Annotated in this window: 58 protein-coding genes and 4 tRNA genes (2 of these 62 only partly in view); 29 read left to right on the top strand and 33 right to left on the bottom strand. The window is 44.6% G+C overall.

Annotated elements, in window-relative coordinates; all coding sequences use genetic code 11:
• Positions 1-563 carry the 5' portion of a sigma-70 family RNA polymerase sigma factor gene (locus tag FEN17_RS17900; protein ID WP_138366679.1) on the bottom strand. 46 nt of this gene lie to the left of the window's left edge, so the window shows 563 of its 609 coding nt (coding positions 1-563); it begins with the start codon at positions 561-563; the stop codon falls past the left edge of the window.
• A gap of 83 nt (positions 564-646) precedes the next feature.
• Between FEN17_RS17900 and FEN17_RS17895 the strand changes: the two genes are divergently transcribed.
• Positions 647-1,747 (top strand): PAS domain-containing sensor histidine kinase, encoded by a 1,101-nt coding sequence (locus FEN17_RS17895; protein WP_138366678.1) that lies wholly within the window; start codon positions 647-649, stop codon positions 1,745-1,747.
• Positions 1,748-1,767: 20 nt separating this feature from the next.
• Here the strand turns inward: FEN17_RS17895 and tilS are convergent, their stop codons facing one another.
• Positions 1,768-3,123: a tRNA lysidine(34) synthetase TilS gene (gene tilS / locus FEN17_RS17890; protein WP_138366677.1), complete on the bottom strand. Its 1,356-nt coding sequence runs from the start codon at positions 3,121-3,123 to the stop codon at positions 1,768-1,770.
• Positions 3,124-3,328: 205 nt separating this feature from the next.
• On the opposite strand from tilS, the gene FEN17_RS17885 reads away from it, so the two are divergent.
• From FEN17_RS17885 to porD, 6 genes are all read left to right on the top strand, one after another.
• A complete protein-coding gene (locus tag FEN17_RS17885) occupies positions 3,329-4,840 on the top strand; it encodes an OstA-like protein (protein WP_229208869.1) in 1,512 nt (503 codons plus the stop codon).
• Between the two features lie 176 nt (positions 4,841-5,016).
• Positions 5,017-5,637 (top strand): T9SS type A sorting domain-containing protein, encoded by a 621-nt coding sequence (locus FEN17_RS17880; protein WP_138366675.1) that lies wholly within the window; start codon positions 5,017-5,019, stop codon positions 5,635-5,637.
• 75 nt (positions 5,638-5,712) lie between these two features.
• Positions 5,713-6,636 (top strand): outer membrane protein assembly factor BamD, encoded by a 924-nt coding sequence (locus FEN17_RS17875; RefSeq protein ID WP_138366674.1) that lies wholly within the window; start codon positions 5,713-5,715, stop codon positions 6,634-6,636.
• A gap of 48 nt (positions 6,637-6,684) precedes the next feature.
• Entirely contained in the window at positions 6,685-6,996 is a 312-nt protein-coding gene (locus FEN17_RS17870; RefSeq protein WP_138366673.1) for a DNA-directed RNA polymerase subunit omega, read from the top strand.
• Positions 6,997-7,134: 138 nt separating this feature from the next.
• A complete protein-coding gene (gene coaBC, locus FEN17_RS17865; RefSeq protein WP_138366672.1) occupies positions 7,135-8,343 on the top strand; it encodes a bifunctional phosphopantothenoylcysteine decarboxylase/phosphopantothenate--cysteine ligase CoaBC in 1,209 nt (402 codons plus the stop codon).
• Complete coding sequence (gene porD / locus FEN17_RS17860) at positions 8,328-9,257, top strand: type IX secretion system protein PorD (RefSeq protein ID WP_138366671.1); 930 nt, start codon at positions 8,328-8,330, stop codon at positions 9,255-9,257. The genes coaBC and porD overlap by 16 nt, the downstream gene beginning before the upstream one ends.
• A gap of 71 nt (positions 9,258-9,328) precedes the next feature.
• Here the strand turns inward: porD and FEN17_RS27315 are convergent, their stop codons facing one another.
• Positions 9,329-9,646 carry a hypothetical protein gene (locus FEN17_RS27315; protein WP_171037941.1) on the bottom strand — a complete coding sequence of 106 codons (318 nt, stop codon included), beginning with the start codon at positions 9,644-9,646 and terminating at the stop codon, positions 9,329-9,331.
• On the opposite strand from FEN17_RS27315, the gene recN reads away from it, so the two are divergent.
• Genes recN through FEN17_RS17835 form a run of 4 tightly spaced genes read left to right on the top strand, consistent with a single transcriptional unit; the run spans position 9,645 to position 12,867 of the window.
• Entirely contained in the window at positions 9,645-11,300 is a 1,656-nt protein-coding gene (gene recN / locus FEN17_RS17850) for a DNA repair protein RecN (RefSeq protein WP_138366669.1), read from the top strand. The two genes, FEN17_RS27315 and recN, sit on opposite strands and share 2 nt — an antisense overlap.
• Before the next feature lie 43 nt (positions 11,301-11,343).
• Positions 11,344-11,781, top strand: coding sequence for a viral A-type inclusion protein (locus tag FEN17_RS17845; RefSeq protein ID WP_138366668.1), 438 nt, complete (start codon positions 11,344-11,346; stop codon positions 11,779-11,781).
• Between the two features lie 2 nt (positions 11,782-11,783).
• Entirely contained in the window at positions 11,784-12,440 is a 657-nt protein-coding gene (locus tag FEN17_RS17840) for an SCO family protein (protein ID WP_138366987.1), read from the top strand.
• Entirely contained in the window at positions 12,424-12,867 is a 444-nt protein-coding gene (locus FEN17_RS17835; protein ID WP_229208868.1) for a c-type cytochrome, read from the top strand. Before FEN17_RS17840 ends, FEN17_RS17835 begins: the two co-directional genes overlap by 17 nt.
• Here the strand turns inward: FEN17_RS17835 and lptC are convergent.
• Genes lptC through FEN17_RS17820 form a run of 3 tightly spaced genes read right to left on the bottom strand, consistent with a single transcriptional unit; the run spans position 12,864 to position 15,520 of the window.
• On the bottom strand, positions 12,864-13,439 hold the full coding sequence (lptC, locus tag FEN17_RS17830; protein WP_229208867.1) for an LPS export ABC transporter periplasmic protein LptC: 576 nt from the start codon (positions 13,437-13,439) through the stop codon (positions 12,864-12,866). The two genes, FEN17_RS17835 and lptC, sit on opposite strands and share 4 nt — an antisense overlap.
• A gap of 7 nt (positions 13,440-13,446) precedes the next feature.
• On the bottom strand, positions 13,447-14,814 hold the full coding sequence (bamG, locus tag FEN17_RS17825; RefSeq protein ID WP_229208866.1) for a BamG family beta-barrel-assembly machinery protein: 1,368 nt from the start codon (positions 14,812-14,814) through the stop codon (positions 13,447-13,449).
• Positions 14,798-15,520, bottom strand: coding sequence for a type III pantothenate kinase (locus FEN17_RS17820; RefSeq protein WP_138366667.1), 723 nt, complete (start codon positions 15,518-15,520; stop codon positions 14,798-14,800). Before FEN17_RS17820 ends, bamG begins: the two co-directional genes overlap by 17 nt.
• 322 nt (positions 15,521-15,842) lie before the next feature.
• On the opposite strand from FEN17_RS17820, the gene rho reads away from it, so the two are divergent.
• From rho to FEN17_RS17805, 3 genes are all read left to right on the top strand, one after another.
• Positions 15,843-17,621, top strand: a complete 1,779-nt coding sequence (gene rho / locus FEN17_RS17815) for a transcription termination factor Rho (RefSeq protein WP_138366666.1) — start codon at positions 15,843-15,845, stop codon at positions 17,619-17,621.
• 133 nt (positions 17,622-17,754) lie between these two features.
• Positions 17,755-18,099 (top strand): hypothetical protein, encoded by a 345-nt coding sequence (locus FEN17_RS17810; protein WP_138366665.1) that lies wholly within the window; start codon positions 17,755-17,757, stop codon positions 18,097-18,099.
• Positions 18,096-18,623, top strand: a complete 528-nt coding sequence (locus FEN17_RS17805) for a helix-hairpin-helix domain-containing protein (RefSeq protein WP_138366664.1) — start codon at positions 18,096-18,098, stop codon at positions 18,621-18,623. Before FEN17_RS17810 ends, FEN17_RS17805 begins: the two co-directional genes overlap by 4 nt.
• A 62-nt stretch (positions 18,624-18,685) precedes the next feature.
• On the opposite strand, the gene htpG is transcribed toward FEN17_RS17805, so the two are convergent.
• Positions 18,686-20,524 carry a molecular chaperone HtpG gene (htpG, locus tag FEN17_RS17800; RefSeq protein WP_138366663.1) on the bottom strand — a complete coding sequence of 613 codons (1,839 nt, stop codon included), beginning with the start codon at positions 20,522-20,524 and terminating at the stop codon, positions 18,686-18,688.
• A 239-nt stretch (positions 20,525-20,763) separates the two neighbouring features.
• Between htpG and FEN17_RS17795 the strand changes: the two genes are divergently transcribed.
• A complete protein-coding gene (locus FEN17_RS17795) occupies positions 20,764-21,315 on the top strand; it encodes a hypothetical protein (protein ID WP_138366662.1) in 552 nt (183 codons plus the stop codon).
• Positions 21,316-21,399: 84 nt separating this feature from the next.
• Here FEN17_RS17795 and FEN17_RS17790 read toward each other — a convergent pair whose 3' ends face one another.
• Positions 21,400-23,853, bottom strand: coding sequence for a TonB-dependent receptor (locus FEN17_RS17790; protein WP_229208865.1), 2,454 nt, complete (start codon positions 23,851-23,853; stop codon positions 21,400-21,402).
• A gap of 391 nt (positions 23,854-24,244) precedes the next feature.
• Here FEN17_RS17790 and FEN17_RS17785 point away from each other — a divergent pair, with 391 nt between their 5' ends.
• Positions 24,245-24,973: a DUF6962 family protein gene (locus FEN17_RS17785; RefSeq protein WP_138366661.1), complete on the top strand. Its 729-nt coding sequence runs from the start codon at positions 24,245-24,247 to the stop codon at positions 24,971-24,973.
• Between the two features lie 68 nt (positions 24,974-25,041).
• Here FEN17_RS17785 and FEN17_RS17780 read toward each other — a convergent pair whose 3' ends face one another.
• On the bottom strand, positions 25,042-25,677 hold the full coding sequence (locus tag FEN17_RS17780) for a peroxiredoxin (RefSeq protein WP_138366660.1): 636 nt from the start codon (positions 25,675-25,677) through the stop codon (positions 25,042-25,044).
• Positions 25,678-25,975: 298 nt separating this feature from the next.
• Here FEN17_RS17780 and FEN17_RS17775 point away from each other — a divergent pair, with 298 nt between their 5' ends.
• From FEN17_RS17775 to FEN17_RS17735, 9 genes are all read left to right on the top strand, one after another.
• On the top strand, positions 25,976-28,468 hold the full coding sequence (locus FEN17_RS17775) for a YbcC family protein (protein ID WP_138366659.1): 2,493 nt from the start codon (positions 25,976-25,978) through the stop codon (positions 28,466-28,468).
• A gap of 10 nt (positions 28,469-28,478) precedes the next feature.
• On the top strand, positions 28,479-29,195 hold the full coding sequence (locus FEN17_RS17770) for a proton-conducting transporter transmembrane domain-containing protein (RefSeq protein ID WP_205748165.1): 717 nt from the start codon (positions 28,479-28,481) through the stop codon (positions 29,193-29,195).
• Positions 29,196-29,327: 132 nt separating this feature from the next.
• Positions 29,328-30,533: a cysteine desulfurase family protein gene (locus tag FEN17_RS17765; RefSeq protein ID WP_229208864.1), complete on the top strand. Its 1,206-nt coding sequence runs from the start codon at positions 29,328-29,330 to the stop codon at positions 30,531-30,533.
• A complete protein-coding gene (locus FEN17_RS17760; protein ID WP_138366657.1) occupies positions 30,499-31,707 on the top strand; it encodes an XdhC family protein in 1,209 nt (402 codons plus the stop codon). The genes FEN17_RS17765 and FEN17_RS17760 overlap by 35 nt, the downstream gene beginning before the upstream one ends.
• Entirely contained in the window at positions 31,694-32,296 is a 603-nt protein-coding gene (locus FEN17_RS17755) for a nucleotidyltransferase family protein (RefSeq protein WP_138366656.1), read from the top strand. Before FEN17_RS17760 ends, FEN17_RS17755 begins: the two co-directional genes overlap by 14 nt.
• Positions 32,297-32,377: 81 nt before the next feature.
• Positions 32,378-33,214, top strand: coding sequence for an ABC transporter ATP-binding protein (locus tag FEN17_RS17750; RefSeq protein WP_138366655.1), 837 nt, complete (start codon positions 32,378-32,380; stop codon positions 33,212-33,214).
• A gap of 19 nt (positions 33,215-33,233) precedes the next feature.
• Positions 33,234-34,043, top strand: coding sequence for a hypothetical protein (locus FEN17_RS17745; RefSeq protein ID WP_138366654.1), 810 nt, complete (start codon positions 33,234-33,236; stop codon positions 34,041-34,043).
• Between the two features lie 10 nt (positions 34,044-34,053).
• Positions 34,054-34,434, top strand: a complete 381-nt coding sequence (locus tag FEN17_RS17740; RefSeq protein ID WP_138366653.1) for a GntR family transcriptional regulator — start codon at positions 34,054-34,056, stop codon at positions 34,432-34,434.
• Positions 34,435-34,445: 11 nt separating this feature from the next.
• On the top strand, positions 34,446-35,123 hold the full coding sequence (locus FEN17_RS17735) for a hypothetical protein (protein WP_138366652.1): 678 nt from the start codon (positions 34,446-34,448) through the stop codon (positions 35,121-35,123).
• Positions 35,124-35,159: 36 nt separating this feature from the next.
• On the opposite strand, the gene FEN17_RS17730 is transcribed toward FEN17_RS17735, so the two are convergent.
• The 22 genes from FEN17_RS17730 to FEN17_RS17630 all read right to left on the bottom strand — a co-directional run bounded on the left by FEN17_RS17730 (position 35,160) and on the right by FEN17_RS17630 (position 51,900).
• Positions 35,160-35,993 (bottom strand): SPFH domain-containing protein, encoded by an 834-nt coding sequence (locus tag FEN17_RS17730; RefSeq protein WP_138366651.1) that lies wholly within the window; start codon positions 35,991-35,993, stop codon positions 35,160-35,162.
• Positions 35,990-36,166: a hypothetical protein gene (locus FEN17_RS27310; RefSeq protein ID WP_171037940.1), complete on the bottom strand. Its 177-nt coding sequence runs from the start codon at positions 36,164-36,166 to the stop codon at positions 35,990-35,992. The genes FEN17_RS17730 and FEN17_RS27310 overlap by 4 nt, the downstream gene beginning before the upstream one ends.
• A gap of 155 nt (positions 36,167-36,321) precedes the next feature.
• Positions 36,322-37,050 (bottom strand): 6-phosphogluconolactonase, encoded by a 729-nt coding sequence (pgl, locus tag FEN17_RS17725; protein WP_310589766.1) that lies wholly within the window; start codon positions 37,048-37,050, stop codon positions 36,322-36,324.
• Positions 37,051-38,559, bottom strand: coding sequence for a glucose-6-phosphate dehydrogenase (gene zwf, locus FEN17_RS17720; RefSeq protein ID WP_138366650.1), 1,509 nt, complete (start codon positions 38,557-38,559; stop codon positions 37,051-37,053).
• Between the two features lie 11 nt (positions 38,560-38,570).
• A complete protein-coding gene (gene gnd / locus FEN17_RS17715) occupies positions 38,571-39,986 on the bottom strand; it encodes an NADP-dependent phosphogluconate dehydrogenase (protein ID WP_138366649.1) in 1,416 nt (471 codons plus the stop codon).
• Between the two features lie 134 nt (positions 39,987-40,120).
• Positions 40,121-40,585 (bottom strand): hypothetical protein, encoded by a 465-nt coding sequence (locus FEN17_RS17710; protein ID WP_138366648.1) that lies wholly within the window; start codon positions 40,583-40,585, stop codon positions 40,121-40,123.
• Positions 40,586-40,729: 144 nt separating this feature from the next.
• The gene (locus tag FEN17_RS17705; RefSeq protein WP_138366647.1) at positions 40,730-41,632 is read right to left on the bottom strand and encodes a lysophospholipid acyltransferase family protein; all 903 of its coding nucleotides are present in this window, start codon (positions 41,630-41,632) and stop codon (positions 40,730-40,732) included.
• A 75-nt stretch (positions 41,633-41,707) separates the two neighbouring features.
• Positions 41,708-41,899, bottom strand: a complete 192-nt coding sequence (locus FEN17_RS17700) for a cold-shock protein (RefSeq protein ID WP_138366646.1) — start codon at positions 41,897-41,899, stop codon at positions 41,708-41,710.
• A gap of 195 nt (positions 41,900-42,094) precedes the next feature.
• Entirely contained in the window at positions 42,095-43,318 is a 1,224-nt protein-coding gene (locus tag FEN17_RS17695; RefSeq protein ID WP_138366645.1) for a glycosyltransferase family 4 protein, read from the bottom strand.
• Positions 43,318-44,376, bottom strand: a complete 1,059-nt coding sequence (locus FEN17_RS17690) for a polysaccharide pyruvyl transferase family protein (RefSeq protein ID WP_138366644.1) — start codon at positions 44,374-44,376, stop codon at positions 43,318-43,320. Before FEN17_RS17690 ends, FEN17_RS17695 begins: the two co-directional genes overlap by 1 nt.
• A gap of 20 nt (positions 44,377-44,396) precedes the next feature.
• Positions 44,397-45,164 (bottom strand): glycosyltransferase family 2 protein, encoded by a 768-nt coding sequence (locus FEN17_RS17685; RefSeq protein ID WP_138366643.1) that lies wholly within the window; start codon positions 45,162-45,164, stop codon positions 44,397-44,399.
• Positions 45,161-46,447, bottom strand: a complete 1,287-nt coding sequence (locus FEN17_RS17680; protein ID WP_138366642.1) for an oligosaccharide flippase family protein — start codon at positions 46,445-46,447, stop codon at positions 45,161-45,163. Before FEN17_RS17680 ends, FEN17_RS17685 begins: the two co-directional genes overlap by 4 nt.
• 93 nt (positions 46,448-46,540) lie before the next feature.
• Positions 46,541-47,341 (bottom strand): FkbM family methyltransferase, encoded by an 801-nt coding sequence (locus FEN17_RS17675; RefSeq protein ID WP_138366641.1) that lies wholly within the window; start codon positions 47,339-47,341, stop codon positions 46,541-46,543.
• A gap of 148 nt (positions 47,342-47,489) precedes the next feature.
• Positions 47,490-47,563, bottom strand: a tRNA-Ala gene (locus FEN17_RS17670).
• A gap of 365 nt (positions 47,564-47,928) precedes the next feature.
• Positions 47,929-48,453 carry a 3'-5' exonuclease gene (locus FEN17_RS17665; protein WP_138366640.1) on the bottom strand — a complete coding sequence of 175 codons (525 nt, stop codon included), beginning with the start codon at positions 48,451-48,453 and terminating at the stop codon, positions 47,929-47,931.
• A 101-nt stretch (positions 48,454-48,554) separates the two neighbouring features.
• On the bottom strand, positions 48,555-49,577 hold the full coding sequence (locus FEN17_RS17660; RefSeq protein ID WP_138366639.1) for an energy transducer TonB: 1,023 nt from the start codon (positions 49,575-49,577) through the stop codon (positions 48,555-48,557).
• A 37-nt stretch (positions 49,578-49,614) separates the two neighbouring features.
• Positions 49,615-49,968, bottom strand: a complete 354-nt coding sequence (locus FEN17_RS17655) for a PadR family transcriptional regulator (protein ID WP_138366638.1) — start codon at positions 49,966-49,968, stop codon at positions 49,615-49,617.
• 96 nt (positions 49,969-50,064) lie between these two features.
• Positions 50,065-50,535, bottom strand: a complete 471-nt coding sequence (locus FEN17_RS17650) for an Lrp/AsnC ligand binding domain-containing protein (protein ID WP_138366637.1) — start codon at positions 50,533-50,535, stop codon at positions 50,065-50,067.
• Positions 50,536-50,989: 454 nt separating this feature from the next.
• Positions 50,990-51,334 carry a four-helix bundle copper-binding protein gene (locus FEN17_RS17645; protein WP_138366636.1) on the bottom strand — a complete coding sequence of 115 codons (345 nt, stop codon included), beginning with the start codon at positions 51,332-51,334 and terminating at the stop codon, positions 50,990-50,992.
• Positions 51,335-51,452: 118 nt separating this feature from the next.
• Positions 51,453-51,548, bottom strand: a tRNA-OTHER gene (locus FEN17_RS27305).
• Between the two features lie 165 nt (positions 51,549-51,713).
• Positions 51,714-51,787 (bottom strand) — tRNA-Asp (locus FEN17_RS17635).
• A 36-nt stretch (positions 51,788-51,823) separates the two neighbouring features.
• Positions 51,824-51,900: transfer RNA gene (locus FEN17_RS17630), tRNA-Asp, on the bottom strand.
• Between the two features lie 158 nt (positions 51,901-52,058).
• Here FEN17_RS17630 and FEN17_RS17625 point away from each other — a divergent pair.
• From FEN17_RS17625 to radC, 4 genes are all read left to right on the top strand, one after another.
• Complete coding sequence (locus tag FEN17_RS17625; RefSeq protein ID WP_138366635.1) at positions 52,059-53,159, top strand: Nif3-like dinuclear metal center hexameric protein; 1,101 nt, start codon at positions 52,059-52,061, stop codon at positions 53,157-53,159.
• A gap of 97 nt (positions 53,160-53,256) precedes the next feature.
• A complete protein-coding gene (locus tag FEN17_RS17620; RefSeq protein ID WP_138366634.1) occupies positions 53,257-54,003 on the top strand; it encodes a zinc ribbon domain-containing protein in 747 nt (248 codons plus the stop codon).
• Positions 54,004-54,066: 63 nt separating this feature from the next.
• Entirely contained in the window at positions 54,067-55,605 is a 1,539-nt protein-coding gene (locus FEN17_RS17615) for a tetratricopeptide repeat protein (protein ID WP_229208863.1), read from the top strand.
• A gap of 58 nt (positions 55,606-55,663) precedes the next feature.
• Complete coding sequence (gene radC, locus FEN17_RS17610) at positions 55,664-56,368, top strand: RadC family protein (RefSeq protein ID WP_138366633.1); 705 nt, start codon at positions 55,664-55,666, stop codon at positions 56,366-56,368.
• Here radC and FEN17_RS17605 read toward each other — a convergent pair whose 3' ends face one another.
• Together FEN17_RS17605 and FEN17_RS17600 are read right to left on the bottom strand one after the other, a co-directional pair.
• Complete coding sequence (locus FEN17_RS17605) at positions 56,369-57,184, bottom strand: PdaC/RsiV family protein (RefSeq protein ID WP_138366632.1); 816 nt, start codon at positions 57,182-57,184, stop codon at positions 56,369-56,371.
• A 23-nt stretch (positions 57,185-57,207) separates the two neighbouring features.
• Positions 57,208-57,671, bottom strand: the 3' portion of a protein-coding gene (locus tag FEN17_RS17600; RefSeq protein WP_138366631.1) for a LytR/AlgR family response regulator transcription factor. The gene runs 271 nt beyond the window's last position; 464 of the gene's 735 nt are visible here — the last part of the coding sequence; the start codon falls outside the window, past its right edge — the gene reads right to left on this strand; its stop codon occupies positions 57,208-57,210.

Here is a 57,671-nt window from a genome sequence, read left to right as displayed (position 1 = left end):
TTCAGCCTGAGCCGCAGCAAACTTAGCGACTGCGTGATATGGTACTCGACCGCGCGGTCTGACAAGCCAAGCAGCGTTGCTATTTCAGCCGTAGAGCGCTGCTCGAAACGGCTCATCTGAAACACGAGACGGGTTTTGGCAGGAAGCAAATTCAGCGCGTCTTCCAAGGCATCAGACAACTCCGCCAAACCGACGCTGGTATCCGCCAGCTGATCGGTTGCCTGGTTTGAGGCTTCTCCTAACTCGGCTTGTGCGTGGATGAGTTTCGCCTTGATGAAACTTATAATGCTGTATCTAAGCGCCGTTTTCAGGTAGGCTTCCGGATTTTCGATGAAGGTCTTTTCACGGTTCTCCCACAACCTCATAAACAGTTCCTGTACAAGTTCTTCTGCGACAATCTGACTATTCGTTTTCCAGGTCGCGATCGAAAAAAGAGACTTCCAGTGCCGCCGGTAAATAGCCTCATACGCCCTGGAATCGCCGGTAAACAATAGTCTCCCCAACATTTCATCGGGCAGTGTCGCATACAAATCACTACCCGTCTGATCAGCTCCTGGTGTCATAAAAAAATTATTCAAATAATTCTACATTGGATACTGTTTTTTGTTTGGTCTGCTATAAATTTATGGCAACTCCCCAAATCCTCATGAAAGCACCCTCTACTTACCTGTCATCTGCAAAGAAGATTGATAAAGAAGTATTTTTTGAAAAATCGGCAGACCTGCTTTGTATCGCAGGGTTCGACGGTTTTTTCAAAGAAATCAACCCGGCCGTATCGAATTTGCTGGAATACAGCAAGGAAGAAATGTTGAGCCGACCAATTGACTCTTTCATTCATCCGGAAGACCGCAATATTACCCGCCAATATCGGGAAAATCTTAAAAACAACATTCCGCTCCTGAATTACGAAAATCGTTACCTGACCAAAACCGGTGAAGTTGTCTGGCTTTCCTGGAACTCCATTCCACGATACGAAGAACAGCTCGTTTACGCAACAGCCAAAAACATTACGCACCTGAAAGTTCTTGAAAGAGACCGTAATGTGCTCATCACCAGCCTTACAAAGATTAATCGCGATCTTAAACAGCTGACTTACACCACCTCGCACGACCTTCGGTCGCCGGTGAGTAATTTACTTTCGGTTTTTGACCTAATGGATACCTCCACAATTACAGACCAGGAGACGATCCAGTTTTTGGCGATTCTCAAATCCGCCGCAGAAAGCCTGAAAGACACATTAAACAATTATGTCGACGTCCTATTAAAAAAAGACCTTTTGACGGTCAAAATAGAAGAACTGGACATTGAAGAATCTCTCAATAAGGTCAGAAATTCGCTAAAATCGTTGATACACAATTCCAAGGCAAATTTCCATATAGACGTTTCTGAGGCAAGATCGGTGACTTACAACCGCGCCTACCTGGAAAGTACCTTTCTCAACTTGATTACAAATTCCATCAAATATGCGATTCCAGGCAAAAATCCCGAAATTTTCCTGGTTTCGAAGAAGTCTGCCGGAGCCACCCGGTTGATTTATTCTGACCGGGGGCTTGGCTTTGATATGGATGCTGTCAAGGATAAAGTTTTCGGTTTAAGCCAAACGTTTCATGATCACGCTGACGGAAAAGGCGTCGGGCTTTTCCTGATCTATAATCAGATCACCAATCTGGGCGGGAGTATTTCGCTGGAAAGCCAACCTAATCAGGGAGCGCAGTTCACCTTAATGTTTAAAGACAGGCCGGTATAAAAGACGTATATCTTTTGCCGTTAAAATAGCTTGTCCTCTGGGCCTGGCATTGCCTTGATTTGAAGCACAGTTAGTGGATTTTTGCCGACTCGGTAGCGTTCGTCTGACTGGTATCCGATTACCCAAATGATATCGTCATTGCCATTTATTAAAACCTGCACTTCTTCTTTCTCAAAGAGGCTTAATTTTCTGTCAATTAATAAGTCGCTTATCTTTTTTTGCTTACCCTGCATTCCAAATGGCTGAAATTTATCGCCTTGCTGCCAGCTCCTGATGGTGAGCGGAAATATCAACATCCTTTCTTCCACGAGCAGTGTGTTATGGTCGGTGCTGAGATTTTTCAAAGCGCTTCCATCCATTTTTGTGAAAGTCAGCATTACCCCGCCTGTCAGAATTTGGTCTTGTATTTCAGTGACGGTGTAACTTTCCTCTGCTATTCCATTTTTCTTTTCTTTGATGATCAAATGTTGTCGGTCAACTAAGAGCCGATGGGTGGCAGACATAAAAATACTCCCGGAGACTGCTCCAATCAATTGCAAAATTTGCGCTATCTGGCCATACTGAAAGCCGTATTTTTGAACGATATGCCATAAACGATATTCCGGCTCACTGGCAGATTTGATCTGATCAATTTTGATCTTCACCTGTTTTCTGTCAAACTCGATAACATTAGCTGCCCAACCCGCTAAAAATTCGTTCAGGAGATTATCAGCGGATTTAAGCTTTTCGGAAGTCTTCTTGAAAGTCTGTTCCAGCGAGGGGTTTAGCCTTTTGAAAACCGGCATGGCATGATGTCGCAGAAGATTTCTCTTGTAATCGTCGCTGTCGTTGGAGCGATCTTCCCGCCATTTCATGTCATACTTTTCAGCGTATGCTTCAATGTCGGATCGTGTTGCGTAAAGCAAGGGCCTGACCAACATTCCATTAATTCCGGAAATTCCATGAAGTCCTGCCAGTCCGGTCCCGCGGGCGAGATTCAAGAGCACGGTTTCAAAGGAATCATTGGCGTGATGCGCGGTGGCAATCCACCGATAATGATGGCGCTCCCTGATTTCCTCAAACCATTTGTAGCGTAACTCCCTCGCCGCCATCTGCGTGGACATTGCATGGTCTTTGACAAAACCTTTTACGTCGAAGTTTTTAACATAAAAATCAAAACCATAATGCGCTGCAAGTGCACGCACAAACCGCTCATCTTCATCCGACTCCTCCCCTCTCAAACCAAAATTGCAATGTGCTATTCCAGCCTTGAATCCCATTTTGTGGAACAAATTAGCCAGCACCACAGAGTCGATCCCGCCGCTCACCGTCAGAAGTGTCCGGCCCTCTTTGAAATCCAGGCCAAACTGGTTAATAAAAGTTAAAAACGAATCCAAAGTGAACCTGAGCGACGTATTTGATGTAATTTCGGCGTAACCGGGTTGAGCATGTTTCTCACTAAATGACCAGGTACGCTTTCAAAGTTAGGGAAAGACAAACGACATGAAGAAAAAAAAATATACACAAAACTGCAACTGTTTAAAACATTCGCGCGTCATCCTTATTAAAAATAAGCTTTTTTATTATTCGTTCTTTTCCTTATTGATATTTTCACAGTACACGCTGGCACAGAAGACTTTAACTCCATCTCAGCCTCTTCAAAGTGAGGATTTGATCGAGATTTTGAAATCGGATGAGCTGGAAATCCTGAATGTAAATGGTATCGATTCGCGGAGGGTTACCAATGGTATTTTCAAGCACAAAGGTGCGCTTTTGTACAGCAAGCTGGCGATTCAGAATATGAGTACGAATGTTATTGAGGCATTCGGGAATGTTAAAATCGTTCAGGGAGATACGCTTACGGTGACCGGCGATACGCTTTACTATTATGGTAACACCAGGCTTGCTATTGTGAGTGGCCGGAAAACTGTTTTGAAAGACAGTAAACGGACTTTGACAACACGCAAGATCGAATATGATATGGCAAATGGCATCGCCAATTACAAGGTGCCTGGAAAAACAGTTGATGAAGAGAATGTCCTGACCAGTAAAGAGGGCTTTTACAACACGCAAACGAAGGAATTTACCTATTATAAAAGTGTGAAGCTGGTTAACAAAAAGTACACATTGACCACGGATACGCTGCTTTATAATTCAATTACCAAGTGGTCGTACTTCACCGGGAAGACCAAAATCGTGAATAAAGATGGGACGGTGGTAGGCACTAAAGGCCAGTATAACACAGAGTCGACGCAGTCGTCTTTTCATAAAAGAACTACCGTAGATAACGAAACGTATACACTCACCGCTGATTCGCTGGTGGTGGACGGAAAAAGTAATAATGGTCAGGGTAAAGGCAATGTGGTGATTGTTGCTAAAAAAGATAAAACGGTATTGAATGGGGATGAAGGTTTTTACTGGAAATCAGAGGGTTATTCCAAGATTTACGGCCACGCTTATGTCAGAAATGTGGTTTCGGAAGATACACTTTACATTCGCGCTGATACCTTGTACTCTTATGAAAATGCGCGTGACAGTACCCGGAAGCTGATTGGTAATAAAAATGTTTTTATCTACAAGTCTGATTTTCAGGGCAAATGCGATTCCATCACGTACAATACGGCGGATTCTGTCATACGCTTTTTCAGAAAGCCGATTTTGTGGAGCGACCAGCATTACCAGATGGAGGCAGATTCGATCACGGCTTTTATGGTCAATAATGAAATAAACCGGATGCTGCTGAAAGGTAAGTCCTTCGTAATCACCGAGGATACGCTTGTAAAACAGTTTAATCAGGTAAAAGGCCGGACAATCAATGCATATTTCGAAACCGGGAACAAATTGAAACAGGTCCTGGTGGATGGAAATGGCGAAAGCGCCTACTACGCGATTGACGACAAGAATAAAAACATTGGACTGAACCGGGTCGAATGCGGGAAAATGAATTTATCCTTTTTGGATAACCATGTACAGAAAATATCATTTGTAGGTAAACCGGATGGGAAACTGATCCCTCCATCCAAAATAAAAACGGCTGAACGACAGCTGGAAGGGTTTAACTGGCGAATAAAAGAAAAACCGACCAAGGAGAAGACCATGTGGGTTGAACTATAAAAAATTGTTGGGTACGTTAAAAAAGAATCTTCTCGGCATGATTTTTTTCTCCAAAAAATAAACATTGCCGTTCGCACAATATATATTGAATATGCAATTATTTCTCTATATTTTTGTAGCGTACTTTATTAACTAAAAACAGCAAACATTAGTCAATAAGTATCTGATTAGCAGCTATGAAAAAAACTATACATTACTTAATTTTCTTACTCGCATTTGTCCTTGGAACCAAGGAAATAAGTGCCCAATCAGCCCCGGGCGGCAGCCGGCTGAACATGGTGGGAAAGAAGAAACCTGCCACCGCACAGCAGCTTAAATTTTCGGCCCTCGCCTCTGAGTTGAATTACAAGCCACTTTCTTTGCAAAATCCAAAAGCGTTAAACAGTTTCTATACATCTTTCCTTTTTTCAGGTGCAGGTTCAGTAGACAGTAACAATGCACTTGCCGCCGAGATTGTTGAGAAAAGCATTGAAAGACGCTCTCCCTCGGTGGAAGCGCAGATGAAAGCAGAGGAATTGTTATTTGTGAGTGATAAAATATCTGTTTCGAACATTTATCCAAACCCTGCCAGCGAATATGCAGAACTGGATTTCAATATCGGATCAGGCGTACGGGATGCCAAACTGACTTTTTATAACGTCCTCGGATCTCAAATGCAGGAATTCGCTTTGAATAAAAATGACAGAAAACTTCGCATCAATACCAAGGACATGCCTACGGGCCTGTATTTCTACCAGCTATCGCTTGATGGCAAAAAGGTAGCTACCAAAAAAATGCTTGTACGCCATCAGCAATAGCCGAGTTTTTGACACTAGATCAGCTACGTATTCGTTATGAATGCTGTAGCTTTTTTTATTACCTTTGCAGCCAATATGCGTAAACACAGTCGAGCGAGCTATTTCTTACTATTTATTGCAATTTTTGTTATCACCTCTTGCAGTAAATTTTCCAAATTGCAGAAAACGGGGACGGATCAGCAGAAGTATGATGCCGCAATGGCTTATTACAAAAAAGGCGATTTTTACCGTGCTGGTTTGCTGTTTGAAGAGTTGATTCCGTTATTAAAAGGAAGTACTGAGTCGGAGTTAGCCCAATTTTATTACGCTTACACGCAGTATCACCAGAGCCAGTACACGACCAGCCAGTTTCTTTTCAAGAAGTTTTTTGATACTTACGCACGCAGCGATTATGCCCAGGAGGCATTTTACATGCATGCTTTTTCGCTTTATAAAGACTCTGCTCCGTTTAACCTGGATCAAACGAGCACATTTACCGCGATCTCCGCGATGCAGGATTTCATTAATACCTATCCTGACAGCCCTTTCCGTGAAGAATGTACCCGATACATTTTGGAATTAAGGTCGAAACTGGAAAGAAAAGCTTACGAGCGTGCGAAGCTTTATCATAAGATCAGCGACTTTAACCCGATGTCACTTAAATCGGCCGTTATTTCGATTGAAAATTTCAGGAAAGATTTTCCTGACTCAAAATATAATGAGGAGCTGGCATTTTTGAAGGTTGAATCGCAGTTTAACCTGGCATCCAACAGTTTCAGCGACAAGCAAAAAGATCGTTTCCAGTCTGTTGTGAAATTTTATCAGGAATTAATTGACAAATATCCGACTGGGAAATATAACCGCGATGCCGAGAAAATGTTTGATGACAGTCAGAAACAGATTCAGGTAATCGCGAAAGCGGAGCAGGAAAGACAGAAATTGAAAGAATCACAGCAGGAACCAGCTGATAAGCCTACGAAGGTGACTACACCGACCGCGGCGGGTACAAAGGCACAATAAGCAGGAATTTTTAACAGATTTAAAATTACAAATCATATATAATCAGGTATGGCAACGAATCCATCGATCATTACCCGGGACACCGATAAAATCGCAGACGTAACCGGCAACTTGTACGAATCCGTATCAGTGATTTCCAAAAGGGCGCGTCAGATTTCAAGCAAAATGAAGGAGGAGCTTAATAACAAGCTGGCCGAATTTGCATCAGGCGTTGACAATTTGGAGGAAGTTTTCGAAAACAGAGAGCAAATTGAAATTTCCAAGTTTTACGAGCGCATGCCGAAAGCCGGAAGCATTTCAATCGACGAGTTTATCGAAGGAAAAACTTACCACAGCTATCGCGAGACTGACGAAGAATAGTCACTTATAGCAAGAAAAAACCAGCCACAATTCATTCTGTAGCTGGTTTTTTCATTTACAGTATTTCAAAACTCGCTTTGCTATCCGTAATCTCCTTAACTTTATTTGTGGTTTAAACGCAATTCAGACAACATTCCATTGAATCTCAAAGGCAAAAAAATACTGGTTGGTGTTACAGGCAGCATTGCAGCTTATAAATCGGCATTGTTGGTCAGGTTGCTCATTAAGGTGCAGGCGGTGGTGAAGGTGGTGATGACAGATTCAGCCAAGGAATTTATCACGCCGCTGACATTATCTGTACTTTCTCAAAATCCGGTTTTAAGTTCTTTCACGGATAAAGATTCTGAAACCTGGAACAACCATGTGGATCTGGGTTTGTGGGCCGATGCGATCGTGATTGCGCCTGCGACGGCAAGAACATTGTCTAAATGTGCAACCGGGAATTGCGACGACTTACTTACTGCGGTATATCTGTCGGCCCGGTGTCCGGTTTTCTTCGCACCCGCTATGGACGTGGACATGTTTCACCACCCGTCGACTACCCGGAATATCTCAGCATTAGCAGCATTTGGTAACCATTTTATCGCTCCGGAATTTGGAGAATTGGCCAGTGGTTTGGTGGGTGACGGTAGGTTAGCTGAGCCGGAAACGATTGTCTCAGAACTTTCTGCCTACTTTTCACAAAAAAGCGTTGCGCAGTACAAGCGGGTACTTATCACCGCGGGCCCAACATTGGAACCGATTGATCCTGTGCGGTTTATCAGCAACCGTTCTTCGGGAAAAATGGGTTATGCCATCGCCGAAGCGTTTGCGGCAGCCGGGGCGAGCGTAACTTTGGTTACCGGGCCAACGCATTTGAAAACCACAAACAGGAACATTACGAGGTTGAATGTTGAAAGTGCGCATGAAATGTTTGAGGTAACTAAAGAGCATTTTCAGCAGCATGACCTGGTCATTTTTGCGGCAGCGGTGGCTGATTATCGGCCTGCTCATGTTGCTACGCAGAAAATCAAGAAACAGGGTGACGAATTATTGTTGGAACTTACTAAGACAGAGGATATAGCAGGAACATTGGCTGGCAAAAAACGAGCAGACCAGCTTACGATCGGATTTGCACTGGAAACGGAGAAAGAAGTGGAGCATGCGATCGGGAAATTGCGCCGGAAAAATCTTGACTTTATCGTCCTGAATTCGCTGAATGATCCTGGTGCCGGATTTGCACACGATACCAATAAAATAACCGTTATTGACAGGGACGAAAAAATTCACGAATTCGATTTGAAACCGAAAGAAGAAGTGGCGCAGGATATTCTCAATATAGTTTTGGCTAAATGGAGCGAGGCATGAAAAAGAGTTTGTTTTCGATTTTATTTCTTTTGCTGGCTTTCATTTCACGCAATGTTGCTGCGCAGGAATTTCAGTTTACTGTCAATCTGAACTATGAGCAGCTGGTTGCCCAGCAAAAGACTGATCCGCAGTCGATGAGCCAGTTGCAGACTTACATGAATGATTTTCTCAACAATACCCGCTGGACGAACGACCAGTTTAATAAAGAGGAAAAAATTAAATGTAAGCTCAATGTCAATCTTACACGGTCGCTGGCGCAGGGAAATTATGAAGGAAATGCCCAGCTGATCGTTTCAAGGCCGGTTTATAATTCGAATTATGAAACGGTTCTTTTCACCTACGTCGACAAGAATTTTACATTCACCTACCTCCCTAGCACGCAGCTTTATTTTAACGAAAACAGCTATACCGAGGAGTTACCATACATTCTGGCTTATTATGCCAACATTGCGCTGGTTTTTGACTATGATTCGTTCAGCAAAATGGGCGGATCTCCTTACGTTCAAAAGGCATTTAACCTGGTGAACCAGGCGCGGAATTCTTCTCCAAACAAAAGGGGCTGGGATTCAAACGGAGATTCCAAGAACCGATATTGGCTGATTGAAAACCTGATGAGCCAGCAATTCATACCTTTTCGGGAAGGTTTGTACAAATATTACCGGCTTGGGCTGGATGTCGCTTCGCAGAATCCACTGGAAACGCGGGCTAAGGTTTTGGAGTTTTTGACAACATTAAAGGAAGTCAACCAGCTGCGGCCGGCAAGTGTGGTAATCAATTCATTTTTTGACGCGAAGTCAGACGAACTGTACAAGATCCTGATCGAGGCGCAGCCGAATGAACGTGCGCAGGCTTATACATTGCTGGTCAACCTCGACCCTACTAAAACGCAGCTTTATCAAAAACTTTCCATGTAAACCGGCGGGAGGGACATTCAATTATGAGTAAAAGATTAATCAGAGTAGGTTCCACGAAAATTTACCCGGCGCTAAATGGCCTTCTGACGCACGAAATCAATGCGGTGCTGGAAAATGGCAAGACCTATTTTGGCCGGCTTCTTTCTTTTACGCCCGATAGCTTTAAACTGACAGATTTTCGCGATCACACGCATGACATTCAGTTGCGGGATGTTTACGAAATTGTGTTTGATGAAGCCCAAAAACGAACTGTTAAATAATTCGCGGAGCAGTGAGCCGATTTCCTTATTGCCAATATCATAGCTATATTCGTACCGGAGACGAAATAGTATTTTCTTCACAACAGCCACTCCAAGTATCTCCCGTGGCAGGCTGATTAAATTAGACATGCTTTCTAATTTACTGATCAAAAATTACGCTTTAATCAAGCAATTGGAAATGTCCCCCGATCCGGGGCTCAACATCATTACCGGCGAAACAGGTGCAGGAAAATCGATTATGCTTGGTGCGATCGGTTTGCTTTTGGGGAACCGCGCGGATGTGAAAGCATTATATGACTCCACTGAAAAATGTGTGATCGAAGGCACATTTGATCTGACCGGATATGATCTTGTTAGGAATTTCGAGGAAGAAAATCTGGATTTTTCGGAGGAATGTATTGTGCGCCGCGAGATTTCGGTTGCCGGCAAATCACGCGCTTTTATTAATGATACGCCGGTTAACCTGGATACGCTAAGAAAAATTGGTAACCAGCTTTTAGACATACATTCGCAGCATGATTCTATCTTACTGGGAAACAATGAGTTCCAGTTGCAGGTTCTGGATTCTTTTGCAGATAATAACAGTATTCTCCGATCGTACGAATCGGATTATCAGGCTTACCGAGCTACTTCAAAAGCGTTTGAAGATCTGAAAAATCAGGCGCTGCAATTGCGTAAAGCTTTCGATTACGACCAGTTTTTATTTCAAGAATTAAGCAATGCCAGTCTGAAAACCGGTGAGCAGGAAGAGCTTGAACAAGAGCTTACTATCCTCGAAAATGCCGTTGAAATCAAGGAAAAACTGCAACTGGCTTATGCTTATCTGGACAATCCTGAAAGTTCTATTCTTGACTCACTGAAAAATGCGATCAGTTCGCTTTCGCAGGCTTCGCGGCTGGTTCCTGCGTACGAATTTTTACGCCAGCGTGGACAAAGTGCGTTAATTGAGCTACGAGATCTGGCTGACGAAATTGATCAGGTGAATAGTAAAGTGGAAGTCGATACGGGCCGGAGCGAGATTATTCAGGAGCGTCTCGATTTGATTTATACATTATTAAAAAAACACCAGGCAACTTCGGTGGATCAGCTGCTGGATCTTGAACAGGAGTTACAGGCAAAACTGAATGTTGTCCTCAACCTGGACGATGAGCTGGCCAGCGCGGAGAAGAAGGCTTCCGCAGCGAAAGAAAGAATGCTTAAAGCTGCGGGAAATCTTTCGGAGAGACGCAAGAAAGTAACGAAGGCAATCGAAAAATTGATCCTGGACCGGCTTGTAGAATTAGGTATTCCGAATGCATCATTTTCGGTACAGATCAAGGAAATTGCCCCGTCGCCCAACGGGATCGATTCGGTTTTGTTCCTGTTTAGCGGAAATAAAGGTGTTGCGCCGCAGGAATTGAAACAAGTTGCGTCTGGTGGGGAATTTTCCCGGCTGATGATGGTTATTAAGTATATCCTGGCCGACAAGCGCAAATTACCAACCATTATTTTTGATGAAATCGACACCGGAGTTTCCGGAGAAATTGCAAAAAAAATGGGCAGAATGATGCAAAATATGGCTGCAAGTCACCAGATTATAGCAATCACACATTTACATCAAATCGCCAGCAGCGGCAATGCACATTATTTTGTTTACAAAGATCATTCGTCGGACAAAACGGTGAGCCGGATCAAGAAACTATCTGTGGAAGAGCGTGTTCAGGAAATTGCGCAGATGATTGGCGGACATAATCCTTCGGAGGCGGTGCTGACCAATGCGCGTGAAATGATTTTGAAAGAATAATGTTAGCACAAATAATTACCATACCCATTTTAACTCCCGGAACATGAAATCCTCTTTACTATTTTTTGGCCTGCTGATATTCATTTTTGCGTGTAGCAAGGATGCGAATAAGGATAAAGCCGTGGAGCTGGAAAACGAGGTGATGGCAATCCACGATGAGGTAATGCCGCAGATGGACGACATTATGTCACTAAAATCGAAGCTTTCCAAGAAAATCCAGAATATTGACAGCTTGCAAAATGTGGGGATTAGCGGTAATTCTCTTGCTGAACAACGAATTAAAGCGGTTGACCTGAACCAAAAATTAAACGAATCGGATAAGCAAATGATGACCTGGATGCACGAATATCGGGGCGATTCAGCTAAAAAATTGAAGTCGGAGGAAGCAGTCGCTTATTTCGAAAAGGAAAAAGAAAAAATACTTGCAGTAAAACAGACTACCGTGAAATCAATTCAGGAGGTCAAAACATTTTTGGAATAATGATGAAGTTAAATGCCTGTTTTTCAAACCTGCTGGCTTTCGGTTTGATCCTATTTACATTCAGCAACTGCGGAAATTCGGAGCGGAAACTGCCGATTCTGGGTGAGCGCGACTGGACGAAAAAGACGGTCGATGGTAAAGAAGTGGTCGATACGGTTTACAACACCATCCCGCCATTTTCATTTGTTGACCAAAAAGGAGATACCATTACCGAAAAGGTGGTTGAAAACAAAATTTACGTAACCGACTTTTTCTTCACAACCTGCCCGACAATCTGCCCAGTCATGAAGCGGGAAATGATCAAAGTTTATAATGCTTACAAAGGCAATCCGGAGGTAATGATCCTCTCCCACTCTATTGATCCTGAACATGATACGCCGCAAGTACTCAATACTTATGCGAAAGATCTGGGGGTGGAAGGCAATCAGTGGTTGTTTCTGACGGGACAAAAAGAGAAAATTTACGAGATCGGCCAGAACAGTTATATGTCCACTGCAAAAGAGGATAAGACGGCCGACGGCGGTTACATTCACAGCGGTGCATTTATATTGGTTGACAAGGACAAACACGTGAGAGGAATGTACGATGGCACAACCGACGAAGGCACACAGAAACTCATCGCTGACATCGAAACTTTGCTGAGTGAGTACAAAAAATAATCCGCGTCAAAGCATTTTTTACACGAAGATGCTGGCCTCCTTTTTCATTTTCATGACTTCCTGCCAAAGTGCGCAGGAGCTGAAAAGCGAGCAGTATTTTGTGGAGGGTTATCAACTGTACACCACCCACTGCTCCAATTGCCACCAGGCCGACGGCAAAGGGATGTCCAATCTTTATCCGCCGATCAACGGCTCGGCCGCATTAGCGGACAAAGCGTTTCTCGCCTGCATTATTCAAAATGGTATGACGGATAAAATCAAAGTCGGCGGGCGGGATTTCAACAGGCCGATGCCACCCAACAAGAAGCTGACGGATATCGAAATCGCGGAGATCGTCAGCTTTGTGACGATGAAATGGAAGAAAGACAGCACTTTTACAGACATTGAAACGGTGCAGGCTGCCTTGAAGAACTGCAAAGTATATTAGGGGCCGGTAAACTTATAAATACCGGTCGCTTTCCTAAATTTGATGCGGGTGAAATCCTGCTCCGCATCCATCCCGATCGCATTGGTTATCTCCGAGGTACGCGTGTTTCTTACAGCCAACGGTTTCTCAGTAAATACTTTACGTGTTCGGGGACTCCAATTTAATTCAGAGGTAGTTAGCGTTTCCTGTGTTTCAGATTTCACCACCCGTACATTACCTTTCACAATATAAACATCCGCATTCTGATCATACCGCCCGGAGTCTGAACGAAGGCGCGTTACCACCGTGCCCAGCGAATCGTAGAAGCTAATGTTGATGGTATCGGGAAAAACCTTGGTTTCGTTCTGGTAGCGAAACGAGCGCGGGGTTTTCATCCAAACTTTAATGTTTCCCTGCTCGCTATATTTAATCTCTACATTATTGACGATCTCAATCGGGCCTGTATAAACTGCTCCTTCTTTCGTCTTTTTCCCTTCGCAAGCCACAAAAAGTACGGCCAGCAGTACCATACAAAAAGGAGATAAAAATTTATCTCCTCTGGTAAAAACCGTCATGACCGTTTTGATCAGCATGAGAACATTAATCGATTTTTTGTTTTTGAAACCATCTTTCCAGAAGCGTGATACCCAGCACCACGCGGCCATACCTTTCGCGGATTACGCCGGATCCCACATTGCCACGTTGCCCGGCCACCATTGCAAGTGAAAGGAAGTTTTGGTAACCGCGACCCATAGGAAACGTAAAACCGAGACTAACATTGGTATCATTCACTTCATTTCTGTTGATCATATAAGGCGTTTTTCCGGTACTAAATCCTACACGGTAGCGAACCAGATTGAAGTAATTCAGAGAAGTAAATCTTGGCAAATATTCGGCGCCGAAATGAAACCGGCCCACATCCTGCAAATTATCAGTCGTATTGGTAAAGCTTCTGTATTTCGACCAGGACTGGTGGCTGTAATCGGCAGAAATGACCAGCTTGAAAGGCCACTCCAAACTTGCACCCACCTGGTATTGCTCCGGAACTGTAAGTGATCCCGACAAATTATTCTGGATCGTATCAGGTGCGATCACATTGAATGAATTTTGGCTTAGCTCAAAAGTCGTAGTCTGCGCACCATTAAGGGAATTTCTAAAACTATAAGCTCCACCCAGGTTCAGATTCAGTTTATTAGCTTTCCGCAACGGAATTCTACCTGCAATACCAGCCCGAAAACCGATATCATTATAAGTAGTCCTGTCATTTACGCTGACCAGATACTCAGCGGTGGTTGCATCTAATTTAATGGGTGCTTTAACGCCATAAATATCAAATGTGTAAGAACCAGAAGGAAAATCACTGGCAGAAAGCGGCAGCGTCACCTCGGAAGCTCGGCGCACGTTACCGAAGAAGTAGCTGGTTTCCAGACCAATACTCAAATATTTGGAAATCTGGAAAGAGTTGGTGATAGAGGCTTTGTTGATTCCACCTTTGCCGGTTGTAAAATAATAAGCGGGTGAAGGAGTACCCGGCACATTCCGCGTGGAAGTATTCTCGTAATCAACGAAGCTGTAAGGCTTTAAATTAACCCCGATTGCCCATCTTGGCGAAACCGGGAAAGATAATGACACGTAACCCAGATTACCGCCGGCATTACGCTGATTTTCATTACCACTTACAATTTGTTTGTATTGACCGATCAGACCGATATCCAATGTGGTAAACCGGTTGCGGACCCAAAGTGCGGGGTTTAGATTATTAACCTGAAAACCACTGCCGTAGCTTACCCCCGACTGCCCCATTCCAGTATTATCAGAATATGACTCGCCGTAGAACTCGCCCATACCCAGCGATGAATAAGGTGAATTGCCCAACCCCTGCGCATTTACATTCGTCGCAAACTTCGTCCAACTCCAGACCAGTGTAATTGCAAGTGTAAGAATTAAGTTTCTACTGTAAAGAGACATTATATGTTAAAATTCTGTTCAATCCTATTAAAACCAGCTCTGGCACCGCAAAGATGGGTGGTTTCAGGCTACTTTCAAAAAAAGCTGCATCGCCACCGCATAATACTACGCGCATTCCGGGTGATTTGTGACGGTATCTTTCAATAATTCCCTGCATTTCTGCAAGTACCCCATTCATGACGCCGCTTTGCATGGCCTGAAACGTACTTTTTCCGATAAAGGCGGGATCTTTTTCCGGCTCAACAAGCGGGAGCCTTTTAGTGAACGAATGCATCGCATTGAATCGCATCCTCACGCCGGGCGAAATTATGCCGCCCTGAAATGTGGCAGTCCGGTCGATAAGATCATAGGTGATGCACGTACCCATATCGATCACGATCAGATCCTCGTCCGGAAAAAGCAGATTGGCACCCGCACATGCGGCGACGCGATCGGCACCTAAAGTGGCTGGGGTATCGTATTTTTTGGAGATCGGGATGGGCGTTTCAGGGTTCAGTTCCAATATATTTAGGTCGAGCCCGAGTGCCTGCCGGAATTCCTCGCCGGTGCGGCTGACGGAAGAAAAAAGAACGTTTTGGGGAATGTCAGAAACGATGGCCGCGATCAGCTCATCGAATCTGAGACCTGTCGTATAGCGTATAAGAGTTCCTTTTTCGAACCAACCGATTTTAGAGAAAGTATTGCCTGAATCGACTACAACATTCATAGTAAATGCAAAAATCTTACATTATTTGGAAATAAAAATGAATTTTTTTACCTTCGCCTATCTAAGTCCAGTATCGACTTATAAATCCAAAATCCATTTCGCGATAACTTCCCATCCCAACGTTATCGGGTTTTAAAAAATCTTGCCGATTTATTGTCGTACTTCTTGTGTCAAATTTCAAACACAGACTTCTACAAACAATATATTACCATAATAAATGACCATCACCGACTTCGGGACACAACATCCTGATTTTGTATCCGACTACTTTCAAAACATCTTGTCAAAACGGTAGAGTTTCGCTTTACCTTCTCTTTTCTGTATGCCTACAATTGATGAATTAAACCTTAAGCTTCTATCGGAGCTTAAAGAGATAGCAGGGACGCTTGGAATTCCGGATTACGCCAAACTCCCTAAAAAAGAATTAGTTAACCGAATCCTGTCCCAGCAGGAAACTTCCGCAGCCGCGCCTGTGGCATCTTCCGCGGAAGTTTCGACCGACGAGCTGGATGAGCCCAAGAAGAGACGGGCAAGAAGGCCTTTAGAGGCTACACCGGTATCTGTGAAGCAGAACAATAACCGGCCGGCAAAAAATAAAAAAGATAACCAGGCACCTGCCACCCCTTTCAGTCCTTTATTTGACGCTCCTGCCAAAACTGAAAGCCCGAAACGTGACAGTGAATTCCTCAAAAATCTGGGAATCAACGAAGAACACGATTCGGACAATGATACATTGAATGACCTGGGCCGTGAAGAAGTAACCGCCGCTCCCGAAGCTGCACCCGCTGAACCGGTTTCTGAAACTACTGAGGAAAAGCCGGTTACGCAGGTTTCCGACCAGAATGTTGCGCCAAGAGAGGAAAGACCATTCAAGCAACAGCAACAAAATGGTGAAAATACCGAGCGTCAGCCGCAGCAACAGCAGCCACGCGAAGATCCTTCCACAAAAATCAAACGCAACTATAATAACTACGTTAGAGAATTTGACGGTCTGATCGTCAATGAAGGTGTACTGGAAATTATGCAGGACGGCGGATATGGATTCCTTCGTTCGGCAGATTATAACTACCTCGCCAGCCCTGATGATATATATGTGTCGCCGTCGCAGATCAAATTGTTCGGTCTGAAAACCGGGGATACCGTAAAAGGCCAGATACGTCCGCCGAAAGAAGGTGAAAAATATTTTGCACTGCTTCGCGTGGAAACGGTGAATGGTAAAACAACCGAAGAAATCAGGGACCGTATTCCTTTTGAATACCTTACTCCGCTTTTCCCGGACGAATGTCTCAGATTAAGCTCCCGCCCGGATCAATATTCAACACGTATTCTCGACCTTTTTGCCCCGATTGGTAAAGGTCAGCGCGGAATGATCGTGGCGCAGCCAAAAACAGGTAAAACTGTTTTGCTAAAAGAAATCGCCAATGCGATCACCCGCAACCACCCGGAAGTTTTCTTGCTGATCTTATTGATCGATGAACGTCCGGAAGAGGTGACGGATATGCAGCGCAGCGTGCGTGCAGAAGTGATTGCTTCGACATTCGATGAGCAGGCCGACCGTCACGTGAAAGTAGCCAGCATTGTTTTGGAAAAAGCCAAAAGAATGGTGGAATGTGGTCACGATGTAGTGATTTTGCTTGACTCGATCACCCGTCTGGCGCGTGCGTATAATACGGTGGTGCCATCTTCCGGTAAAATCCTTTCCGGTGGTGTGGATGCCAATGCTTTGCACAAACCAAAAAGATTCTTTGGTGCTGCACGTAATGTGGAGCACGGCGGATCATTGACGATCATCGCCACGGCCCTGATCGATACCGGCTCTAAAATGGATGAGGTTATTTTTGAAGAATTCAAAGGTACCGGTAACATGGAGCTTCAACTGGACCGCAAGCTTTCTAACAAGCGTGTATTCCCGGCCATCGACGTGATGGCTTCCGGTACCCGCCGCGAGGATTTGCTGCTTGATAAAGAAACACTTAAGAAAGTCTGGATCCTCCGCAAGCACATGTCCGACATGAATGCGATGGAATCGATGGACTTCCTGCTGGAACATATGAAAGGCACCCGGAACAACGAAGAGTTCCTGATTTCTATGAACCGATAAATAAAAAAGAGCCTGGGTCACACTCAGGCTCTTTTAACTTTCATCCAGGCTGCTATCTTGCAGCTTCCCTCCCCGATCAGCTTCTTTTTGACGAATACCTTAAGTTTTTGAAAACAGAAAACAAGGGATTAATATGTTCAATGTCAAGGCGCTCTGGTGGACTTTATTATCTGTCTGGATTCTGGGCTCAACTTACTGGCACGTCTGCAAAATCCAGAAGCTTTGCGACCAGCTGCATAATTCCACGCTTTTTTTGACCGAAGTAGTACCCGATTCCGGCCCAGCTCCGGATCTTTCACTCATTACGACGTATCAACCCACAGTTCGCGAGCTCTGGCAATATGCGATTATGTTTGCAGGCGTCATCATTTTGGGCTTTTTTACCGGCAGAAGCTACGAAGGCCGGAAAACCCGGGAGCTCAAATACCGGCTGAACAGGATCAATCATGAACTGAAATATTACCAGACAAAATCATGAGCCTGCCCGATCTGTTTTCCAACTCCGAAAGCCTGCCGGTCGCAATATCGCAAATAGCGCTGCTGCTTTGCCTGGCAGGTGCTGCCGGGTGGTTTTTTGCAAGAATAATTATAAAAAGAAAAATCAACCATCTTCGCGAGCTCATCGAGGAGAGAAAATCTGAGCTCGAAGAATTTAGAAATATAAACCACACGCCCATCGACCAATTTTTAGCAACCAACGCATCCAAAACCGTGTACCCGACAACAAGCCCCGACCACGCGCCGAACGATCTGAAACTGATTGAAGGTATCGGTCCGAAAATCGAAGAATTATTGAATAAAGAAGGTATTCACACCTTCGAGCAGCTCGCCGAAACTTCTGCTATCCGCATTGTCGGTATTTTGAAAAAGGCCGGCCCGAGATTTCAGATCCATGATCCTTCTTCCTGGCCGAGGCAGGCAGCTTTGGCAAAAGATCAAAAATGGGAGGAGCTGGACAAACTGAAATTTCAGCTGCTATCTGGCGTAGCGCAACATTGGTAGTTTCAAAAGCAGAAAACCCGCAGCATGTGCGGGTTTTCCATATTAATAAACTCTAAAAAATCTTAAAGCTTCGTAACGGTACGCTGGATAAACTGCGTCAGATCCGAGCCCGACAACATTCCCTGCGACAGTAAAGCCAGGTCGTAAACCTGTTTTGCCAAAGATTTCTGCTCTTCCTCGCTTTCGGCTTGCAGGATCCGGCCGGTAACCGGGTGGTTCGCATTCAGCGAAACGGTGTACATCAAAGGCATATCGCCAAACATCGAACGTTGTCCGGAAGAAGCCTGCATGTCCGTCATCCGGCGCATGAATTCAGGGAATGTGATCACCACCGGCAGCTCATCCACCGGCATCGCCTCTACCTGCACATTTGCGCCTTTTCCACCTACCACTTCTTCAAAAATCTTCTTCACCTTTTCCTGATCTTCCGAAGAAAGAATGCTGTCCAGCTTCACATCTTTTTCGACCAGTTTGTCCAGTGTATCAGCGTCTACCCGCTTAATGTTCACTTTTTCAAGCTTTTGCTCCAAAGTGTTAATAAAGTGCGAATCGATCACGCTGGTTAGCGCCAGTACATCATAGCTTCTCTTTTTGGCCGACTGAATAAACGCATCCTGCTTCTTCTCATCGGTGGTGTAAAGCCATATCTGCGTATCATTCTTATCTGTCTGGTTTTCTTTTACCAGTTCACGATATTCCTCGAATGTATAGAACTTACCGTCGGTGTTTTTCAGCAAGCAGAAATCTTTCGCTTTTTCATAAAACTTATCATCACTGATGATACCGTATTTTACAAACAAACCGATATCGTCAAACTTCTTCTCAAAACCTTCACGGTCGTTTTTGAAAATCTCTGAAAGTTTGTCGGCTACTTTACGTGTAATATAACCGTTGATTTTCTTCACATTTCCATCCGCCTGCAAGTAGCTTCTAGAAACATTAAGAGGAATATCCGGCGAATCGATCACACCGTGAAGCAGTTGCAGAAAATCAGGCACAATGTCCTTTACCTCGTCGGTAATAAACACTTGGCGGCTGTAAAGCTGGATCTTCTCGCGCTGACCCTGGAAATCATTGCGTAGTTTCGGGAAGTAAAGAACACCCGTCAGGTTGAAAGGATAGTCCACATTCAAATGGATCCAGAAAAGCGGGTCTTCGCTGAAAGGATACAGTTCTTTGTAAAATGCCAGGTAATCTTCGTCCTTTAAATCAGAAGGATTTTTTGTCCAGATCGGGCTTGGGTTGTTGATGACCTTATCTTCAAACTCGATCGCGATCGGCAGGAATTTTCCATATTTTTCAAGGATTCCACGCAGACGATGTTCATCTAAGAACTCTTCGGAATCCGCTGCAATGTGCAGGATAATGTCAGAACCGCGCTCTGCTTTTTCAGCCGGCGACAGTTCAAATTCTGTCGAACCGTCACATTGCCAGCGAACTGCCTCGGCGTCTTCTTTATAAGATTTTGTAATGATCTCCACATTTTCGGCCACCATATAAGCCGAGTAAAAACCAAGACCGAAATGTCCGATAATGCCTTTATCACCTTTTCCGTCCTCTCCTTTGTCTTTGTATTTTTCAACAAATTCGGTAGCGCCGGAGAATGCGATCTGGTTGATATATTTTTTAATCTCGTCGGCCGTCATACCGATACCATTGTCACTGATCGTGATCGTTTTGGCATCTTTATCCAGCTTTACAACGACTTTCAGATCGCCAAGCTCCCCGTTAAATTCTCCATAAGAAGCCAATTTTTTAATTTTCTGAGAGGCATCAACCGCATTGGAAACCAGCTCTCTCAAAAATATTTCGTGGTCCGAGTAAAGGAATTTTTTAATAATCGGAAAGATATTCTCGGTATGTATACTGAGATTTCCTTTTTCCTGAATCACTGACTCCATAGTTATAATGTTTTGGTTTTTATATTTTAGAATTGTTTTCGGTTTTGCAATAGACGGTACAAATATGCGTTCCAAGTAGAATTAGAAGGTTTTTCGCTGACACATTGTCAGTCGGTAAGTAAAATGGCTTCAAATCGGCTGACTGGTAAAACTGAAAAGCTTTTTTCTTAATATTGCGACTAGTAAACTACCCAACTAAATTCATCCACTCATTCGTACGAGAACACCAAATTCTAGACATGACTCTGATTAAAAAACTTTTTACCGTGGTGCTTTTTATGAGCGTCGCATTCGGCTGCACCACAATGAATTCCGTTCCGCTATCCAATTACACTGTTTTTACCGAAGACCTCCGTCGCGATCTCGAAGCTGCCAACATTCCGTTGAATAAAGTGCAGTTTTTCAATGACAAAGGCATCAACATTCGTCGGGAAGTATCTGATCCTAACGACATTAAGGTAAATCCGGAAGGTCAGATCACGATGAGCAACGGAAAAAGCATCCAAACCATCAATGTGCTTCCTTTTACGCCTGGCGTATCGCTCGGTTCCGACAACGGTGTGCTATATGTTTCCTGGGACGACACCCAGCAGGATACCAAAGGCATGAAGTTTAATCTGAGCGGCCAAAACTATTTTCTGGACGTTTTGCCCAATAACAAATTCGAGTACAAAGAGCGCACATTTGATCTGCAGGGCGGACAGGGCGCGAGGTTATTTGTTAAAAAGGATCTTTTGAAGCAAGTAAAAAATCAGAGAGAAACGTTGAAAGGACGGAAAGTCAATCAATAATCGTCTCCGCATAACATTGAAAAGGCCAGGAATTGCTCCTGGCCTTTTTGGCTTTTACGCCGGCACTAACATTAGCAGATATAATTATTTTCCGTCGCCACCGCCCATGACGTCGTTATTGTTGACCGATTTGGTCTTCTTCTTCGGTGCATCAAAGCTCATTTTACCGATCGAATAATTCAATGTGATCTTAAAATTCCGGTTATAAAGCTGTGTCTGAGATGTTTGAACAAACTGTGGCGATGTCAGGTCAGAGGTAAACCGCACACCTTTTGTCAGGAAATTTTCGGCAGCAAAACCAATACTTCCTTTCTTGTTCGGGAAATCCTTTTTGAAACCCAGCGAGTACATATAAAAACCGGTGCGTGTTCCCTGCAACTGGATTTCCTTGCCGCGGTAGAACCCAAAAGCCTGCAATCCCCAACCCTGCTGCAGCGAAATCTGCGACATTAACCGCCCGCCGTAATTAAATCCGGAATTACTTACCGGCACCGAAGTACCTTCCCGGCTCATCGCCTGACCTTCCAGGTATGAGTGCAGAATGTCAATACTTCCGTTCAACGTCCATTTTGGCGTGAGGTAAACATTGGCAAAAACATTCATCCCGTACGCCTGCTGCTTGCCAATGTTCTGGTAAGTTGTCACCACTGCGCCCTGCAAAGTATCCACCGCCATCCTGATCTGAGTGATCGAATTATTGGTCTGCCGCGCAAAAACCGAAGCATTGATATAAGTCTTTTTAATGTTGGTACTTAATGCCAGCTCAAAATTGTCAGTCAGTTCAGGACTTAGCGCCGGGTTACCCGTCGTAATGCTCTGAGGATTAGACAAGTTCACATTCGGATTGAGCTGCTGGATTCCAGGACGCTGGATTCTGCGGTTGTAAGCCGCTTTCACGGTAGTACTGCCAGATAATGCTTTCGAAACGTTGATGCTAGGCACCAGGTTGCCGTAATTTGGGATCGAAATTTTGCCCTGCTCGCCCAGATCTGCCGTAATTCCGGTGAACTCGTACCGCGTACCGGCTTTGATCGTGTATTTATTTTTGGTGGTCAAAGAGTAGGAAACATAACCTGCGGCCACATTCTGGTTGTAATTCAGCGAGCCGGAAGGATTGGTCGTGCTCAATGTAAAATCGCCGGATTCGGTGGCAGTCAGGTATTTATAGTCACTGTTAACCGTCCTGAAAATACCTTTCGCGCCGAATTCCAGCATCTGATTTTTTGCGATGGGCGTCTGATAATCAGTTTGTAATGTAAATTCAGAGTTATAATTCTGGTTTTCGTTTTTCAACTTTCCGCTCACTGCGCCGGACTGGCTTAGCAGATCGGTATTGAAATTATTGGTCAAACCCGTGCGGCTGTATAATGTTGAAATGCTCCACTCCTGCTGCGGCTTGAATGTGCGGATGTAATCAATGTTAAAGTCAACCGTACCCGACAAATCTTTGCGATCCACTTTGCGTTGCGAGGTAGCAGACAGCACGTCGTTTTCAAACTGGTTAATGGTCAAATTTTGCTTCTGGATGAAATTTCTGGTACCATATCTCAACCCGGCAGACAATGCCTGATTTTTTCCAAGATCATAATCCCAGCCCAGCGAATATTGACCAAACAATCCCCTATCCTTTGCATTCGAACTTTGATTTGTCAGGAAAGAACCGCCTTCCGAGAAAGTGGTCTGGTTTAATACAGAAGTTGCTTTGTTATAAAATGCCCGTCCGAAACCGCCGAGTGTAAAACCCATTTTTCCTTTGCGGTAACTTCCGTTCAGGCCCAGATTGGTGCCGCGGTTACCTACACCTGAATCAATGTTCAGAGTCAGTCCCTGCAGGTTATTTTTCTTAGTCACAATGTTGATGATACCACCGGAACCTTCGGCATCATATTTCGCAGAAGGTGAAGTGATTACCTCCACAGTTTTGATCATATCTGCCGGAATCTGCTTCAAAGCGTCCGCCACATTGCTTGCAATGATCGTGGAAGGTTTGTTATTGATCAAAACCCGAATGTTGGAACTGCCTCGCAGCGAAACATTTCCATCCAGGTCCACAGATAGCATCGGTACTTTCCGCAACAAATCCGCCGCGTCGCCACCTTTGGAAGTAATGTCTTTCTCGGCATTAAAAACCAGCCTATCCACTTTTTCCTCCACCAAAGATTTCTCTCCAGTAATGGTCACTTCCTGCAAATTCTGCACGCTGGAAGCCAGCTGCACAGAACCGAGGTCGATATCTTTCCCTTTTTCAACCTGGATGTTATTAATTGTCTTGTCTTTGAAACCAATAAACGAAATCAGCAGCTTATAGGAACCCGGCGCCACCTTGGTGATCGCGAACTTGCCGGTTTCATCGGCGGTGGTTCCATCGACAGCCTTGTTATCAGCGACATTGAATAATGCAATACTGGCAAATTCGACACCTTTCGCAGCGGCTGAATCCAGTACAATTCCGGAAATTTTGGAATTACCTTTTGGTGCCGTTTCAAGATTCGGCGACGCAGCGGTTGCCGGAGCCTGGGCAAATGAATCTAGCGTCAAAACGCAAAAAAACGATGCGACAAGAATTTTTTTAAAGAATGAGTGAGATAGCTTTTTCACAGAACACGGTTTTTATAGAAAAGGGGCAGCAATTGAATAAATCCTATTTACTTCAATAACCTATGCAAAGAAAACCGATAAAACTTATCTCTATAATGATAATAGATGGGCGACGGTTTTTCACCGTCGAAAAGCCACTTTTACTCCTACAAAGCTCGCCGACCGGCAGTGATTTTGCGTTCCGGGATTTGAGAAATCCGGCTGGTATAGTTTTGGTAAAGTGGGTTGTTACAACAATATTGTTGCAGTTAATTGCTGATTTGTGGCGTACTTTGGCACACATTAAGGCACTCAACCAGTTCACTCCGGGCATTACAAACCTCTTCTATTCATGAATGAAGTTCAGATAGATTTCAGTAAGGTACATCATATCAAATTGTGGGGAATTACCATTATGGAGCCGTCTACGGTTCTTACCAGTCTGATGATGACCGTCGTGTGCATATACGCGTTTGTTCATCTCAACAAGCTGGCCCGCGCGCACAGAATGTACATGCAAATCAAGTATTTCTTTCTCTTTATGGCGATTGCGACAGCCATCGGCGGCGTACTGGGTCATGGATTTTTGTACGAAACCGGCCAGCGTGGCAAGATTCCCGGCTGGTTCGCGAGTATGATCGCAGTAGCATTATTTGAGCGTGCCGCCATCTGGCACATCAAGCCGCTTTTGAAAGAGAAACATGGAAATTTTCTCGGCTGGCTCAATTACCTGGAATTGACTATCTTCTTTGTACTGACATTCATCACATTAAATTTCGTAGTTGTCGAAATCCACGCGTTTTACGGTTTATTCTTAATGCTGTTCCTGATCGAGATTTATGTTTATAAAAAGAAAAAGGATCCCGGTAGTAAGAACATTTTCATCGCCACATTTCTGGGCGGTTTGGCAGCCGGTTTCCATGCTTTGAAATTCAGTTTCGGGCCATGGTTTAACTACAATGATATCAGCCACATTCCGATGGCCTTATCCATCTGGTACTACTACCAAGGTGCGCGGCACATGACCTATTATGGGGAGGAAACGATTGTCCCTGAGGAGATTATCGCGGAAGAAAAATAAAATACAGTCATAAAAAAGAGCCGGGCTCCTATAATTGGAAGCCCGGCTCTTTTAGTTTTTCAACAAAATTATTTGTTCGGCTGTGGCGTGTAACGCAGGTAAGGTTTTACAATGTTCAGGCCTTTTGTAAATTTCTTTTCGGCATCTTCGGTACTCACTGCAGGTACCACAATCACGTCCTCACCATCTTGCCAGTCGGCAGGAGTTGCTACGGAATAGTTGGCAGTCAATTGCAGTGAATCTACCACGCGGAGAATTTCATTGAAGTTACGGCCGGTCGATGCAGGGTAAGTCAATGTCAGCTTTACTTTCTTGTCCGGACCAATGATAAACACCGAGCGCACTGTCGCTTTTTCGCTGGCATTCGGGTGAAGCATATCATATAACAAAGCCACTTTGCGGTTTTCGTCGGCGATGATCGGGAAGTTTACCTCCGTTTTGCTCAATTCATTGATATCAGGAATCCAGCGGTTGTGCGAATCCAGATCGTCCACACTGATCGCCAGAACTTTCACATTGCGTTTTTCAAACTCACCTTGCAGCAAAGCAGTTTTACCAAGCTCGGTAGTACATACAGGTGTAAAGTCAGACGGGTGAGAAAAAAGCAGTCCCCAGCTATCGCCGAGCCACTCATGAAATTTGATGGGTCCTTGTGTGGTGTTTGCCTCGAAATCAGGGGCAATATCTCCAAGTCGAAGTGACATAATTATTGTGATTTAAGATGAACACTAATCTACTAATGTTATAGAGTTTAACACAAAAATAGGCAAATAGTTTCATTTAAGGGCAATTTCTGAGTGAATTATATATTCAAGAAAAAACAGGATTATTCAATTCTGCACTCTTGAAAATATTGGTATCAAGGCTTTTTAACCTCATTTTAAGTCGCCTTTAATTGCGTTTTAATTGCATGTTAGCTCCTTTGAAATAAGATTTGAAGAGCGGCCAAACCCGTTTTTTAAATTGGAGAGCGCACCGTTAGAAACGTCAATACCTGACTGCATGAAAGCTTCCAGCAAATCTTTTGATGAACGTGCGGTGCTTCATGAATTAAAGCGCTATCTGCCCTCGCAGGCGCCTCTGAAAGATTACATTTTCCAAAATCCGCTGCAAGCATTTCAAAATCTGCCTTTTGAGGAAGGCCTCCGGCAAGCCTCGGCGCTTTTTGGTTACCGCACATTACTCCCGCTGGAAGCATACCGGCATTTTTATAATGAGCGAAAAATTGCTTCCGACATTCTGGAAAAAGTTTTGCTCGAAAAAAAAGGCGCCGCGCTAGCCTCTCAGTGGCGCGATAAGATCCTGCTCAAAAAATACGATCAGCAATCGGAGCCGAGAATTGGCCAGCTGAGAAGTTATTGGAAACAAAATTATAAGGTCAACCTGGATCATCTTATCCATCCGCGCCTCTTCCGTATCCTTGCAAGTTACCTCGACCAGGGCATTTCCAGCTGGCAATTTCCTGTTGACGAAGATGGTTTTTTGGCTTCGATCAGAGCATTGGAAAGTGATAGCTTTTCCAGTTTTTTCAAAACGCGCCGTGCTAAAAATCTGCTGCTGCACACCGATTGCGACCTTTCGGAACTGCTGGAATTGCTCGTCGGCGAGGAATCACTTTACGCCAGGTACCTCTTTGATCAGCAGTTTGCGCATCGGGGATGGTCAGGGATGGTCTCTGTACTCGAAAATTATGCGGGAACATTACAGCGTCCCCGAAAAATATCCCTTTCCGATCTCATCGCTTTTGAGCTGCTGCTTGAAATTGACGCGCTGGATCATCATTTGGGTGAAGAATGGCCTTCCCTGGCCGCCCGGATTGTTGCAAGACCTACCCCACTTTTTGCCCCGGTACCGGATGCCGAGCTGACAGACGTGCTCTTAATCTGGCACGAAGCATTTGAGTGGACCTACTACGACCGCGTACTGGCTTCGCTGAAAAATCAGAAAAACGAAAGCATTGAGCCGCAGACGAAGAGTTTCCAGGCGCTTTTTTGTATCGATAACCGTGAATGTTCGCTGCGAAGGCATTTAGAAGAACTCGATCCTGGCTGTGAAACATTCGGTACGCCCGGACATTTCGGCATTGAATTTTATTTTCAACCCGAAGGCTTGAATACTTTTGAAAAGGTCTGTCCGCCGCAAGCTTCGCCTGCGCATTTAGTCAGGGAAGTTGGGTTTGGGGTGAAAAAAAAGAAAGATCTGCATTTCAGCAAGCATACCAATTTGCTGATGACCGGCCTGCTTGCCTCGAAAACATTGGGTTATTGGTCTGCATTAAAAATGACGGCGCAAATGCTCAAACCTGCCGCGATACCTTCCGCCACTTCCTCTTTTCGTTACATGGAGCGGCTTTCCCGGCTGACTATTGACAACAACAACCCGGAGGACCGCGAGGCAAATCTGCAAATAGGCTTCACGCATCTGGAAATGGCTGATCGGGTAGAGAATTTGCTGAGAAGTATTGGTCTAGTCCATGATTTTGCGCCAATCATATATGTTGTCGGCCACGGTTCCAGCAGCACGAATAATACGCATTTCGCTGCTTTCGATTGCGCAGCATGCGCCGGAAGGCCCGGTTCTGTAAATGCCCGGGTGTTCGCTTTTATGTCCAATCATCCTGCCGTCCGCACGATCTTACATGCCCGCGGCATTACGATCCCGGCGCAATCGCAGTTTGTCGGAGCATTGCATGATACCACCCGCGATGAAATCTGCTTTTACGACGAGCAGTCACTTTCCTCTGAGAATCAGGAAGATCATCTTAAAAACGAAAAAATATTCCAGAAAGCTCTCGGCCATAATGCCAAGGAAAGATCGCGACGGTTTGATTCCATATCCGCAACACTTTCCATTGAACAAGTCCGGAAGAAAATGCGGCAGCGCTCGGTTTCCCTATTCGAACCGCTTGCCGAGCTCGGCCACGCCAATAATGCACTCTGCGTGATCGGCCGGAGAACATTGACCAAAAATCTTTTCCTCGACCGCCGCGCATTTCTGAATTCTTACGATTACCGGACAGATCCGGGCGGCAGGTATCTGTCGGATGTCTTAAAAATCGCTGTATCGCTTTGTAGTGGGATAAATTTGGATTATTTCTTCTCTCGGGTCGACAATGAAAAAATTGGTTCAGGTAGTAAAATTTCGCATGATTTATCGGGATTGCTCCATATTGGAGGGCAAATAAACCGGGATCTCCGCACGGGATTACCTGGCCAAATGACTGAAAGCCACGATCCGATAAGATTACTTTTTGTCGTGGAACATTCCCCGCCGGTGATCCTGGATGCGATTAAAAAGTCGGACATGTTACACGAAATATTTGTGAACAATGGGGTAAAACTGGCGTCCATCCACCCGGTGACCCGCGATCTGAAAATATTCAAATCAGGCGATTTTATTTCCTATCAGTCGGATCACGAAGCTTCCGGCAGCGCCGTCGATTGGACCACAATGTTTGAGCCGCAGGAAACTACACACATTTATACAACACATTAAAGTATTGACAGTGAGTGATATAATGATAACATCGGCTCCATTTCATATCGATTTTATTTTTGATAAAATCGCGGCAGCATACATGTTCGTCGGGGTTTTTTTAATGTTGGTTATTGCCATTTATAGTCGGCCTTACTGGCATAAAGAAAAAGGTTACAAACGCTTCATCAACAACATTTTTTGCATTTACATAGGCTATAACCTGGCGGCGATTTCGGGAAATGTCGTGACGCTGGCAGTGGGGCTGCTTTTCACGAGCATTCCCGCGGTCTTATTGATTTTATTTTACCAAAACCGGTATTTGTTGGTAAAAAGTATCGTGGGGATCCTCCTGCTCAATGTGGGCGTGCTCCTCCTGCTCCGCACCTCTCACCTTTGGGAGCAGCGGTTATTTGAGCGGATCTTGATTGGTCTTTCTGGAATGTTGGTTGCCATCATCGCAAACTGGTTTGCGCGGATACAATCCTCTGCGAACCGGCAAATTATGTACGCTTCCACTGCGCAGATGGGGTTAATGTTTGTGGAAGTAGCAGCTGGCTGGCATGTCATGGCACTTTTCCACCTTACCGGAAATTCGTTTTTGAGGACCTATCAGCTACTGATTTCCCCATCGACAGTTGCCTACCGGTCCCGCGAGCGATCTTATAATGCGACGCAAAAAGGCAGCGCCAAAGGAATATTGCCAAAAAAGTTACTTAACAGCATTTTTATCCTGACCATTAAATAACCTAGTCGCCCGCGACGAAGATCTTCATAATTATAGTTAACCTGTTCGTTTAAGTTGCCGAAACCACTTCATGTTTAAAATGAGGTGGTTTTTTGTTTAATTTGAACTAACGGGTATGCTTTTGTTTTAACCATGGATAAAGATGATAAAATGTCCTTGAAACTCCCCGTATACCTCGATTACAATGCGACGACGCCCGTGGACCCGCGGGTTTTGGAGGAGATGCTGCCTTATTTTTCACTAAAATTTGGGAACGCGGCTAGCCGGACGCATGCTTTTGGCTGGGAGGCGGAGGAAGCGACGGACATTGCGCGGGAGCAGATTGCCGCATTAATCGGAGCACACCCGCATGAAATTGTTTTTACGTCGGGTGCCACCGAGGCTGTCAACCTGGCGATTAAAGGTATTATTGAAAATTTTTCCGGCGCAAAAAAGCACATTATCACTGTAGCAACCGAGCATAAGGCGGTTTTGGATACCTGCAAGGCACTTGAAAAAAACGGACATCCGGTAACCTATTTGCCCGTAAATACCGACGGCTCCATCGACCTGAATGTGCTGGAAAATGCCATTACAAGCAACACAGCATTGATTTCCGTCATGTATGCCAACAATGAAACGGGTTATGTCATGCCGATCCGGGAGATTTCTGATATTGCAAAAAAGCATCATATACTTTTGATGACCGATGCCTCGCAGGCGGTTGGAAAAATTCCAGTGAATGTTCAGCTCGATGGTATTGATCTGATGACATTCAGCGCGCACAAGTTGTACGGACCAAAAGGTGTCGGTGCGCTTTATGTCAGGAAAAAAAATCCGTCGGTATCCTTAATTGCGCAGATCGACGGTGGTGGGCATGAGCGGAATATGCGCAGCGGAACATTGAATGTGCCCGGTATCGTGGGATTTGGAAAAGCCTGCGAAATTTGTCAGAATGAAATGTTGTCCGAAGGAAAAAGGCTGGCTAATCTGCGCGATATGTTTGAAAGCAAGCTCCTGGCTTTGAATGATATACACATAAATGCCGCGGAAAATAATCACAGATTGCCTCATGCTACCAACCTGTCATTTCAAGGCATCGACGGAGAAAAAATGATTTTTGAAACCAGCAGCGACCTCGCTTTTTCACGAAGTTCAGCCTGTACTTCTGCCACATTGGAACCAAGTTACGTTTTGAAAGCGATGGGTCTGGCGGATGAGCTAATTCACAACACTTTTCGTTTTAGTTTCGGCAGGTTTTCGACGGAAAGCGAAGTAGAGCACGCCGCGGAGGTCATTTCCAATATTGTAAAGCAGCACCGACATGAAAGAAATTTCGGACATCATCCGATCGTATGAGCTGGCAGTAAAATCGGACAAAAAAATGGCGCTGGCCACCGTCGTGCACGTCGAAGGCTCCTCGTACCGGCGGCCGGGGGCGCGCATGCTGGTGACGGACGACGGTCAGCTGACAGGCGCGATCAGCGGCGGCTGCCTCGAAGGCGATGCTCTGCGCAAGGCCCTTCTCGCTATTTCCCAGCAAAAAAATAAGCTGGTAACCTACGATACCACCGACGAAAATGACACCACATTGGGCGTCCAGCTCGGCTGCAACGGAATTGTCCACATTCTCTTTGAACCGATTCATACGCAGCAGGAAAACAACCCGATCGAGCTATTAAAAAAGGTTTTGGTTAAAAGGCAAAATGCGGTACTCGTAACATTGTTTTCACTGAATTCGCGCACAGCAGCACAGCCGGGAACCTGCTTCTTACATTTGGAAAAAGACAATGTAAATGTTCATAATGAGGAGTTTAGAGATAATTATGAAGAAATTATAACTGAGGTCAAAAAGGCTTACGCTGCTACCGACTCATTTTTCAAAACATTTACCCAAAATCTGACAGGCTTCATCGAATACCTAAGCATCCCTCCTGCCCTGGTGATCGCCGGAGCGGGAAATGACATTATTCCCCTGGTCGAAATGGCGGACATTCTGGGTTGGGAAACGACCGTGGTCGATGGCCGGGTGGCGCATGCAACACGCCAGCGTTTTCCAAAAGCGACGAAAGTTTTAGTCTCAAAAGCAGAAAATGTGCTTGACGACATTCAGCCCGACGAGCGGACGTTTTTTCTGCTCATGACGCACAACTACAATTACGATCTGTCGCTGCTGAAACATTTGATCCAGCTTGATACCTGGCAATATACAGGTGCGCTCGGCCCTAAAAAGAAGCTGGAGAGAATGTTTGCCGAACTGGAAAATGAAGGGGTCAAGATCACAGATTCACACCGGTCGAAAATTTACGGGCCTGTGGGACTGGACATTGGCGCAGAAACTTCTGAGGAAATTGCATTGTCGGTACTCGCAGAAATCAAGGCGGTTTTGAGTAGTAAAAAAGGTCTTTCCCTGCGAGACCGGGCCGAGCCGATCCATAACCGGAAAAATCAGCTTGTAGACTACGCCAAATCGGAGAAAGAAGATTTTCTTTGCGCCGTATCGAATGTTATCCCTGAAAATGAGGCAGTCTAACTCCTACGGCATCATTATCCTCGCCGCCGGCAGTTCCTCCCGCCTCGGCCAGCCCAAGCAACTCCTGGAATATCAGGGCAAAACATTGATCCGCCATGTTACCGAAGCTGCTCTGGCAACTGTCTCAAATGTGGTGGTAGTGACTGGTTTCAACCCGCAAATGATTGAAAATGAGTTAGCTGACTTGCACTGTCATTTTACCGAAAATCCACATTGGGAGGAGGGCATGGCATCTTCCATTAAATCCGGCCTTACGAAATTACAGCGACTTTCTCCGGACGTCGAGGGCGTCATCATTGCAGTGAGCGACCAGCCTTTTGTGACGGAAACACTTTTTCAATTATTGATCAGCCAGGCTGAAAATGCTGATGCCGGTATTATTGCTTCTTCTTACGCCGACACATTCGGCACGCCGGTTTTATTTACAAAAAAATATTTTGACGCACTTCTGGAATTGAGCGGCGCGGAAGGCGCTAAGAAACTGCTGGTTAAGTTCGCAAATGATGCGGCAGCTATCCCTTTTCCTGAGGGTAAAATTGATATCGATACCCAGGAAGACTACGACCAACTGTTAAAAAATCAGAAATAATTTCGCGGCTGTTTGTTTTGATCCAACAAGTCTATATGTTTGCAGTGTACTATTTAACTAGAACACTAAACCTCGTGCATCATGGTTCAACTTGACCAGGTATCTTTTGGGTACAGCAAGCATAAAAAACTCTTTGAAAACCTCACATTACACCTCGAAGCCGGGCACATTTACGGACTATTAGGGAAAAACGGTGCTGGAAAATCCAGCTTGCTGCGAAACATTGTGGGGCTGCTTTATCCGCTTGACGGTCGCATCCGGGTTGCCGAACGTGAGCCAGCGAAGCGTGAGCCAGCATTTTTGCAGGATGTATTTTTCATTCCTGAGGAAATTTATCTTCCTTCTGTGACCATTGAGCAGTACCTGAAAATGCTGGCGCCATTTTATCCGAAATTCGATGAACAGCAGTTCAGATGGGACATTGCCGAGCTGGACATTCCACAAAAAAACAAGCTCACAGGTATGTCTTTCGGGCAAAAGAAAAAATTCCTGATCGCATTTGCGCTCGCAACCAACACCAAAGTCCTGATCATGGACGAACCGACAAATGGTCTCGACATTCCCTCTAAAAGTCAGTTCAGGCGGCTGGTTTCCAAAGCATTGGACAAAGAAAGACTGATACTGATCTCCACCCACCAGGTCCGCGACCTCGACAACCTGATTGACGCCATCATTATCCTGGAAGACAGTAAGATACTGTTGCAACACAATCTCGACGTCGTAACCGAGCGGCTGTGTTTTGGCACATTGAACAATGTTGAATTCGACAGCCGCGTGCTTTATTCTGAACCTTCTCTACGCGGTTATAAAGCCGTTTTTGAAAATTCGGAGCAGGAAGAAAGCCGCGTCGATCTTGAACAATTATTCAATGCCGTCATGGAAAACCCGGCGCGCATCCAGAAAATATTCAGCTATTAGCCATGATCATTAAATCGCTATGAACCAGACATTTAACATTCACCGATTCACGCTAAGCCTGCAACTCGAACTGGCTGAGAAAGGGAAAACCTATTTCTTCACGGCGCTTCTTCTGCTGTCGTTACTGGGTATGCTCATGCTGCCGCTTGCATTTTCAAAGGAGTATAGCAACATGAAAGAGCTCGCGCAGATTTTGGCACTCTTTATGATCATACTTTTTGGCAGCAGCCTGTATTCGATCAGCGCTTTTTCACAATATGGGGATTCGTCCACGGGCATCGCGGCCATCATGGTACCGGCTTCGCGGACTGAAAAATTTCTTTCGGCACTGGTACTCAATCTCATTTTTGTGATCCCTTTCGCCTTCGCTTACTGGAAGCTGCATTATTGGTCAGTGGAGTATGCAAATGCGCACATTCCGGCCAACGCGCACAAATACAACGCATTACCAGAGCCTGTCATCAGGTATGCACTTCAATATTATTTCATGATCCACGCTTTTGTTTTTCTTGGTTCGCTCTATTTTACAAAAGCATCTTACCTGAAAACCGCGGCGACATTTATTGCCAGTTTCCTGTTCATCGCTCTTTTGCACCTAGGGATCGGGAATTTGCTCACCGGCTTTCCATCCAAACTGGTCAGCTTTCCGATCACCGGCTGGGATATCTGGTTCTGGCCTGATGGTACTGCTGCTGGTCCAAAATCCACACAATTTTATCAGGTTAAACTGCCTGAAACTGTGCATACATTCATTCAGATTTTCCCGGCGATCATTGTTTTTGCCTTGTGGTCGGCAACTTATTTCCGGCTGCGGGAGAAAGAGATTTAAAAGAATTATTATGGAATTCAAAGATAAACAGGCGATTTACCTGCAAATAGCAGACTACATCTGCGAGCAGATTTTACTCAATAAATGGCCTCCCGGAGAGCGCATCCCGTCTGTTCGCGACCTGGCAGCAACATTGGAAGTGAATCCAAATACGGTGATGCGGACTTATGATTTTCTACAAAACAAAGAGATCATTTTCAATAAAAGAGGGATCGGCTATTATGGGGACGAAAGTGCTCATGAAAAAATCATGGGCTACCGCAAAGAGCGCTTCCTCGAAGCCGAGCTGCCGGATGTCTTTCGCACGCTTTATCTGCTGAATATCAGCGTGGAAGAGTTTAATGCCAGGTATATCAAATTCATTTCAGAGACATTTCCTGTAACCACATAAATATTGGAATTATGAAACTTAGTAATCTCATCCTGACCGGACTATATTCCGTAGTACTTCTCGTCACGGTTGGCTCGAACTTGATTTTAAAAGCTGAGTACGATAAACTGGACAAAACCGACGCGCTCGTCAGTTATCGAAAAGAAGTTTTACCACCTTTTCACTATGTCAAACTGGGTGGAAACACATTTGGTGTGACCCAGATTCAACCTGGTAAAAGCCACGAGCTCAGGGTGATAGCCGATCCAAAATTGATGAGATGGAAGGTGATTGGCGATACGTTGAAAATTACCTATCAGCGGGATTGGGCAGTGAATGACAGGCGGAAAGAATGGGAACTGGGCGCCACCCCTACTTTCTATGTAATTGCACCGGAGATATTGGGAATCAGCAACGATGACGCGATTATCAAAGTAAACGGCTGGAAAAGCAAAGCCATGAAAATTACCCAGCACGACGGGGCGGTCCAATTTTCTGACAATCACATTGAGAATTTGCATCTTGATTTTACTTCCGATGTGGTAGGAAAAATGGATCCGAATAACACATTTGAAAAAGCTGATTTTAAGGTTGGACCGAAAAGCTCGTTACACGTAGAAAAGAATATTTTCGGCTCCTACGAAATGAATGTGGACAGCTCGGCGCATGTGAGCCTGCCAGGAACGATGCTAAAAAGCCCCGGCTTATGACCGAGGCTTCATCTTTAAAAGTTTTGGCCCTGCGGCCTACTTGATACCCAGCATCAGACTAGTGCTGCCGCCAGCGTTGGTGGTAGGAAGGATACCGTTCCACTTGGCAACCCACTCTTGCTGGATCAGCAGCGGAGTTAATGTTTTCTGGCGCAGCTGGTTAGCTTCTGCTTCCGCCCTGGCTTTGATCAATGTTGCCTTGGCCTGACCTTCCGCGCGGGTGATGATTACCTTCGCCTCTGCCTCAGCTTGTTTTGCCATATTCTCGGCTTTTAACCTTGCCTGGATCGAAGTATTTTTCTCATCGATCATTTGGCGTAAGGATGGCGGCGGCGTAATAGCGGAAGTCAGTTGGTCGTATACAAAACCATCGCGACCCAAAGTTTTGGTAAGTACATTCTGGACACGGTCTTCGAAAACTTCCCTATTTGACATCACACTATCAGATGTAAATGAGTTGGCGACAATGCGGTAGGCGTCGTAAATTGTGTTTTTCATAAATCCCTGCTGAATTTCGCCGAGCGGTCTTCTGTATTGACGATATATCTGAGGGACTTTCTCCGGGCTGATGTGGTAATTTAGTTTTGGGTCGACTTTGAATTCAGCCGCATCTTTTGTAGTGATCACAAATGGCTCGTAATCAACACTTTGCGTGTACGTCGGAAATTCAATGATCTTGGTCGTCCAAGTGTTGTACCAAACCCGGCCGGTTACCAATGTAATGTTATCTACACCTTTGTCACTTCCGTATAGATTGATTTTGATACCGACATTTCCGGCGTCAATGTTTTCGTAAGTGAAAGGTTGCGCAGTAAGGGCGATGATGAGAATGATAAAAGCAACAATTCCAGTAATAATGTTTCTTCTCATAGTTTAGATTTTATTTGGTCCAAAAGATTAGTTAAGTCGGTAGTAATAAAATAAAGTGCAGCTCCCACAATCGCCAATCCGCTAAAAACAAGCAGATCTGACTGCGCATTGATCAGTTTCAGGGAGTAAGTTATCGCGACGATAACCAGGATGATTTTCAGGATATGTGCCATGTTTTCTGTGTTTTTAGTAAAAGTAGACTTTCACTATTAGCGGACTCCAAGATTTTATTGAAAGGTCGCTTTGAAACACAGAACGCGAAAAAGTGAGGTCAAAAAAAATGCGCATCGGTTATCCGACGCGCATTTTTTGAAAAATTTAAACTAAATTATAATGTTAGAAGACTAGCCGCAGCATCGTCAACAAACCAATGCAGCTCGCCACTTTCGGGCTGAATAATCTGTGATGGATAGAGATCCAGGTTCGTTTCACCTTCCAGAACGTCTTTCAAAACCTTCGCTTTATTTTCTCCAACCGCCATAAATGCCACGCAAGCCGCTTTATTCACAACCGGCGCAGTCAATGTGATACGGTACATATCCTGAATGGTCAACCAGAAAGAAGTTACCCATTTTTCTTTTTCGTGAACGACCGCGAAGCCTGGGAACAATGACAATGTATGTCCGTCGTCACCCATACCATTCAATACAAAATCAAAGGTAGTTTCTGATTCGCCAAAGTAGCTTTTCAAAATCGCTTCATATTCCGCTGCGGATTCTTCCGGCGAAATGTCGGTACGCATGATATGAATGTGCTCCGGTTTGGCAGGAACCTTACTTAGCAGCTCTTCAAAGCACATTTTCGCATTGTTGCGCGAATCCTCGTAAGGTACATACCGCTCGTCCCCCCAGAAGAAATGCACTTTTTCCCAGTCGATCGATTCTTTCAAAGGCGATTTTACCAGTTCAGCAAACAGAATCTTAGGCGTATTTCCGCCGGAGAGCACAAATGTAAACCGATCTTGTTTTGCCAGAACTTCCTGAATATACTCTGCAATCCAGACCGCCAGCTTCGCGCTCATCTGGTGCGCATCCTTCTCAATGTGTAGTTCCATCATTTAAAGCGCTGGTGGTAAATTGATCCAGGTATGTCCGTCGCGGGCCAGCAATGCGTCTGCTGCATCGGGTCCCCACGAGTCCGGCGCATAATTCGGGAAATTCTGCGGAGGCCTGCTTTCCCAGGTTTCCAGGATCGGTGTGATCACTTTCCAGGCTGCATCCACCTGATCGTTACGCATGAAAAGTGTCGCATTTCCTTCCATCACATCCAGCAGCAAAGTCTCGTATGCTTCTGGCGCATGGTCGCCGGCCACTTCATCATAATCAAAAGTCATCTTCACAGGATCGAGCTCCATTGTCTGCCCCGGACGTTTCGCCTGGAAGCTGATGCTAATATCCATACTCGGCTGAATACTGATAGTCAATAAGTTAGACCGCCAGGATTCTGCTGATTCAGACGGAAACGCATAGTGTGGCGCCGGCTTGAATTGCAATGTAATATGGGTCGCTTTCTGGTTCAGGTATTTTCCGGTACGTACGTAAATCGGAACGCCCTGCCACCGCCAGTTATCGATATAGAATTTTACAGCAGCAAATGTATCGATGTTCGATTGTGGATCTACGCCTTCTTCCTCGCGGTAACCTACTACCTTCTCCCCTTTTTTCCAGCCGCCAGAATATTGACCACGCACGGCGTAGTCGCGTACCTGGTCTTTTGAAATACGACGGATCGCATTCAAAACGTCCACTTTTTTGTTACGAATCTCGTTGGCGTCAAACGAAACCGGCGGCTCCATCGCGATCATACAGAGAATTTGCAGAATGTGGTTTTGAACCATATCCCGCAATGCACCCGCATGCTCGAAATATCCTCCGCGACCTTCCAGGCCTACACTTTCAGCAGCGGTGATCTGAATGTGATCGATGTAGTTGCGATTCCAGAGCGGCTCAAAAAGTGCATTTGCAAAGCGCAATGCAAGAATATTCTGTACTGTTTCTTTTCCAAGATAATGATCGATCCTGAAAATCTGCTCTTCCGCAAACATGCTCGAAAGCAACATATTCAGGTCGTGTGCACTTTCCAGGTCATGACCAAATGGTTTCTCAACCACAATCCGGGTGGTGCCTTTTTCTGCGCAAAGCTTCAATGCTCCCAGTTTCGTCGCGATCGACGGTACCAGCTGCGGCGCTACTGCGAGGTAAAAAATGACATTGGGATGTACGCCGAACTCGTCTTCTTTTTGTTTGACGAGATCGGTGATTTTATGGTAAGCCGAAGCATCGTCACCATCCATTTGCAGATAGGAAACATGCTGGCTGAATTCTGTCCAGTGACCGTTTTGCTTGCCCTTACGACGGGAAAATTTGGTAACACCGTCCAGCAAATGCTCATGAAAAGCTTCGTCTGAATAAGGACTTCTCCCGATGCCTGCTATCGCAAACTTATCGGGCATCCAGTTATCCAAAAATAAATTATAAAGCGCAGGGGTTAACTTTCTGTAATTCAGGTCCCCGCTGCCTCCGAAGATAAAAATCACAGAGGCTGGTGGACGTTTATTGGTTTGCATAAATTTCTGATTTATGGTTGGCCCCACTCTGTATGGAAAGTACCGGGGGTATCGATACGTTGATAAGTATGCGCTCCGAAATAGTCGCGCTGTGCCTGGATCAGGTTCGTCGGCATCCGCTCCGATTTGAATGCATCAAAGTAAGCCAGTGTCGACATTAAACCCGCAGCCGGTACGCCGGATTTCGCCGCAAAAGCAACCAGCGAGCGTGTCTTATCCTCTGCTGATTTAACGAGTTCAGCTACTTCTTGGTTCAGCAAGATATTGGACAATTCCGGGTTTTGCTTATAGGCATTGGTGAATACTTCAAGTAACGAAGACCGGATGATACATCCGCCACGCCAAACACTAACAACTTCCGGAAGCGGAATTTCCATGTTCAGATCTTTCGACGCCTGGAACAACATAGCCAATCCCTGGGCGTAGCTCAAAATCGTCGCAAAATACAATGCATCGTAAGCCTGATCGATCAGTTCCTGCGAAGCCAGCTCGACTGCCTCAGTCTTATTATATAGTTTGGAAGCTTCTACCCTTTCGTCTTTGTAGCCCGATAATGTTCTCATCGCCACCGCAGTATCAATTACCGGCACAGCCACAGGCAACTCCATCGAATCCTGAGAAGTCCATTTTCCGGTTCCCTTTGAGCCCGCTTTGTCGGAGATCACATCCACCAGGTAACCATCGGCTTTGTCATCTTTTTGCAGGAAAATTTCGGCAGTGATTTCCACGAGAAATGATTGCAATTTGCCTTCATTCCATGTTTTGAAAACTTCGTGAAGCTGCACATTGTCTAAACCAGCATGTTTCAGGATCGCGTACGATTCGCTGATGAGCTGCATAATCGCATATTCGATACCATTATGTACCATTTTGACATAATGTCCGGCGCCTACTTTGCCCAGGTAACCTACGCAAGGAGCACCATCTTCTGCTTTTGCGGCGATTGCTTCCAGCATCGGTCTTACATGTTCATAAGCCGTTTTGTCACCACCCGGCATAATGCTCGGACCTGTGCGCGCGCCTTTTTCTCCACCCGAAACACCGATTCCCATGAAGTGAATGTTCTTGTCGCGCAGATATTTTACCCTCCGAAGGGTATCCGTATAATGTGAGTTTCCACCGTCAATAATTACGTCACCCTCTTCCAGAAGTGGTAGTAGTGAAGTGATTACATCGTCCACAGGCTGACCAGCCGGGACAAGCATCATCACTTTGCGGGGACGCTGCAGCAACTGGATCATCTGAGAAAGCTCGCCCACACCTTTAACAGTTGTGCCCGGCGTCGCGGCTGATTCCAGCGCAGCATTTTTCGCTCCGTCTTTATCGAAACCGATAACAGAGAAGCCGTGATCAGCCATGTTGAGTAAAAGGTTTCGGCCCATTACCCCAAGTCCAATCATTCCAAAATCGAATAGGTTATTTGACATGATATTTCAATCGTCTTGGTAAGAGACTGCAATATTAGGGTTTTTGCCAAAGCGATGTACGCCGCGCGGCGAGCTTTTATTGAATTATTCAGTGATTTGTGTAGTAGTTGTTTGTCAGCTCAGCGATTAACACTTTAATTCTTCCTTAGAAAATCATTAATCCCCAGTAAGTCAGGCGAAATAGCGTAAACCGATTCCAGGTAATGAATCGATTCCAGCAACTTTTGGTAGGCTTGTTTGAAATCTTCAATTTCCGCGACGGCGATATTAGCTTCCTGCAAAACTTGGTAATCATGGACGAGCTGCTTTCCGTTTTCATATAAACGATGACTCGAAATGATCATTCCAAGGATCATTTCAAGCTCGGGTTTATTTGGATTCAGAAGCTTACGGGGTAATTCCAGCATGCGTTTACTCATGCAGAATGTTACCATCGCGGAATGCAGAAACCACCAGCGAATGTACCGGATGCGCTCCACATTCAGGGTTGAAGGGTTTGCAACCAGGTTTTGCAAGACTTTTCTGAATTGGTTCGGGTCAAAAGGATCAGGTGGGCCATTACTTCTTCTTTTCCGGGGATTTTTATTTGATCGGGACATTACCGCTATTTTAATGTTGCGCACAGCCGCAAAATGCGGAGCGAAGCCTAAAATAGCCGGAGCCGGCATGATGAGAGATTCCGTCTAGCCTGAGGTCGAAATCGTTTATCTATCGGTAAACAAGTATAGCAGAAAGCTGAAAAATCAGCTTACAGGCGAAGCAATTTTCCAGCGGTTATGCGACCACAGCCAATAACCAGGCGCATGAAAAATACTTTCCTCTAAAAACCGGTAGTAGGCGCTGGTAATATTCATAGGGGTATTTCGGTCCGCATTTTTCATTTCGGTAAAAATAAATTCGTAGCTGAACTGCGCAATTTTCTGCGCCCGGACGTAGACCAGGGTTGCCCCTGATAATGCTGCAATCCGCTCACCACCAGTCTGAACCGCTGTATTTTGGTCTAAAAAAGGAAGATAAAATTTATGATTACCGGGGCCGGGACGCTGGTCACCGATCACTACCAAAAGTTTCGGAAGTGAATGTTTGCGGAAAAGACTCACCGCCTGACGGTAAAAAACCTGCTTGGCAATCAGCGTCACGCCAAAAAAGGAGCGCAACCCGATCATCAGGCGGTTAACCCAGGCGATTTTGATAGGCGAGTAGGCTGTATAAACCGGATAATCGGTCACCTCCGGCAGATTTACCAGATATTCCCAGTTACCATAATGCGAAGCAAATACGATCACCTGCTTATTGTCCCGGAGAAAACCGTCCAGCAATTCCAGGTTAGTGTAGGATGCCAAACGCCTGCGGAGCGATTTCGGGGCCAGATAAAAAAGAAATGGTTCAATCAACAGATCGCTCATGTGCCGGTAGTACACTTTCATGAGTTTGTCGATTTCCCTGGCCGACTTATCAGGAAATGATTTGGAAAGATTCTGACGGATCAGTGCTTTGCGATAGCGAACAATGTAGCGCAGGACAAAATATATCAAGAATGAGAGGCCTTTAAAAAGCCAGAGAAGGACCGAGCCGGTAATCCGGGATAAGAATTTGAAAAAGGCCGTGCCTTGATTTTGAATTGACGGAGATTGGATAGTTTTCATCAGCAACACTACATATAAAACAAAAAATTCCTCCCTGTTTGGGAGGAATTCGAAACAATAACTTAGTATGATTGACTAAATGATCGCTACATTAACTGCATTTAGCCCCTTTCTGCCGTTTTCAACTTCGTAGGACACACTGTCGTTCTCACGGATCTCATCAGTAAGACCTGACACGTGTACAAAAATATCGTCTCCACCATTTTCGGGAGAGATAAAACCGAATCCTTTGGATTCATTAAAAAACTTAACTGTACCTTTATTCATAACATTATTTTGAAATATTCCATAAAATTAAAATAAAATTCCGAGAATAAAAAGCGATTTGAAAAGATTTAGAATTTTATTTTAATAGAAGCTTTACAACTGCACAAAGAAGCCACTGACTGCGATGCTATTTGATAAATTTTCAGACAGAAAAACCGCCAATGCTTCCAGTAGCCGCAACTCATTTCTTTCAAACTATTGCAGTGATAGCGCTCTGTAAACTGCCAGATTTTGCTCCACAATAGCACCGGTGTCATGCCGGTTCATCGCGACTTGCCGAGCATTTTGCCCAAGTCGACGGCTTAGCTCCGAGCTTCTGGAAAGATACTGAATCGTGTAGGACAACATATGTGTATCATTGGCAGGAATCAGCATGCCTGTGTGGCCGTGTTCAATCAAACTTGAAATTCCGCCTACATGGGTTGAGATCACTGGCATTCCAAGAAGTTGCGCTTCGCAAATACTATTTGGACTATTGTCGATGTAAGAGGGATGAATAAAAATATCTGACTCTTGAAGCTCTTCGATCAATTTTTCAGCCGATCCTACGCCCATCATCTTTACATTCACATCTTCCGGCCTGATACCCAGTTTCTTTTCCCAAAATTCAAATCGGTGGATACCATACACTTTCCATTCAAACTCGATTACTTTCAGTTCTTTCAAAAGCTTTGCAGTCTTTAATAAAAAGTCATAGCCTTTGTAATCGGTATGAGAAATAGTCGTAATCAACATCACCTTCTCATTGGCTTTTTTGGCCCATTCCTGCGCAACGTAGAATGGAGATCGCAGGATTTCACTGCAATAAAAATATTTTGAACCAGGCGAATACAACCTAACCACTTCTCTATCCCAATTCGTTCTGCCCATGAAAAAGCGACAATTTTGGAGAATCCTGGCTTCTCTACGCGCATTGTAAGTAAAGGTCCGTAGCTCCCACATTCTTTTTGCACCTTCGAATATTCCGGAATATCTGAAATAGTCCAGCGCGGTTGTACCGGGAGCAAACATGGAATTCAGATATGGATTAAGAATTCCCTGTATATGGATAACGGTGGGTATTGTCGTTTGGCCGCAAATCAGCCCAAAGCTCTTTTCAGTTCCGAAAACGTGAATGATATCGGGTTTAAAATCCTCAATCACTTTCATGTACTCGGCTATCCAGGCCGCGTCATAAGCTTCCCGATCAAATGCATGCCGCAGTTTTAGAGGTATCGATCGCTTTAAAGTTATTGGGTAGTAGCTTACATTTCCTTTCTTAATCTTCGCCGATTCTGTTTCCATGAAGGAAATTGCCAGCTCCACTTCGGGCTGGCCGGACATTAGGTTTTCAAGCGACGAGATCCATCCATATCCATTGTAACTGTGTGAATCGGTCTTATACAAGGAAGGATGATTGGTAAACCAAAGAACTTTCACTAAAAAGACGTTTTATTAAATTGATTCTTCCAAAGAGCAATTGCGTCAACAGGTAGCTGAATATCAGTCACATAGGGCTTAGTAACAAAATTAAGCGCTCTGTCAAGATCCTCTCTTTTGATGACATTCAAATTGGTATCTTTTCCGATTTCCTGCGCCCTGTTGTCCACCGCGACAATTAGTGTACGCTTTCCATGCTGAATCGCCCTGATTCCAGCGTGCAGTCGGGTGCCCACGTACTCAATGTCATTGTGGCGTTTTAAGATTTCATCGTAGAAGTGTAAATCCGGATGCACCGAAATGATCTTTTTCATGTCAGGCGCAAGCTGGTGGAGGTACTCCATATCTTCAAAGCCCTGGATCCAAACATACACATGGTCATAATTCTGCTGCAGCATTTTGATCATAGCCGCATCCTGTTTGAAATCCTTATTGTAAAAAGTAAGCGTCGTAATAACGTCACTTGCTTTCGAAGTTTGAATGCTCTTGCAGTGTGCCGGGTTAATATTCCAGAGAGTTGGGCAGCTGGTATTAACTACATTCTCTATACCAATGGATTTGAGCATATCCCGGGAATAAGAATCTCTGACTGAATGCAGAAGGGACTTACTTAACAATCCCGAATATAGGTTCTGCGTATATGCATTTGGCTTGTCTTGATACTGCCACCAGCCAGTCCCAAAAAGCACCATTTTGTTAGGAATAAAATAACTGTCAATTGGAGTTACCTTCCATTGGAACCGCGCTTCCATATTAGAAGCGAGCAAGTTGGTCCCACCAATAAAAATGACATCCTGATCCTGCATGAGTTGTACAGAATCCATTTTTCGGCTCAGTTGTGTCGGAAACGTCGAAACGAAAGAATCCGGGAATGTTTCACGAAGAACGGATTTAACAGCGTCCTGAATAATAAAGTCCCCCATATTACTGGTACCAATGGAGGGGTCCATTAATCCTATACGCCTGAAATCCGGCTTTTCCGGAGCCGCTTTCTTTTTATTGAAAGCCTTCTTCCAATTATTGTATTCTCTTTTTGTAGCTCTTAGCGTGTATGACATTTTGAAAACTTTACTATGTGCTATATTCTTGCGAATTTCTTAATAAAGGCTCGCAGCTTCATCTTGAAAATCTCCTTTTCATATTCCTTTTTGCCAATCGTCCCGAAGTCCAATTTTACTTTCAAAGCCTCCGCCTTGGCAATTGCCGCGTGAGAGGAAGTAGCCCCCCCAATCCGGAAATTTGTTAAAACATGATCGATATTGCAAAACTCGACATGCTTTGAATTAAATCTATTCAAAAGATCAAAGTCGCCACATACCCTAAATTCTGCATTGAAAGCACCATGCTTATTATAAAGCGCCTTTGGGACAAAACAGGTCGGATGCTGTATTACCTCCCTTGAAATGAAATTATGATGGTAACGTCGGATTGCGTACTCTTTGCCATCGAGCCAAAGACGGATGATTCCGTAGAATACCGTGTTCGATCTATTGGCAGTGAATTCATAACGGCTAGAAATTAGATTGAGTGCATCTTTTTCATACCAGTCATCCGAATTTACGATTCCGATCAATTCCCCGGTTGCCATCGCAATTCCCTTATTCATCGCATCATAAATTCCTTTATCGGGTTCACTGATATACAGATAAGAGATTCCTCTTTCCCTGAACACATCTTCATAAGTTTTGATTATCTGAACGGTTTTATCGGTTGATGCCCCGTCTACCAAAATGTATTCATGTGGTTGATAGTCCTGATTCAATACGCTTTCAATGGTGTCAGCAATAGTTATGGCACTATTGAAACATACTGTTACGATTGAAATTTTTGTTTCTGGTTTATTCATTTTTTAGTGGTGTCAGAGAAAATCCAGTGCCCCAGACCGACCCGCTTGCATATGTATGCCCTGTTAACTAGCTCTACCAGCAACGTAAATATCAAGGCCCAGGTAATTGTATATATACTAGCCAGGTCGAACAAATATAACAACCCGTTACATACAAGATAAAATAAAGTGGTGGCGATCACACTTCGGTAATAAACACCGTATTTGCTATTCACGATAAGTGGTAATCCAACAAGAGAAATAACAGGAGAGAAGACCAATGTGAGCGATAAAATCTGCAGAACTGGAATAGCCGGCAACATTTGCTGACCACCATACAATTTCACAATAAAACTGCTCAAAAATACAATTCCCAGGCAGCAGGCCAGTCCAAGAAGAAAAGTGTAATAGATGGTTTTAGCCAACATGGAGTGATCTTTCGATTTGGCAATATTGGGAAAAATGGCAGCAGAGACATTGAAGAACAAAGCAAGGATCGTGTTGATCACCCTGTTCGCCAGATAATAGTAAGCAACCTGCTGGTTACCAAGCAACGCGCCAATAAATATGATACTGCTCCTGTCTTTGATTACAGCTGTCACGTTGGTTGCGAAGACAGCGACGCTATCCTGAAAATAGTGCCTGATTTTGAAGAAAGGAACAATAAAAAATTTCACAGAATACTGAGTCTTCACATTGTACCAACCAACAATTGCGCCACCGAACGAACCCAGGAAATTAAAAACTGGCACCAATAAATAATCTTCTGGCTTTGAGATAAAAATAAAAACCAGTGCCAACGAAATAAACCTGCTCAGCGCATTGATGATGGTGATGTACTTCATGTTTTCCACGCCCTGAAAAAACCAGCCAGGAAAGATCACATCATTAATACATACTATAAAACAAAGGATAGCCAGCGTCAGGTTTTTCGAAAAGGCTTCGAAAACAAAAACCAACCCTACAAAAATGATTGCAGAGCAAAGGAACAGCAGCAATTTACAAATGATGACTGCCGAGAAAATTTCGTTCAGCTTTTTGGGCCGATGTCTGTTTTGCGCAATCTTTTTTGTTGCAGTGAGCTGGTAGCCGAAGTTAATGAGAATAGAAAAATAGGAAACAACCGTCGTGATGTAAATAACAAGTCCGTAAGCCTCGGTTTCCAATACGCGGATTAAATATGGATAAGACACTAACGGAATGATCATATTTAATACTTGCAGGATACTCAGGTAGGTGAAGCTTTTTAAGATTGTTTTGTTAAACTTAATTTTTCCAACCAACTCCCGGTAACGATTGAGCATAACTATATTATTTTGTACAGAACCCTGTCGTCACACAATGGCAACAGAAATCAACCTGGAAGTTTCGGGTGAGATGCGAAGCTGAAAAGATGGTTACATATACCATTGCTTCGGAAGCGTAATATGTTCTGCCTTCGTATTGTCGTAATCCAGCGGGTGCGGAAATTGAGTCTGTTTGGCCCCTTTCGTAAATCTATCATTCCGCAAAAAAGTAAACTCTGCAATGGGCGGAATTTGTACTCCTAGCCTTGTCTCAATTTTAGTACAATTATTAGGATGTATGTGAACGCATGTGTGAGTCTGCAGTATCTTACTCATCACTTCATTTGCCAAATGGAAGAATTCCGGATTCCAAAGCTTATGAAAGTCATGAAGCTCGATGACAATAATCCGGCAACGTTTTAACAGCGCGTCAGATGTACCTGCAAGCGTCAGGTATTCATTCGCCTCAATGTCCATCTGAAGAAGGATTTCCGTTTCTGTTTTACCGTAGAAATCTTGAACCCAGCTATCTAATGTGATCATCTCGTCGTTGTTGGTACAGCCGACATGCTTTTTCAGAAAGTGATATTTGCTGGTATCTAGCGTGAGATTGGGAGCATCGACAGATTTGTCGGCGAGAAAAAGTTGCATTCCGCGGTTGTAACAGTCAATCTCAAACTCGCTGACCATATATACACCAGGAGAGAAGCATGCGTCTATGCCTTCTAAGTCGTCCGGAACAAGGTAACCGCCATCGCCATTTCCACCGATCCTGATTAACTCCATCCCCGGATTATAGGGATGTAAACTTTCAATAAATTGCAAAACTCTTTCTCGCGAAGTCTGCTTGATAATAATTTTTCCCTGGTCTTCTAACAACCATCTCTTCAACAGGGATTTCAAATTCTTCATTTCTTCTTTGTTAAAGTCCTATAATTATGTGTACAGCTTTAAAATTCTTATTAAGACTTAATCCTTTGCTCATCACGATTCGTGAGAAGCAAAGTCATTGAAACAGAAACAGGCTTTCAAGTTCGAAACTTAAAAGCCTGAAAGTGCGTGGAGAATATCGGATTCGAACCGACGACCTCTTGCATGCCATGCAAGCGCTCTAGCCAACTGAGCTAATCCCCCGTTTGTTACCGAGCTTCTCCGATTAGGGAGTGCAAAGATGAAACGGAGAATTTTTAGAAGCAAGCATCGCTATGTTTTTATGTTCGGATATAAAGCACACAAAATCTTATATGATTATCGTCGCCCGCCTCCAAATGCTCTGGAGAGCAACCATATTACCAATACAATCACCCCTACAACAAGGATTACGCCCGTCCATACACCGGTTTTGAAAATGTCACCAATCGCTTCGCAGCTGGTAAGGGTGAATGTAATAAGCAGGACTACGAGTAAATTGATTAATGCTTTCATCGGAAGGAAAATTAAGGTTGAAAATTTATTCCAAACATTAAAAAATCATTCCAAGAATTAATTGGGGAAAAACCTTATTCAAAGAAGTTAATCGGGATCAATTTCTGCTGATCATGCATGAGCAGTTTCTCAAAAAGCCGGACCGTTGCTTCCGCGTCACCATGGGCCCGGTGACGGTTTTCAATGCAGATTTCAAGGCTTTCGCACAAATTTCCGAGACTATACGAGCGCAGCCCAGGAAAGATTTTCCGGCTTAGCTGCACCGTACATAAAAGGTCCCGCTGAAAATATTCATCTATCGCCCCAAATTCTCTTTTAATAAATCCATAGTCGAACCTCGCATTGTGCGCAACAAACCACGCGTCTTTGGTGAGCGCACGGACGGCATCCTGCACGTCGCAAAAAGTCGGGGAATCGGCTACCATCGCATTATCGATACCCGTCAGCCGGGTAATGAACGGTGGTATATATATTCCGGGATTAATAAGGGAATGAAAAAAATCAACAATCCTCTGGCCGTCGTGCCTGAAAACTGCTATTTCGGTAATGCGTGCCGCCCCGTCCCCTCCCGTAGTCTCTATATCAACAATGGCATACATTCAAGCAACTTTCTTCTCTGATTGAACTACAAAAAAACGAAAAAATCCTCGCCGAAGCGAGGATTTTCTTCAATAACGGGAGGCATTTACGCAATGACAGATTAATTGAGCTGAAAAGCGATGGGTAATGTGAACCTTACCCTGACCGGAACACCTGCCTGACGGCCCGGAATCCAGTTTGGCATCAGTTTCACTACCCGAAGCGCCTCTTCGTCACAGCCAAATCCAATTCCTTTCAAAGCTGTCGCACTCTCCACTTTTCCATCAGAACCTACCGTAAATTGTACAAACACGCGTCCCTGAATTCCTGCACTCGCTGCCTTCGACGGATATTTGAGATTTTTCTGCAAGAAAGCTGACATGGCCTCTACGCCACCTTTATATGCAGGCGCCTGCTCAACATTTAAAAAAACTTCGTCCTTTTTCACTTCCACCTCTGCGATGGCGGGCTTCGCACTTGCCGCTTCCGGCGCAGGCGGGACAATAATGCTGATATCCTCTACCCCATCCAAAGTTTTTGCCGCAGGCTGCGCATTTTCCAACTCTTCCAAAACGGGTGGAAGATTTTCTTCCGGAACTTGCTCATCCGGCAGAACTTCCGGCGTCAAAGATCTCACCGTTTTTGGCTCAGGTGCTGGCTGAACTTCTTCAACGGGAGGCTTCTCAATCATTTCGCGAATATCGAGCGGTGCAGCTTCCACTACATACGCAATGTCGTCTGGCTTGGGATCGGGCACGAGCCGCGCATACAGGTTGGGGAACATCACGATCAATAAAAACAACGTAACTCCGATAATGACAGACCTTTGGATAGTCTGACCGTAACTCTTCCTCAAATCATAAGCGCCGTAAAGCTTATTACGCCCCTCGAAAACGATGTCATTCAGAGATTTTTCCATGGCTAACAGATTTTTATGATCCACACTTAGGTCGAGGAGCGTTTGGCCGTCGGCAAAATCTTTCATGTTATTGAAGATCTGGTCAAAAGGCTTTCCGTCCCACAAACGTTCTTCCGCTTCACAAGCCAGATGATCCAGGATCTCCGGGAGCAACTCCGGATCCAGCTTGTTTGATTTTAAATATTCATTTATCAAATCAATACGATCTTTCTGAAGGCGTTTCATAGGATTATCTGTTTAGATATTTGCCATGTAACTGATATTATTCGGTTGCTAAGTTCCTAGGTGCCAGCAATAATCTCACGGCATCTATAAAACGTTCAAGATCATCGGTTTTAGTGCGGGCTGCTTCACTTCCGGGCGTAGTAAGCGAATAATATTTTCTGAGCCGCCCGTCCACTTCCACAGACTCTGTCAACAATAAACCTTCCTGCTCCAATTTATGTAAAACAGGATATAAAGCACCAAATGTCAACGCGATAGCGCCGCCTGTCCGCTCTTTTACTTCCTGGGTTATCTCGTATCCATACATTCTGTCGTGCTCAGCCAGCAAATTCAACACGATGGTTTTCAATGTACCCCGGACGTATTCGTTACTTGTCGTGTTATTCTCCATGAGTTAATTTTTGATTGACCAAATATATATAAGTTTTTTATATATACAACGCAAATGTAAGAATTTTCTTAAATGATGACAAAATCAAATCATTGCTTAATCCTCGGCCAAAGGAATAGAACGATTGATGCGTTCTTCGAGTGAAATAAAAGTTTCGGTACGCTGAATGCCGCTTACTTTCTGAATTTTGTCGTGAAGAATTTCGCGCAGGTGATTGGTGTCCCGGCAAACGATTTTGAGGAAAATACTATAAATGCCGGTGGTATAATGGATGTTGACTACCTCAGGTATACCTTCCAGCGCAGTGGCGACTTCTTCGTATAAAGAACTTTTGTCAAGATAAATCCCTAAAAAAGCGCTGATATCCCAGCCGAGCTTTGCCGGGTCGATCACCAGCTGCGAGCCCTTGACAATACCCATTTGTTCAAGCTTCTTCATTCTCACATGGACTGTACCACCCGAGACGAAAACCCGCTTGCCGATCTCCGTGTACGGTAACGCAGCATTCTCGATCAGCAGCGAAAGAATGCGCAGGTCCGTACTATCTATATCTGAATATTTTTGCATTAGGTGAAGTATGTTTGAATTTTTCACAACAAAACACTTCAATTTATGCAATGTTTGTAAATTTTGACAATTTTTAATGAAAAAATTTTATATTTAAAATCAGAAGTTTTAGTTTTGCAGAACCAATTTATCGGAAGCTCAGTTATTATGCTTCGATTGATGGAAGATCACATTGTAGGGTGATGAAATTGGCAGCCATGCCCTCCTGTCTCGGGGGTGGTGAATAAGGGATAAACGCGGCATAATGCCGACTAACGTCGACTGGGGTGGACCACCAACAGTATTTGTACCGTAGCTAACCGCACCGTGGGTGGTTCGAATCCCCCTCCTACAGCAAAAAAAACTTGACAAGCGAATTTTTTCGTATTAGTTTTATTTGGTTTTTAGTTTGTTGATGAAGTGTAATTTGACACGCGGGTTCATTTTGAAACCTGCGTGTTTTTTTATGTCCAGACTAAACCGGTGTCGCCATCGCCTCGCAGGCCTCGTAACATTTGCGGCAAGCTTCCGCACATACCCTGCAATGTTCCATACCCATTTCCGCGTGCTTGGAACATTCTTCGGCGCAAGCCCGGCAAGCATCCGCACAAACCCGGCATAAATGCGCACTGAAAGAACTTCCCAAACTCATTACTTCCGCAGAAGCCCGGCAAATCGCCGCACATTCGAGGTCCAGCTGAATGCATTTTTTTAAATGTGCAACATGCTCCTCGTTCAGACAGGAAATAGCGCAGTAGCTGCAAGCCTGGGCACAGGCCAGACAGGCATCTATACATTCTTGATATTTTTGATTTTCCATGATGATGAAATGTTGGTGGCTGAGATGCTACCATCATGAAAATTGTGCCAGTCGCGCCTGGCTAAAAACGAAAAAAGCCCAGATTTCTCTGAGCTTCTTGCGGTCTGGCTGGGCCGGCATACCGGCGGGACTCGAACCGCCCGCGAGGCTGCGCGCCCCGCCCCATGCGTGACACGAGCGTCGGCAGGGCATGTATTCTAACCAACTGAACTACCTAAAAACGAATAAAGCCCAGATTTCTCTGAGCTTTCTGCGGTATGGCTGGGCCGGCATACCGGCGGGACTCGAACCCGTGACACCGAGCGTCGGCCGGGCATGTATTCTAACCAACTGAACTACCGTATAAATGAAAAAAGCCCAGATTTCTCTGAGCTTCTTGCGGTCTGGACGGGACTCGAACCCGCGACCCCATGCGTGACAGGCATGTATTCTAACCAACTGAACTACCAAACCAATACTTAAAGAACTTCGAACTTACTTACTTTTTTCTGGCGGTCTGGACGGGACTCGAACCCGCGACCCCATGCGTGACAGGCATGTATTCTAACCAACTGAACTACCAAACCAGATATTTTACGAGTCGTTTTCGTAAAACGTGGTGCAAAACTACCATTATTATTTTCCAACGCAATAGCTGCATCAGCAATTTAGTTATTTTCTTTGTAAAAGCAGAATCCCAAAAAACGAAGATTCTGAAAATGAAATAGTTGCTGAAATTTCGAAAATGACATTCATCAAAGACATTACCAACGAGCTCGAAAAGCTTGCGCCGCTGGCCTATCAAGAAGGATATGATAATGCCGGATTGCTCGTCGGGTCGCCAAATACGGAGGTTAGCGGGATTCTTTTCACGTTGGATGTAACCGAGCAAGTTGTGCAGGAAGCGCTTCAGAGAGGTTGCAACCTGATCGTCGCGCACCATCCGATTATTTTTAAAGGACTTAAAAAGCTGAATGGCAAAAACTATGTCGAGCGCACGGTAATCAATGCGATTAAGAATGACATTGCGATCTACGCCACGCATACCAACCTGGACCATGTTACCAATGGTGTGAATTGGAAAATTGCGGAGCGGCTCGGGCTGCTGAATGTGAAGGTGCTCGCACCTAAAAAGCAATGGCTGACCAAGCTCACCTTTTTTGCTCCGAAAGAAAATACAGAAACCGTGCTGGACGCATTATATAAGGCGGGAGCAGGAAAGATCGGGGAATATGAAAATTGCAGCTTCCGGACGCCGGGTACCGGGACATTTTTACCGGGCGAATCCGCAAATCCGGTGATTGGATCGAGGGGAAAGTTGGAAGAAGTTTCGGAAGACCGGGTTGAGATCATGTTCCCCTCCTACCTGGAATCCAAAATGCTTTCAGTTTTGCGGGCTGCGCATCCCTATGAGGAAGTAGCTTACTACTTAACATCTTTGGAAAATGAGAATCAGGAAGTTGGCGCTGGCGCAATTGGAGAATTGGCAGAGCCGCTTCTTCCAAAAGATTTTTTGCAGTTAGTTAAAAGTCAAATGAATGTGGACGTAATCAAACACACCGCATTTGTTTCGGATCGAATCCAAAAAGTCGCGATTTGTGGCGGAGCGGGCAGCTTTCTTTTGCAGGATGCGATACGAGCCGGAGCTGATGCCTTTGTGACTGCCGATTACAAGTACCACGAATTCTTCGACGCCGAGGACAAAATCATGATTTGTGATATCGGACATTATGAGAGCGAAGTCTTCACTAAAAATTTACTCCATAACTATTTATCAGGAAAATTTAGTAATTTTGCACTCTGTTTGTCAGAAGTCAATACCAATCCAGTGCAATATTTTGTTTAGAGAGCGATTTCAACAACTTATTTGTCTGATTATCTGTTAAAATTCTGGCTTTTGCCCTCACATATTAAGCATTGAAACAAGTCCATTAAAGACATACATGGAAAACACAATCGCACAAAAATTAGATGCTCTCCTGAAATTGCAGGAAATTGATTCAAGCCTAGACGAAATACTTAAAACCCGCGGAGACCTTCCCGAAGAAGTGAGGGACCTCGAAGATGAAATTATCGGCTTTGAAACGCGCCTCAGCAAATTCAAAAGTGAAATCGCCAATTTGAATACGGAGATCGACAATTTCAAAAATGCGCAGAAAGAAGGTGAAAAACTGATCAAAAAATACAAGGATCAGCAAATGAATGTCCGGAACAACCGCGAGTACGATGCCATCACCAAGGAAATCGAATTGCAGGAACTTGACATGCAACTGGCTGATAAAAAGATAAATGAGGCCCGTGCCCGCATCAGGTTGATCGAAGAAGATGCAAATCGTGCCGAGTCAGTTCTGAATGAAAGAAATGAAGATCTGAAAGCGAAAAAAGGAGAACTTTCGGTGATCACCGGTGAAAGCGAGGCGGAAGAAAAAGCATTGATCGCGGAAAGAGAGAAGCACATTAAGAAAATCGAAGATCGTTTGCTTAAATCTTACCAAAAGATCCGTGACAACTCAATGAACGGTCTTGCGGTAGTACATGTTTCCCGCGGAGCTTGCGGAGGCTGTTTCAGCATCGTACCTCCTCAGCGTCAGGCGGATATCCGTGAACGTAAAAAACTGATTGTCTGCGAACATTGCGGCCGGATTTTGGCCGATGTTGAAAGCGTAGAACCAGTTCACCAACGCAGATAAGATTCAGATAAAATATTTAAAAGGTTGTCTTACCCGGACAACCTTTTTTTATGTCCATCAAAAATGGTTTTGAGAATTTCAGGACTTTCTGGTTTGTTTTTCAGGTTAATGTGCTGTCTTGCTACACATTACCTAATTGCTTCATTTACTCCCGTATTCGCTGAAACACGCCCGGCGACCGTAGATTTTTCACCAAAACTTCAAAAAGCTTACTTTGAAATCCAAAAGCTTCGGATTAATACTGCCCGGGAAATTGTTGATAATGAGAGAAATTCAGAGGCTGATAATGCATTTGTGCCTTACCTGGATAATTACGCGGACCTGCACTATCTCCTGATTTCAGAGGATGAAAATGCCTATAAGAAATTATCTGCACTGGAAAGTACGCGCCTGGATTTCATGGGACGTCTGCCGGATAACTCTCCTTTCAAACGTTTTTTCCAGGCAGAAATCCGTCTGCACTGGGCATTTGCGAAGCTCAAATTTGGAAACGAAGTCAGCGGCTCCTGGGAAATTATTAAGGCTTACAAGCTGCTGGAAGAAAATTACAAACTGTTTCCGCAGTTTCAGCCCACATTAAAATCGCTCGGTTTGCTTCATGTGCTCATCGGCTCTATCCCGGGCAATTACAGCTGGGTGGCCAAGGTTTTGGGTATGCGGGGCAACATTCAGGCGGGGATCCGGGAAATTCAGGTAGTTGGAAACGGGAATACGATTTTTCAACAAGAGGCTGATTTGATTGACCTTTTGCTCCATGCTTACACACTGGAATTATCCCCTGCCCAGCAAATCAAAATACGAAACTGGCCGAAAGAGCAGCCGGATAACCTGCTCCTGCATTTTTTTGCAACAACGGTTTTGATGAAAGAAGGCAAAAGTGAGGAAGCTGACAAATATCTGTCGACTGCACCCACTGGCCCCGCCTACATTCCATTTCCATTTTTGAATTATTTAAAAGGGGAAATCAATTTACAAAGAGGCGATTATCAGGTTGCGTCTGAAAACTATCTAACATTTTTGCGGCAGTACAAAGGTTTCAATTATTTGAAAGACTGCAATTTAAAGCTCTTTATGTGCCAGTGGCTCAGCGGTAATGATCGTGGAGCCAAAACCTATCTTGACAAAATTGCCAGATCCGGAAAGACGATTGTTGAAGCAGATGCTTTTGCAACAAGATTTGCAGCTGATTTTGAAGCAGGAAAAATTAGCTCTGGACAAAAAGTTTTATTTAAAGCACGATACGCAACCGATGGCGGATATTTGAAAGAGGTGTCGGAACTCATGCGTGCACTTTCTGAAAATTCATTTCAAAAGGTTGCAGAAAAAGCGGAGTACAATTATCGGACGGGCCGCATTGCCCAGAAATCGGAGCAAAATCTCAACGCAATTTCTTCTTACGAGCGCGTTTTAGTATTACCGGTACAGGATACCGAAGGCTTCTGCGCATCCGCGGCGCTCCAACTTGGCTACATTTATCTGGACCTCAACCAGAAACAAAAAGCCATCGCTTACTTCAAAAAATCAATGTCGTTCAAGAATCATGAATACAAAAACAGCATTGATAACAAGGCGAGAGCGGCCCTCACAAAATTAGGTCAATAATTTCTGTTACTTTTTAGAAACCGCGCGTCTAATGGATAACACGTAACCGAAATCCATTATGGCAAAATACGAGAGTACCAATCCACGCAATATCTTAAACTGGTCGGAAGAAGACAGGCCACGCGAAAAACTGCATTTAAAAGGCCGCGAAGTACTGTCCGACGCCGAGCTGATCGCGATTTTGATCGGCTCGGGCACATTTGAAAACTCTGCAGTGGATGTCGGGAAGATCATCATGGACCTTGGCAACAACAACATCAATGAACTTGCCAAGCTGACTGTAAAGGATTTGACCAAGATCCGCGGCATTGGAAAAGCCAAAGCAATCACCATCCTGGCAGCATTGGAACTGGGTCGGCGCCGAAGTGAAAAAACCATGGAGCGAAAAAGAAAAATCACCGGCCCGGAATCTGTTTATGATGAAATGAGGCAGCATTTGCTGGACAAGCCCAATGAAGAATTCTGGATTTTACTGCTTAATCGCGGCAATACGGTGATGCGGGCCATGCAGGTAAGTAAAGGCGGCGTCGCCGGTACGTCAGTGGACATTAAGCTGATTTTCAAACTGGCGATCGACCATTTGGCCAGTTCTCTGATTTTAGTCCACAATCATCCCTCTGGCCAACTGATACCAAGTCACGCTGATATCTTGCTCACGTCGCAAATAAAAGAGGCAGGCCGATTGCTCGACATGCCTGTTTTGGACCACATGATCTTCACAGACCAGGGTTATTATAGTTTTACCGACGAGGGCGATATGTGATCAGAAAACCGACTCTTGTTTAACAATACCCTTCAACTCACTGTAAGGAATGACGAAATTAATGTGGCCGCGGACGTAAGCGGCAATTTCGTAAGGGTTATAATTAAACAGGATTCCCTCTCTCGTAAAAACGTAGTTGGCAGGAAGAAAGAATTGATGGTTGAGAAGAAAATAGCCCGCATCTTCCAGATTTGCACCGGGCGTGAGCTTTTCTATTTCGCGAAATTTCTTTTCGACGAGTTTTAATAATGCGGTCGAGTCGGAAACAAACTTGCTCATTGGCGTTTCGTCGCCAGTGGTCGTATCAAATGCGTGGTAGGAAAGAAAACTGTTCGGATGTGCGCCGCCGGTGAATGCGTAGTTATCGATTTGATAAAAAAGCACTTTGTTGGTCACCATTACCGTGTCTCCCTTCAACTCTACCTGCCAGCAGCCGGGCGCGTCGGGAGCGGATTTTTTGAAATCCAGGTAATTTTTCTCAAAAACCTGATAGGCGCCTTTCAAGCTGGTTTTTGCTGCCGGGTTAGCAGCAATGCTGGCTGAATCTGCAAAAGAATTAACGATTTTGATCGACTTTGCAACAATGTTATCGCTGATGGCACTGGCAGCATTTCCGCCAGCTGACGGCTGCCAAAGCTGCACCGAAATTGAAACACCTTGATTTTTAACGGTATCGCAGGCGCCAAAACCGGTTACCAGCAGGCTGCCGTCGGATAATGTTGCTTGCTCCGTTCTTCCCTGCTCGGAAGATTTGTTGCAGGCAGAAAACAGCACTCCGCAAAAAAGAATGACCAGACTGTGTTTGAAAAACTTCATGATAAAACGCTGAGTACGGAAAATTAAAGGCTCATCAATTCCTTGAAGCGGATCGCCTGGCGACGGGAGATTTCAATTTTATCACCGCCTTGAAGGGTTACCAGCAAGCCGCCGCTAAACCACGGTTCGATTTTCTCAATCCAGTTCAGATTGATAATGTGTTTTCGATTCGCGCGGAAATAGGTGTTTGGATCAAGTCTTTCTTCCAGGTTGTTTAAAGATTTAAGAACCAAAGGCTTCTGGTCGTCGAAATGCAGGCGGACGTAATTACCCATCGATTCAAAAAGGCGGATTTTACCGAGTTTTACAAACCAGCATTTTTCTCCGTCTTTCACAAAAACCTGATCATTTGCACCCAAAACCTTCTCGACGCGTTCTTGCGAATGTGCGATCGGCTCAGGATGCGCCTGATTTTCTTCAATTCGGTGGATGGTCTCTTTCAAACGTTCGGTATCGATCGGTTTGAGCAGGTAATCCAGCGCATTAA

It is taken from the genome of Dyadobacter luticola, from assembly GCF_005860805.1.
Taxonomy (GTDB): Bacteria; Bacteroidota; Bacteroidia; order Cytophagales; family Spirosomataceae; genus Dyadobacter; species Dyadobacter luticola.
Note: the sequence above shows the minus strand (reverse complement) of the source record. Positions and strands in the feature narration are given on the sequence as shown.

Coding starts and splice junctions, on each gene's coding strand:
- FEN17_RS17895 (WP_138366678.1), top strand. CDS start 647: ATGAAAGCACCCTCTACTTACCTGTCATCTGCAAAGAAGATTGATAAA.
- FEN17_RS17880 (WP_138366675.1), top strand. CDS start 5,017: ATGAAAAAAACTATACATTACTTAATTTTCTTACTCGCATTTGTCCTT.
- FEN17_RS17875 (WP_138366674.1), top strand. CDS start 5,713: ATGCGTAAACACAGTCGAGCGAGCTATTTCTTACTATTTATTGCAATT.
- FEN17_RS17870 (WP_138366673.1), top strand. CDS start 6,685: ATGGCAACGAATCCATCGATCATTACCCGGGACACCGATAAAATCGCA.
- porD (WP_138366671.1), top strand. CDS start 8,328: ATGGAGCGAGGCATGAAAAAGAGTTTGTTTTCGATTTTATTTCTTTTG.
- recN (WP_138366669.1), top strand. CDS start 9,645: ATGCTTTCTAATTTACTGATCAAAAATTACGCTTTAATCAAGCAATTG.
- FEN17_RS27315 (WP_171037941.1), bottom strand. CDS start 9,646: ATGTCTAATTTAATCAGCCTGCCACGGGAGATACTTGGAGTGGCTGTT.
- FEN17_RS17845 (WP_138366668.1), top strand. CDS start 11,344: ATGAAATCCTCTTTACTATTTTTTGGCCTGCTGATATTCATTTTTGCG.
- FEN17_RS17840 (WP_138366987.1), top strand. CDS start 11,784: ATGAAGTTAAATGCCTGTTTTTCAAACCTGCTGGCTTTCGGTTTGATC.
- lptC (WP_229208867.1), bottom strand. CDS start 13,439: ATGCTGATCAAAACGGTCATGACGGTTTTTACCAGAGGAGATAAATTT.
- bamG (WP_229208866.1), bottom strand. CDS start 14,814: ATGTCTCTTTACAGTAGAAACTTAATTCTTACACTTGCAATTACACTG.
- FEN17_RS17820 (WP_138366667.1), bottom strand. CDS start 15,520: ATGAATGTTGTAGTCGATTCAGGCAATACTTTCTCTAAAATCGGTTGG.
- rho (WP_138366666.1), top strand. CDS start 15,843: ATGCCTACAATTGATGAATTAAACCTTAAGCTTCTATCGGAGCTTAAA.
- FEN17_RS17810 (WP_138366665.1), top strand. CDS start 17,755: ATGTTCAATGTCAAGGCGCTCTGGTGGACTTTATTATCTGTCTGGATT.
- FEN17_RS17805 (WP_138366664.1), top strand. CDS start 18,096: ATGAGCCTGCCCGATCTGTTTTCCAACTCCGAAAGCCTGCCGGTCGCA.
- htpG (WP_138366663.1), bottom strand. CDS start 20,524: ATGGAGTCAGTGATTCAGGAAAAAGGAAATCTCAGTATACATACCGAG.
- FEN17_RS17795 (WP_138366662.1), top strand. CDS start 20,764: ATGACTCTGATTAAAAAACTTTTTACCGTGGTGCTTTTTATGAGCGTC.
- FEN17_RS17785 (WP_138366661.1), top strand. CDS start 24,245: ATGAATGAAGTTCAGATAGATTTCAGTAAGGTACATCATATCAAATTG.
- FEN17_RS17780 (WP_138366660.1), bottom strand. CDS start 25,677: ATGTCACTTCGACTTGGAGATATTGCCCCTGATTTCGAGGCAAACACC.
- FEN17_RS17775 (WP_138366659.1), top strand. CDS start 25,976: ATGAAAGCTTCCAGCAAATCTTTTGATGAACGTGCGGTGCTTCATGAA.
- FEN17_RS17765 (WP_229208864.1), top strand. CDS start 29,328: ATGGATAAAGATGATAAAATGTCCTTGAAACTCCCCGTATACCTCGAT.
- FEN17_RS17760 (WP_138366657.1), top strand. CDS start 30,499: ATGAAAGAAATTTCGGACATCATCCGATCGTATGAGCTGGCAGTAAAA.
- FEN17_RS17755 (WP_138366656.1), top strand. CDS start 31,694: ATGAGGCAGTCTAACTCCTACGGCATCATTATCCTCGCCGCCGGCAGT.
- FEN17_RS17750 (WP_138366655.1), top strand. CDS start 32,378: ATGGTTCAACTTGACCAGGTATCTTTTGGGTACAGCAAGCATAAAAAA.
- FEN17_RS17745 (WP_138366654.1), top strand. CDS start 33,234: ATGAACCAGACATTTAACATTCACCGATTCACGCTAAGCCTGCAACTC.
- FEN17_RS17740 (WP_138366653.1), top strand. CDS start 34,054: ATGGAATTCAAAGATAAACAGGCGATTTACCTGCAAATAGCAGACTAC.
- FEN17_RS17735 (WP_138366652.1), top strand. CDS start 34,446: ATGAAACTTAGTAATCTCATCCTGACCGGACTATATTCCGTAGTACTT.
- FEN17_RS17730 (WP_138366651.1), bottom strand. CDS start 35,993: ATGAGAAGAAACATTATTACTGGAATTGTTGCTTTTATCATTCTCATC.
- FEN17_RS27310 (WP_171037940.1), bottom strand. CDS start 36,166: ATGGCACATATCCTGAAAATCATCCTGGTTATCGTCGCGATAACTTAC.
- pgl (WP_310589766.1), bottom strand. CDS start 37,050: ATGATGGAACTACACATTGAGAAGGATGCGCACCAGATGAGCGCGAAG.
- zwf (WP_138366650.1), bottom strand. CDS start 38,559: ATGCAAACCAATAAACGTCCACCAGCCTCTGTGATTTTTATCTTCGGA.
- gnd (WP_138366649.1), bottom strand. CDS start 39,986: ATGTCAAATAACCTATTCGATTTTGGAATGATTGGACTTGGGGTAATG.
- FEN17_RS17710 (WP_138366648.1), bottom strand. CDS start 40,585: ATGTCCCGATCAAATAAAAATCCCCGGAAAAGAAGAAGTAATGGCCCA.
- FEN17_RS17705 (WP_138366647.1), bottom strand. CDS start 41,632: ATGAAAACTATCCAATCTCCGTCAATTCAAAATCAAGGCACGGCCTTT.
- FEN17_RS17700 (WP_138366646.1), bottom strand. CDS start 41,899: ATGAATAAAGGTACAGTTAAGTTTTTTAATGAATCCAAAGGATTCGGT.
- FEN17_RS17690 (WP_138366644.1), bottom strand. CDS start 44,376: ATGTCATACACGCTAAGAGCTACAAAAAGAGAATACAATAATTGGAAG.
- FEN17_RS17685 (WP_138366643.1), bottom strand. CDS start 45,164: ATGAATAAACCAGAAACAAAAATTTCAATCGTAACAGTATGTTTCAAT.
- FEN17_RS17680 (WP_138366642.1), bottom strand. CDS start 46,447: ATGCTCAATCGTTACCGGGAGTTGGTTGGAAAAATTAAGTTTAACAAA.
- FEN17_RS17675 (WP_138366641.1), bottom strand. CDS start 47,341: ATGAAGAATTTGAAATCCCTGTTGAAGAGATGGTTGTTAGAAGACCAG.
- FEN17_RS17665 (WP_138366640.1), bottom strand. CDS start 48,453: ATGTATGCCATTGTTGATATAGAGACTACGGGAGGGGACGGGGCGGCA.
- FEN17_RS17660 (WP_138366639.1), bottom strand. CDS start 49,577: ATGAAACGCCTTCAGAAAGATCGTATTGATTTGATAAATGAATATTTA.
- FEN17_RS17655 (WP_138366638.1), bottom strand. CDS start 49,968: ATGGAGAATAACACGACAAGTAACGAATACGTCCGGGGTACATTGAAA.
- FEN17_RS17650 (WP_138366637.1), bottom strand. CDS start 50,535: ATGCAAAAATATTCAGATATAGATAGTACGGACCTGCGCATTCTTTCG.
- FEN17_RS17645 (WP_138366636.1), bottom strand. CDS start 51,334: ATGGAAAATCAAAAATATCAAGAATGTATAGATGCCTGTCTGGCCTGT.
- FEN17_RS17625 (WP_138366635.1), top strand. CDS start 52,059: ATGACATTCATCAAAGACATTACCAACGAGCTCGAAAAGCTTGCGCCG.
- FEN17_RS17620 (WP_138366634.1), top strand. CDS start 53,257: ATGGAAAACACAATCGCACAAAAATTAGATGCTCTCCTGAAATTGCAG.
- FEN17_RS17615 (WP_229208863.1), top strand. CDS start 54,067: ATGGTTTTGAGAATTTCAGGACTTTCTGGTTTGTTTTTCAGGTTAATG.
- radC (WP_138366633.1), top strand. CDS start 55,664: ATGGCAAAATACGAGAGTACCAATCCACGCAATATCTTAAACTGGTCG.
- FEN17_RS17605 (WP_138366632.1), bottom strand. CDS start 57,184: ATGAAGTTTTTCAAACACAGTCTGGTCATTCTTTTTTGCGGAGTGCTG.